Origin of the sequence: Amycolatopsis sp. CFH S0740 (genome assembly GCF_004522315.1) — a bacterium.
Classification (GTDB): Bacteria; Actinomycetota; Actinomycetes; order Mycobacteriales; family Pseudonocardiaceae; genus Amycolatopsis; species Amycolatopsis nivea.
On the sequence record NZ_SDLS01000006.1, the window covers coordinates 1 to 55,574 of the forward strand.

Genomic DNA, 55,574 nt, shown 5'->3' on the forward strand with positions numbered 1-55,574 from the left:
TCCACTCTACGGTTCTGAAACACCACACCGGTCACCCCTTCAGGGGGTGGGTGTGTGTTGTTTCGGAGTGTTTCGGTGGTTTTAGCGTCAGGGAAACGCCCGGTCCCATTCCGAACCCGGAAGCTAAGCCTGACTGCGCCGATGGTACTGCAACCGAAGGGTTGTGGGAGAGTAGGACACCGCCGAACTTAACCACACAGTCTGGGCCCCGGTCGAGAACCCGTGAAGGGTTTTCCCGGGGCCCAGACTCATTTTCACGGACAAGTACGAGGCCCGGAACCCCACACGGGGAACCGGGCCTTCGTCATGCCCGGGTCACAGTGGCAGCCCGCGGCCTCGGACGGGCGACGAGAACACCAGCGAGGTCGTCGTCTCGCCGTAGCGCTGGGCCTGTTCCACAAAATGCTCCAGCTCGGCCGTCGTACGGCAGTGCACGCGGAGCTGCCAGCATTCGTCACCGGTGACGTGATCGGCGTCCGTGATCTCCGGCAGCGGAAGGATCGTCTCGCGGAAGCGCGGGCCGTCCAGGCTCCGCACACGAACCCGGACGATCGCCTGGATCGGGCGGCCCAGTTTCTCCGGATCGACACGTGCTGCGTAGCCGGTGATCACCCCGCGCTGTTCCAGCCGGCGCACTCGTTCCGTCACGGCGGGGGCGGACAGCGAGACCCGGCGGCCGAGTTCCGAGAACGTCAGGCGGCCGTCGGACTGGAGCAGCTCCAGCAGGTGCCGGTCAACGTCGTCCAGGTCCATCGCGGCACCCTCTCAGAAACTCCAGGCCAACTGCCGTCCAGACCCGGAAAACCCTGGTGAGGACGGCGGAACACCTGGATCTTCCCCTGTCCCGGACCAGGACCGGAACGGGAGGATCACCAGTGTGAAACCGCGCATCCTCTCCCTTCCCCACGAAGCCGCCAACGCCGTCGAGTACTTCGGGCGTGAGCTCGCCTTCGAGGTCGACCCGGTCGACCTCGCCCAGGACCTCGCCGACGGACGCACCGACGGCTACGTCCTCGTCGAAACCCGCAGCCCGGGCGCGTACGCCGAAGCTCACCTGCCGGGCGCGATCTGCTTGCCGTACCGGGAAATGACCGAGGAAAGCACCCGTGACCTCGACCGGAACCTCGTCTACGTCTGCTACTGCGAGAGCATCTACTGCAACGCCGCCACCCAGGGTGCGCACCGGCTCGCGCAGCTCGGCTTCACCGTGAAGCGGCTCTCCGGCGGCATCACGACCTGGCTCGCCCACGGCTATCCGACGGAGGCCGGAGAGCCCGTACCCTGGACGCCGTGACTCGTCTGCTCATCATCCAGCCCGACGCCAGCGATCCCATCGGCCCGCTCGGGGAGTGGCTCACCGAGGCCGGCGCGGAACTCGACGTGCGGCTGCCGCCGGAGCAGGAGTTGCCCTCGAGCCTCGACGGGTACGACGGGTTGATCTGTCTCGGCGGCGGCATGGGCGCGCTCGACGACGCGAAGCACCCCTGGCTCGCCGACGTCCGGAAGCTGCTCGCCACCGCGGCGGGGCATGCCTTGCCGACGCTCGGGATCTGTCTCGGTTCGCAGCTGCTCGCCGTCGCGACCGGCGGGCAGGTCGCGAAGGGCGAGTCCGGTCCCGAGGTCGGGCCGGGGCTCGTGTCCAAGAAGGACGCCGCGTGGGTCGATCCGCTCTTCGCGGACATGCCCTTCCTCCCGGACGTCCTGCAGTTCCACGGCGACGTCGTCACTGTCCTGCCGCAGAGCGCCGAGCTGCTCGCGTCCACTCCGAAGTACCCGCACCAGGCGTACCGGATGAACCGTTGTGTCTACGGTGTCCAGTTCCACATCGAGACCACGCCGGACGTCGTCCGCGCCTGGGCCGAGGCGGCACCGGAAATGGCGGAACTCACCCGTCCGGGCGCGCTGGAGGAGGAGAGCCTGATCTCAGCGCACGCGGACATCGCCGAGACGTGGCGTCCGTTCGCGCACCGGTTCGTCCAGTTGGCCGCCGGTCGGCTGGAGGCGGCTCCGGAAAGTCAACGCCAGTTGCCGCTCGCTTAACGGATGACGTCGGAATCACTTACGGCGAGTTAACGGTTCACCCAAACGGTCAGGTACCTTGCGAGAGGTATTTCCGTAGGGTTCGGAGGTCGGGGTGGACCCCTCGCTGCTCGTTGTCGTCGTGATCTGCACGGCGCTGGTTTTCGATTTCACCAACGGCTTCCACGACACGGCGAACGCGATGGCGACCTCGATCGCCACCGGAGCACTCCGGCCCCGCGTCGCCGTCGCGATCTCCGCGGTGCTGAACCTGGCCGGCGCGTTCCTGTCGGTCGAGGTCGCGAAAACGATTTCCAGCGGTCTCGTCGACGAGACGAGGATCGGGCCCGCCATCGTGTTCGGCGGGCTCATCGGGGCGATCGTCTGGAACCTCTTCACCTGGTACGTCGGCCTGCCGTCGAGTTCGTCGCACGCGCTGTTCGGCGGCTTGATCGGCGCGACCTGGGTGTCCGCGGGCGCGGACTCCGTCCACTTCGGCAAGATCGTGGACAAGGTGCTCGTCCCGGCCGCGGCGTCGCCGATCATCGCGGGAGTGGCAGCGGCCGCGGTCACGTACTTCGTCTACCGGTTCCTGGTGCGCAAGCGCGGCGGACGGGGTTTCCGGGTCGGACAGATTGTCTCCGCGTCGCTGGTCTCGCTCGCGCACGGCACCAACGACGCGCAGAAAACCATGGGTGTCATCACCCTGACCCTCGTAGCGGCTGGCAGTCTCCCTGCCGGGTCCGCGCCGCCCGTCTGGGTGATCATCAGCGCCGCGTCCGCGCTCGCGCTCGGCACGTATCTCGGCGGCTGGCGCATCACCCACACCCTCGGCAAGGGCCTCACCGACATCGAAGGCCCGCAGGGCTTTTCCGCGCAGACCAGCAGCGCTGTCGTGATCCTGCTGTCCTCGCACCTAGGTTTCCCGCTGTCGACCACGCACGTCTGCTCGGGCGGCATCATCGGCTCCGGCGTCGGCAGGCGCGAGGCTCCGGTGCGCTGGCGGATGGCGGGCCGGATGGTGCTCGCGTGGCTGTTCACGCTGCCCGCGGCGGCGATCGTCGGCGCCGCGGCGGGCAAGATCGCCTCGCTCGGCGAGGCCGGGACGATCGCGGTCGGCGTCGCCGGGATTCTCTTCGCGGCCGGGATTTACCTCCTATCCCGGCGCAAACCCGTCACCGCGCACAGCTTCCAGGTCCCCGAACCCTCCGCAGTCGACACCGAACCGGACCGCCTGGCTGCCTGAACCGCCCCGGGTCCGGCTACGGTGTGAGCGATGGCAGAGCGCGCGCGGACCACAGCTTCGGCGGCCAGGTACGGCTTCACTGACACCCGGGCCGACGGTCAACTGCGCGCCGCGGGCTGGTGGACCGAAGGCGGACCCGCCGACGGCTCCACCGACGTCCTCCTCGCCCTCTCCCGTGCCGCGGATCCGGATCTCGCGCTGGCCGGGCTCGACCGCATTCGCGAGGCCGACGAACCCGGCTGGCCTGAGCTGGACAGCACGCTTCGCGAGAACCGCACGTTCCGCGGTCGGCTACTGGGCGTGCTCGGCACCTCCACCGCGTTGGCGGATTTCCTCGTCGCCAATCCGGGGGAATGGCGGTGTCTCGCGGACAACCGGTGCACCGACCCGGCGAAGTTCGCGGAGCGGCTGCTCGAGCGGGTCCGCCAGGACGACGGGACGTACTTCACCGGGACCGCCGCCGAATCCGAGCTGCGGGCCGGTTACCGCGGGCTGCTGCTCGGCATCGCCGCGGCTGACCTCGGCCACCTCGTCGAACCCGGGCTGGAACATCCGGAGTTCCGCGATGTAGCCAGCGAACTGACCACTCTCGCCGAGGCTTCGTTGCAGGCCGGGCTCGTCGTCGCCGAGCAGGAGGTCGGCGCGTCCGCCGAAGGCACGCTCGCGGTGATCGCGATGGGAAAGACCGGCGGCCGCGAGCTGAACTACGTGAGCGACGTCGACGTCATCTTCGTCGGGGCCGGCGACCTCGGCGTCGCGACCCGGCTGGCCAGCACGATGATGCGGCTGGTCGGCAACGCGTGCTTCGAGGTCGACGCGGCGTTGCGGCCGGAAGGCAAGAGCGGGGCGCTGGTGCGCACGCTCGAAGGGCACACCGCGTACTACCAGAAGTGGGCGAAGACCTGGGAGTTCCAGGCTTTGCTGAAGGCGCGTCCGGTGGCGGGCGACGCCGAACTGGGCCGCCAGTACGCGGAGATGGTCGCGCCGATGGTGTGGTCGGCCGCGGACCGCGAGAACTTCGTGACCGAGGTCCAGCAGATGCGCCGGCGGGTGGAGGACCACGTCGCGTCGGAGCATCTCGAACGCGAGCTGAAGCTGGGCCGCGGCGGCCTGCGCGACGTCGAGTTCGCCGTGCAGCTGCTGCAGCTCGTGCACGGCCGGGTCGATCCCGCGCTGCGTTCTTCGTCCACTTTGGACGCATTGGCCGCGCTGGGCGACGGCGGGTACGTCGGCCGCGCGGACGCGGCGGAGATGAGCTCGTCGTACGAGTTCCTGCGCACCGTCGAGCACCGGCTGCAGTTGCGCCGATTGCGGCGGACGCACCTGTTCCCGGCCGCGTCGGACACCGATGAGCTGCGGATTCTCGCCCGTGCCTGCGGGATTCGGCCGGTGCGCGGACGCAGTCAGGGCGAGGCGTTGCTCGCCGAGTTCCGCCGCCACGCGCAGGGGATTCGGCGGCTGCACGAGAAGGTCTTCTACCGTCCGCTGCTGCAGTCGGTGGCGAATGTGCCGACGGAAGCGTTGCGGCTCACCACGAAACAGGCTGCGAGCCGCCTCGCCGCGCTCGGGTATGCCGCGCCGGAAGGGGCGTTGCAGCACATCAAGGCGTTGACCGCCGGGGTGTCGCGGCGCGCGGCGATTCAGCAGGCGTTGCTTCCGGTGTTGCTCGATTGCCTCGCTGACACGCCGGATCCGGACGGTGGGCTGCTCTCGTATCGCAAGGTGTCCGAGGCGCTGCAGGACACGCCGTGGTACCTGCGGGTGCTGCGTGACGAGGGCACTGTCGTCGAGCGGCTCGCTTTCCTGCTCGGCACGTCGAACCTGGTTCCGGACCTGCTCGTCCGCGCGCCGGAAGTGCTGCAGCTGCTGGGAGATCCGGCTCGGTTGACCGGACGTACGCCAGCCGAAGTGGCGACGTCGCTTCGGGCCGCCGTACGTCGTCAGCCTGGGCTGAGCGCGGCGGTCACCGCTGCTCGGTCGCTGCGTCGGCATGAGCTGCTTCGCGTCGCGTGCGCGGATTTGTTGGGACTGCTGGATGTTCCGTCGGTCTGCGAAGCGCTGTCGAGCGTGTGGGTCGCGGTGTTGCAGGGAGCGCTGTCGGCGGCTTATCGGCAACGGCAGGCTGAGCTGGGGCGCACTCCGGCGACGATCGCGGTCATCGGCATGGGACGGCTCGGCGGGGCGGAACTGGGCTACGGCTCGGACGCCGACGTCCTCTTCGTCTGCGAGCCCGCAGAAGGGGTTCCGGACGCCGAAGCGCTGCGGTTCGCCTCGTCGGTCGCGGAGACGGTGCGGAAGATCCTCGGCGCGCCGAGCGCGGACCCGGCGCTGGTCGTCGACGCGGATCTCCGGCCGGAAGGACGCAGCGGGCCGCTCGTGCGGACGCTGGAGTCGTACCGCGCGTACTACCAGCGCTGGGGCGAGGTGTGGGAATCGCAGGCGTTGCTGCGGGCCCGGTTCGTCGCCGGCGACGAGGAGCTCGGCCAGCGGTTCATCGAGATGATCGACCCGTTGCGCTATCCCGAAGGCGGGCTCGACCCGACGGACGCGCGCGAAATCCGGCGGATCAAGGCGCGGGTGGAGACCGAACGGCTCCCGCGTGGCGCCGACCCGACCCGGCACACCAAACTCGGCCGCGGCGGTCTCGCCGACGTCGAGTGGACCGTCCAGCTTCTGCAGTTGCAGCACGCGCACGAGGTGCCTGGCCTCCGGACGACCTCGACGCTCGACGCGCTGACCGCCTTGGCCGAGGCGGGCCTCGCGTCGGCCGAGGCGGTGGACTCGTTGCGCGAGGCCTGGCTGCTGGCCACGCGCGTGCGCAACGCGACGATGCTGGTGCGCGGCAAGGCAGCGGACGAGGTGCCCGGCACCGGCCGCGACCTGGCCGCGGTGGCGCGCGTGTTCGGCTACTCGGTGGACGACGACCCTGGCGAGTTCCTCGACGCCTACCGCCGTGTGACGCGGCACGCGCACGCCGTGGTCGAGGAACTCTTCTACGACAACTAGCCTGGACCTCGTGACCGACCGCGAACCGTTCCGCACCCGGATCAAGGTGCGCCACTACGAACTCGACACGCTGGGCCACCTGAACCACGCCGTGTACCACTCGTACGGCGAGGTTTCGCGGCTGGAAGTTTTCGAGGCGGCAGGCGGCAACACCCTGCACGAATCGCGTCTCGCGCCGGTGCTGCTCGAATCGAACATCGTGTACCGGCGGGAACTGCGCGCCGGCGACGTGGTGGACGTGACCTGCGACGCCTCGTTCGGCGACGGCAAGGTGTTCTGGATGACCTCGCGCATCGTCAAACTGGACGGGACGCTGTCGGCCGAGATCAAGTGCACGCTGGGGCTGATGGATCTGGAGAAGCGCAAGCTGGTGCCGGATCCGCGGGGGCATTTCGAGCGGGCCGGAGTCGACCTGAAGGTGCTGTCCACTTCGGAGTGAGCGCGCCTGGCCCAGACTTTCGAGACCTCTGGTGTGGGAGCGGCGCTCGGGCAACTCGCCGCCCTGTTCGGCATGAATCCGGCCGACCGCGAGGCCGATGCCCCGGAATTCGTGGTGACGGTCCGACGGCATACCCGAAAGCCAGCGCGAGGACCGTCGTCGAAACCCTCGCCGCGGCTTGACGCCGGGGTCAGTCCAGCCGCATCCCGTGCCACACCAGGTCCACCACCCCTTCCGTCTCGGCTTTCCAATCTCCTTCCGGGGTAAGGAAAAACAACCCGCCGAGACCGCGCATCAGGGTTTCCGTCTTCAGGTCCGGGCGGATCGTGCCCGCCTCCGCGTTCGCCTCGCGCAGGGTGTCGAGCGCGTCGAGCATCCGCGCGTACGCCTGCGTCGGCAGTTCGCTCTGCGACGCGCGCAACGCGTTGGCCAGCCCGCGTTTCGTCATCATGTAGTGCGCCAGGTGGTCCACGATCCAGACGCGCAGCGCCTGATCGGGGGAATACTCGGCGAGCAATTCGGGCACGATCTCGACGAGCTGGTTCACCTCGCGTTCGTAGACGGCCAGCACCAGCGACTCCGGCGTGGGGAAGTGCCGGTACACCGTGCCGACGCCGACGCCCGCCTCCTTGGCGACCGCGTTGAACGACACTTCTCCTGCCCGGCTCACGGTTTCCGCCGCGACCGCGAGGATCCGTTCGTGGTTGCGCCGGGTGTCCGCCCGCCGCGGGCTCACCGGCATCGCGCCTCCCGGGGTGCTTCGCTTGCCTGACCTGGAGCTGCTCCAGCGTCACCTGGAGTAGCTCCACTTCGTTGCGTAGCGGATTCTAATCCGCTAGCCTCGGTCAAAGCGAGCCAAGCGGATGAATATCCGGTTTAACCTCCGGCGGCTCGCGTTCCCGAAGGGCCGTCACCACCACCATCACGCCGCAGGACGTCCGCCGCGGACGGGCTGCGGGAAAGCGAACCCTACTGTGGACATTTCCCTTGAAGTCAATGGAACAACCGAGGAGCTCGGCGTCGATCCGGGAGTGACCCTCCTGGACGCGCTGCGCGAGCGGCTCGGCATCACCGGCCCGAAGAAGGGCTGCGACCGCGGTCAGTGCGGCGCCTGCACCGTGCACGTCGACGGCAAGCCGGTGCTGTCCTGCCTCACGCTCGCGGCCGCCGTGCGCGGTCCCGTCACCACCGTCGAAGGACTGTCCGCCGAGGACGAACTGCACCCGGTGCAGCAGGCGTTCGTGGACCAGGACGCGCTGCAGTGCGGGTTCTGCACGTCCGGGCAGGTGATGTCGGCGGTCGCCGCGGTGCGCGACGACGTGTCCGACGTCCGCGAGTTCATGTCCGGAAATCTGTGCCGTTGTTCGGCGTACCCGAACATCGTGCGCGCCGTGGAGCAGGCGAGGCAGGCCGATGCGACCGTTTGAGCTCACCGCACCCGCCACCGTCGAGGACGCGCTGGGCAGCGCGGGCACCTACCTTGCGGGCGGCACCACCCTGGTCGATCTGATGAAGCTCGACGTTCTCACCCCGCAGCAGGTGCTGGACATCAACGACCTTCCGCTGCGGGGCATCGACACCGCGGACGGCCTGCGCTTCGGCGCGCTGGAGCGGATGGGCGACATCGCCGCGCATCCCGGCGTGTACCCGGCGATCTCGCGCGCGCTGTTGCTCAGCGCGTCGCAGCAGCTGCGGAACATGGCCAGCATCGGCGGAAACCTGATGCAGCGCACCCGGTGCTCGTACTTCCGGGACGTCGCGATGCCGTGCAACCGGCGTGCTCCGGGCAGCGGCTGTTCGGCGATTTCCGGCGTCAACCGGATGCACGCGATCTTCGGCACCAGTGATTCCTGCGTGGCCACCCACGCCAGCGATGTCGCGGTCGCGCTGGTCGCGCTCGACGCGGAGGTCGTGCTGGCCGGCGCCGAGGGCACCCGGACGGTCCCGCTGACCGAGTTCTACCGGCAGCCGGGCGAAACCCCGGAGATCGAGCACGACCTGCGTCCGGGCGAGCTGATCACCGAGGTGCGCGTGCCGCGGCTCGACTGGGCGGAGAACTCGACGTACGTCAAGATCCGCGACCGGCAGTCGTACGAGTTCGCGCTGTGCTCGGCGGCGGTCGCGCTCGACGTGCGCGACGGGAAGATCGCCGACGCCCGCGTGGCGGCTGGCGGAGTCGGGACGGTTCCGTGGCGGCTGCCCGCCGTGGAAGAGGCGCTGCGCGGCGCGGAGCTGACCGAGGAAGCCTTCGCCGCTGCCGCCGCGGTGGCCGTCGAGGGGGCAAAGCCGTTGTCCGGCAACGTGTTCAAACCTTCGCTGCTGAAGCGGACGATCGTCCGCGCGCTGCTCGAACTGACCGAAGGGAGCCGGGCATGAGTGCGCGGCTGGACGGTCCGCGGAAAGTCACCGGCCAGGCCGATTACGCGCTGGACCGCACGTTCCCGGGCATGCTGTACGGGTACATCGTGCTCAGCACGATCGCGCACGGCGAGATCACCGCGATGGACGTCACCGCGGCGAAGAGCGCGCCCGGGGTCGTGAGCGTCTACAGCCCGTTCGACCCGCTCGAACTGCACCCGTTCAAGTCGCAGCTGATGGGCGATTTGTGGCTCCCGCTGCAGGACCGGGACGTGGTGTTCTACGGGCAGCCGATCGGGCTGGTCGTCGCGGAGACGTTCGAACAGGCACGGGACGCGGCGGGGCTGATCGAGGTCTCCTACCAGGAAAAGCCCGCGCTGACGTCGATGGAGGACGGGCTCGCGACCGCGGAGGACGCACCGGAAAGCCGGGGCAGCGCGCCGTCGATCGAGGTGCTCGCCGACGGGGTCGAGTCCATCGCGGACGCACTGGCGGAGAGCGCGGTCGTCGTTTCGGAGACCTACCGCACCGCGACGCAGAACCACGCTGCGATGGAGCCGCATTCGGCGGTCGCGAAGTGGGACGGCGGCGAGCTCACCCTTTACAGCGGAAACCAGGCCAGTTACCTGCAGGCCATGGAAATGGCCGGGGTGCTCGGCATCGAGCCGTCGGCCGTGCACGCGGTGAACCCGTACGTGGGCGGCGCGTTCGGCGGCAAGGCGGGCACCTCGGCTCCGGGGATGCTGGCCGCGGCCGCCGCCAAGGCGCTCGACCGTCCGGTGAAGTGCGCGCTCACCCGCGAGCAGGTGTTCACGGCGACGGCGAACCGGCCGGCCACGGTGCAGAAGATCGCACTGGGCGCGGACCGCGACGGCACGCTGATCGCGGTGCAGCACGACTCCTGGTCGGCCACGTCGATGAGCCGGTCCTTCGTGGAGCCGACGTCGCACGGCACCTCGCGCGAGTGGTACTCGACGCAGAACCTGTCGATCAGCCAGAAAATGGTGCCGCTGCACATCCCGCCGGGCACGTTCATGCGCGCGCCCGGGGAGGCGTCGGGTTCGTTCGCGCTCGAAAGCGCGATCGACGAACTCGCGATCGCGCTGGAGATGGATCCGATCGAACTGCGGAAGCGCAACAGTTCGCTGGCTCCTCCCGGCGTCGATCTGCAGTGGTCGAGCAAGCATCTCGACGAGTGCTACGAGGTCGGGGCGCAGCGGTTCGGCTGGGCGAACCGGTCGCCGCGCGGGCACGTCGACGGGGACTGGCTCGTCGGCATGGGCACGGCGACCGCGATGTTCCCGGGGCTGCGCTTCCCGGCGACGGTCGAGATCGTGCTCAACGCGGACGGGACCGCGGACGTGTCCACCGGCGGGGCCGACCCGGGCACCGGGCTGCTCACCGTGCTGGCCACGATCGGGGCCGAATCCCTCGACATCGACCCGGAACGCGTCACCCCGCACCTGGGCGACTCCCGGTTCGCGCCGGGCGGCATGTCCGGCGGCTCGACCGCCACGGCGAGCACCGGCACCGCGATCATGCTCGCGGCCACCGAACTGCTCGACGAACTGGTGGCGCTCGCCGCCGAGCCGGGCGCGCCGTTCGAGGGCGAGGTCGTCACGTACGCCGAGGGGCTGCTGCACGGCAACAACGGCACCATGCCGTTCGGCGAACTGCTGCGTGCGATCGGCCGGGAATCCTTGTCCGCCAGGGGTTCCTCGGCTCCGGGCGAGGAGATGACGAAGCATTCGTTCAGCTCGTTCGGCGCGCAGTTCTGCGAGGTCCGGGTGCACCGGCTGACCCGCGAGGTCCGGGTGTCGAGGATGCTGGGCGTCTTCGACGGCGGCCGGATCATCAACCCGACGCAGGCGCGGAGCCAGCTGTCCGGCGGCATGATCTGGGGCGTTTCGGCGGCCCTGCACGAGGGGCTGGAAACGGAGCCGAGCGGACGTCCCGCGAACGCGGACTTCGCGAGCTACCTGCTGCCGGTCAACGCCGATATCCCGGAGATCGACGTGCAGTTCGTCGAGTACCCGGACACGCTGCACAACGCGGTCGGAGCCCGCGGAGTCGGCGAGATCGGCGCGGTGGGCATGGCGGCCGCGGTGGCGAACGCGGTGTGCAACGCGACCGGGATCCGGGTGCGGAGCATTCCGATCATGATCGAGGATCTGCTGGTGGAGTGACCGAGGAGGGGGCGTCCGGGTGCGGGCGCCCCCCATCCGGCTTAACCGGCGGCTCGGACTCGGCGGTTTCGCGGGTCGTCGGGGAGTGCGCCGCAGTGCGGTTGCACCTTTTCCGCGGTTCCCCTCGCGGACGTTCACCGCTGCTCAGCCAGGCAGCTGAGCCCCGTCCGGAAAGTCGGTGGACCGGCTCAGCTCCGCCCATTCCGAGATCTCCTTGTCGACCGCCGCGCGTCCGTTCGCGATGAGGCGGAGGGCGTCGGAGCCGAGGACCAGGTGCGCGGGCGGGTTCGGCACGTCGAGGATGTGCAGCACCGCTTCCGCGGCCTTCTTCGGGTTGCCGAGCTGTTTGCCGCTGGCCGCGAGGCGGTGGTCGCGGATCGGGTTCATCACCTGGTCGTAGTCCGGCACCGAGCGGTCGGTACGGACCATTGACCGGCCCGCCCAATCGGTGCGGAACGAACCCGGCGCGATCGCGGTGACGTGCACGCCGAACGGCGCGACTTCCTTGCCCACCGTTTCGAGAATGCCCTCGACGGCGTACTTGCTGCCTTGGTAAAACGACGTGCCCGGCACGGTGATCAGCCCGGCCATCGACGTCACGCCGAGGATGTGCCCGCGCCGCCGTTGCCGCAGGTACGGCAGCACCGCCTTCACCGTCGCGACGACGCCGAACACGTTCACCTCGAACTGCGCGCGCAGCTCAGCCATCGTCGACTCTTCGAAGACGCCCTCGTGGCCGTATCCGGCGTTGGCGATGGCGACGTCGATCGGCCCTACCTCGGCCTCGATCTCGTCGACGGTCCGGAACACCGCGTCGTCGTCGGTGACGTCGAGGATGCGCGCGAGGGATTTCCCCGGCTGGAGCTGCTCGAACTCCTCGGCGTCGGCCTGCTTCCGGACGGTGCCGACGACGGTGTGGCCGGCACCGAGCGCGGCCTCGGCGAACGCCCGGCCGAGGCCTGAGCTGGCGCCGGTGATCAGGAAGAGCTTGGTCATGCGGCAAACTCTACACCGCGTCGAGAAAAATCTGCACAGCGTCAAAAATAGTCGGCGTGATAGAACGTGCAGGTGGAAGAGCGAAGCACCCGCCGCCGGACGGCTCCGACCAAAGGAGACCTGCGCGAACGCGCGATTCTCGACGCGGCGGAGCAGCAGCTCAACGAGACGGGCGGGGCGTGCATGACCGTCGCCACGATCGCGCAGGAAGCCGGGATCACCCGGGGCGCGCTCTACTTCTACTTCGGGTCCAAGAACGAGGTGCTCGCCGCGCTGGTCGAGCGGACGGTGGCCAAGCTGCGCGCCGAGGTCGACGCGGTGGACGCGGCCGCCGCGGCTCCCGGCGACGCGGTCCGGCAAGGGCTCGAGCAGACCGCGCGGATGTGGCGCGAGCACGGCACGGTGATGCGCACGGCGGTGGAGCTCTCCCCGTCGGTTCCGGCGATCGATCAGGCGTGGCGCTCCGCGGTGGTCGCGCTCGCCGACACCATGGCAGGCGTCGCCGAACGCGCCGGACTCCCGTCCGGAACCGCGGCGGAGGTCGCCGCGGCATTGGTCTGGATGACCGAACGCGTCTTCTACCAGGCGTTTATCGCGGACAACTCGCTGGATGATGCGGCCGCGACGCTGACCCGGGTGTGGCTGGCGGCGCTCGGCGTCCCGGCCTAGCGCCTGGCCGCTCGGCGGGGGCACATCGGAAAGCGACGTGTACTAGAGGGTTGCGACGCCCTTCGAGGTCGTGCCCGCACGGACCAGGCGGGCGCGACATTGGGGCAACGATGGCTCTCCGCGGAACTTCGAGGCAACGTCATTCGGTGCTTCACGTCTTTGTGGGCAGAGATTCGCCAAAAGACACGGGGAGCACGAAATGGGATTCACCGCGATGAAGTCGATGAAGCTGGTCATGGTCGGCGGGGCGGTCGCCGCGACCGCGTTGCTTTCCGCGTGCAGCGGAAACAATGTCGACGGAAATGGTTCCGCGGCGAAGAGCGTTTCCGACGCGGCGGCGGTCAAGCAGAACCCGCAGGGCGGTTCCGCCGGTGCGGCGGGCACCGCGGCCACGTCGAACGGCGATGTCAACTGCAGCAAGCACGGCGGGCAGGTCGGCCCGGCCGGCGGCAAGCAAATGGATCTGATCGCGGTGCAAAGCGCGAACGGAACCATTCCCGGCTGCACCGAAGCATTCAATGTGATGACGAAATACTACGAATTGGCGCCGTCGCAGGGCGAAGGCCCCGGCCACCGGGTTCTCGGCATTGAAGGGCACTGGGACTGCGCCTTGGGCGCGGAAGAGGAATTCGCCCAGGGCGTCGTGAACTGCGGCAAGGACGGCGGCACCGAGTTCATGATCAAGACCGCGCCGACCGGCGGCACCGGCGGCCAGCAGCCCGCCGCCCCGACGCGCCGCTTCCCGAACACGACGCAGACCGTGCAGTTCGCCGGGTTCGACCGTTCGGTGAACATGGCCCAGTTCCAGCTGGTCACCTGGAAGAAGGGCGGCCCGGACAACGGCCAGTTCGTCCCGGCCGACGCCAAGACCTACCGGCTCCCGGTGAGCAAGACCGCGCAGGTCTTCGGCGCGGCCGAACTGTGCCCGGGCGGCGAGGTCGCCCTCGACCCGCAGGGCCGCGGCACGAACCCGTGCACCGAGCAGGCTCTGATGGACGCGCTGACCGGCGCGAAGCCGCTGTACGCCGAGATCCACGTCGACAAGAACGACACCATCGACGTCGTCAAGGAGCTCTACCGCCCCTGAGCGGATCGCGAACCGGCGGCCGGGTGCGTCCTGGCCGCCGGTTCGCATTATGCGGTGAGTTTCCGTTGCCCGGCATCGAAACTGCGCAACGCGGCGCCGACGGCCGCGGCGACGGTGATCTCGTAGACCTCGTCTTCCTGGTATTTCGTGGTCAGCTCGGCGAAATCGGCATCGGTGAGCCGGTAAGACGCGTCGCGAACCTTCTCCGCGAACGGCTGCAGCGGCGCGGGCAGGCCGTCGCCGCTGGCCGCCGCTTTGCGCAGCGCCGGGTCGGTTGACGCGGGTGCGGTGAACACGGAATATCGCAGGTTCTCCACCGGATCCTCGTGCGTGCCGCTCGGACCGCCGGCGAGCAGGAATCCGGGGAACCGGTACCCGAATTTGTGCAGGGCACGGGTCCCGCTCTCCAGTTGCCCTTCGCGGAGCACGAAGCCGAACGCGTTCGCGAGCCGGTTCACGATGTTCCACACCAGATTCACCCGCAGCGCTTCGCGAATCGCTTCCGGCGGAAGATCCGGCAGCACGATCTGGTCCGGGTTCAGCGTGACGGTCTCCAGGAACGCCCGAACGGTGCGCACCTCGGGCCGCGCCGCTTCCGGTCGCGACGGGTCGATCTCGCCTTGTCCGGCGATCCGGGTCAGCTCTGCGTGCGAGTCGATACAGAACGGGCACTCGTGCAGCAACGCCGTTGACATGGCGAGGAATTCGCGTTCCCCGGCCGTCCAGAACGACGGGCCGCGCATCGCCGGAACGGTGACGTCCAGCAACGGACGGGCGAAAAAGCCGGGCCGGTACAACAGCATCTTGACTATGTCCGGCGGCTGTTTCGACGTGGCCGACATGAACATCTTGGCGCGCAAGCGATGTCCGTTGTCGAGAATGGACAGTCTCATCAGGACTCCAAGGTGGTCAAGCGGCTGGCGAGGAATCGCCGGTCGGCTGGGTTGACAGCGAGTTCGTGGGCGCGCCGGTACGCGGCCATCGCCTCGTCGGTACGGCCGAGTCGGCGCAGCAGATCGGCGCGCGCGGCGTGCATGAGGTGGTACCGGTCAAGGCCGTCGATACCGTCGATCAGCGCCAGGCCTTCTTCCGGGCTGGTGGCCATGGCGACCGCGACGGCGTGGTTCAACGCGATCACCGGCGACGGATTCGTTTCGTACAACCGTTGATACAGTCCAGCGATCGCCGTCCAGTCGGTGTCCGCCGCGGAACGAGCCTGCGCGTGCTGGACGGCAATGGCGGCCTGCAACTGATACGGCCCAGGATTCTCGAAGCGCAGCGCCCGGTCCAGCAGACCGATCGCCTCGGCGATTTCTCCGTGGTCCCAACGGCTTCGGTTCTGGTCTTCGAGCAACACGACGTCGCCGTCGGGCGTGTAGCGAGCGGCGGTGCGCGAATCGTGCACGAGCAGCAGCGAAACCAGGCCGAGCGCCTCGGGTTCGTCCGGCATGAGCGTCGCGACCAGTTTCGCCAGCCGGATCGCTTCCTGTTGCAGCTCCCGGTGTTCCGGCGCGGTGTAGCCTTGGGTGAAGATCAAGTACAACACCGCCAAGACCCCGGACAACCGCTCCGGCAGCAGATGATCGGCCGGTACGGCGAGGCTGATCCCGGCGTCGCGGATCTTGCGTTTGGCCCGCACCAGCCGCTGCGCCAGCGTCGCCTCGCTGACCAGGAACGTCCGCGCGATCTGCGCCGCGGTCAGCCCGGCCACCGCCTGCAGGGTCAACGCGACGCGGGCCTCCTCGGCGAGCGCGGGGTGGCAGCAGGTGAAGACGAGACTGAGCCGTTCGTCGCCGATCGCGAGCAGGCTGTCCTCGGACCGATCCACCGTGACCTCCGGCTGTTCCCCGAGCTGAGCGAGCTTCTCCAGGCCGCGGCGGGCGCGCCGGAGCCGGTCGATCGCGCTGTTGCGGGCGGCGGTCAGCAGCCACGCCATGGGGTCGTCCGGCGGCTTGTCGCCCCAGCTGCGCAGGGCGAGCGCGCAGGCGTCCTGGAGCGCGTCCTCGGCGAGTTCGAAGTCGCCGAGGACGCGAACCAGCGCCGCGAGCATCCGGGCCCGGTGCTCGCGATAGACCTCCCGCAGCAGCGGCGACGTCATGCGTGGCCGGTCAGCCCGGGCACACTGGCGACCGGGCGCACCTCGACGGTGCCGACCGCGGCCATCGGACACAGCGCGGCGAGTTCGAGGGCTTCGTCGAGATCGCGGCAGTCCAGGACGTAGACGCCGCCGAGATGCTCGTGGGTCTCCAGGAACGGCCCGTCGGTGATCAGCGTCTTCCCGTCGCGGACGCTGACCGTGGTGGCGGTGTGCTCGCCTTGCAGCGGATGCTCGGACACGAGCGCCCCGCGCCGGCGGCATTCGTCGGCGAACGCGTTCACCCTGGCCAGCGCGTCCGGGAAGGCCGGATCGCCGGGTTCCGGGCGGTCGCAGTTGTAGATCACCAGCAGGTACAGCATGTGTCCTCCGAGGGCCGGTCCGGTGAGTTGGTTAATGGAAGACGAACGCCTCGACCGTAACTCGACAGCGCGTGCCGGGCTTCTCGGAAATTCCCGGAGAACGGAGAACGGAGAACGGCGGGCCCGGGGGAGCCCGCCGTTCTCGTGGGGAGGGGATCAGCCCTTCTGCCACAACGCTGGCGCGTTGGGCGGTTCCCAGCCCTGCTGGGCGGTGTGGCCCTGCAGGCACACGTAGCTGACCCCGTTGAACGTGACGCGCGTGCCGGCGGGATACGACTTGCCCGCGGTCCAGGACGTCCCGCCGGGCTGCCCGGTCGGCGACGTCGGACTCGTCGAGGGCCCGCCGGTCGGCGTCTGCTGGACGTTGAGCACGAAGTCGAACGCCGCCTCCTTGGCGTTGTTCGGGGCGTCGCGGACGGTCATGAGCAGCCGCGGGTCGAAGATCGTGTCGGTGTTGTTCCGCGGTTCGCCCGGGAAGTACAGCTGGGTCGTCAGGATCGGCTCCCCGGGGGCCTGCACCTTGACGTGGATGTGCCGCGTCCGGCCGGGGTAGAGGCCGGGCACGATCGTGGTCAGCTTGAACTCGCCGAGGTCGTTCGTGTACTGGTGCCCGCGGAAGGTGTAGCCGACGTTGTCGTACGCGCCGTTCACGTCCGCCTGCCAGAAGTCCAGCAGGGCGCGGCTGACGGGCTGGCAGGACAGCCCGAACACGTAGCCGCTCACGGTGAGCCGCTGGCCCGGGGTGTTGGCGTCGACGAGCACGCTGCGCTCGGGGGAGTTCGGCTTGAAGTACGGGCCTTCGGTCTGGTCGATCGTCGGCTCGTCGCCGTCGTGGCAGTACGGGGTGGGCTCGACCTTCTGCCCGCCGGCGAAATTCGTGCGGGCCAAGGCGGGGCCGCCGACGAGTGCCACCGGCGCGGCGACTCCGGCGGCCAGCGCGGCCTTCAGCACTGCCTTGCGGCTGAACTTTCTGTCTTCGTCCATGCCTGCTCCTCGGTGGGGGCTCGGGATTCCCCTCGACGGTAGGGAGGAGATCAGCCCGCAGCGATGGACGGAGTCATGCAGTCGTGGTGAATCTTCGGGGCTGTGTCGCCGGTGCGGCGGAATCCGCCGGGGCTCAACCCGGTTTCGCGCCGAAAGAACCGACAAAAGTAGGCCGGGTCAGCGAATCCGACGCGGCTGGCCACCTGCCGCACGGACAGATTCGTCCGCAGCAGGAACCGTTTCGCCTCTTGGGTCCGCGCCTCGCGCACCAATTCCGCCGCGGTACGCCCGGTTGCCGCCTTGACGGCCTCGGTGAGATAGCCCGGAGTGACGCCGAGCCGTTCGGCGTGCGCGCGCACCGACCACAGTCCCAGCTCCGATTTTTCCGCCTGCTGCGCGAATTCCGCCGCTACCGCGCGGGCTGGGGCTGGCGCGGACGGAATCCCGGGAAGCCGCCCGGCGCGCACGATCAACACGTGCAGCAGCGCGCGCAGCACGGATTCGCCGTCCTCGCCGCCGCGCCGGAATTCCTCCTCGAGTTCGGCGATCAGCCGCGCGGTCCGGTCGTGTTCGGCCCGGTCCAGCCGCAGCCACGGCCGTTCGCGCAGCCTGCGCAGGGTTTCTCGGTCGGCCGGATGGTCGAAGAGGAAGTCGTCGGTGAACAGCACGACCGATCCGGCGAGTTCGCTCGCCTCCCAGTGGTGCACCTGGCCCGGCGTGACGACGCCGAGGTGCGGCGGGCTCAGCTCCCACCGCGTCAGGTCGACCACGTGCGCACCGGTCCCTCCGGTGACGAGCACGATTTCGTAAAACGTGTGCCGGTGCGGGAATTCCGCCCTCGACAACGGGCCCACCGCGTCGAAAGACCCGACCGCGAACGGCACCGCGTCCGGCGCGGGCACCTCAAGCCGGTGCAGCGGAAGTTCACCGGTTTTGACCGGTCGGCAGCACATTCCCGGAGGCACCGTCGTCCCTCGCATCAGTCCGTCCTTTTCGCCGGTTTCGGAACGAAAAGTCTAGACCAATTTTGGCCACGATACTTCCGACGGAAGTATCAGTAACTCGGTGGAGTGACGCTCACGAGGAAACGGGCGGTGGTCCGGCCGTCGTTGCGGAAGCGGTGCGGGATGGTCGAATCGAAGTGGCAGCTGTCGCCCGTCTTGAGCACGTGCGTCTGCTCGCCGACCTGGACGGTCAGCCGTCCGGCGATCACCACCACGCATTCCTCGGAGGGATGCGAGCGCAGTTCGTCGGACGAGGCGCCGCCGGGTTCGAGCACGCCTTCGAGCACCTCGAGCTTCGCGCCGCCGGGGGAGGCGCGGGTGTAGGTGATCGCGTGGTGCGGCGAGGAGATCCGGTACCGGTCGTCGTGCCGGATCACCGCGACGGTTTCCTCGTCCGGCTCCTGGAACAGGCTGAACAGCGGGATGTCGAGCACCTCGGCGATGCGCCGCATGGTTTCCAGGCTGGGGTCGGTGACGCCCCGCTCGACCTGGCTGATCAACCCGGTCGACACGCCCGCCTGGTCGGCGAGCTGGCGCACGGTCAGCCCGCGCAGGGTGCGGAATTCGCGGATCCTCGTCACGGTCACCCGATCATTATCGTCAAACGGTGCTCCGGCGCAGGTCACTGGCCTCCGCGGGTCCCGCTGGGCGGTCCCCTGCCCCGACTTCGACCGCGGTGCGCGACGGCGGGCGGGTCACCAGGCTGACCGCCACGGTCACGATCAGGTTGACGACGAGCGCGGGCAATCCGACGACGGTTCCGGGCGGCATCGCGTGCGCGACGAGCGAACCGAGCGCGGGCACCCCGACGATCAGCCCGCCGCACAACGCACCCGCCGCCAGTCCGGGCGCGGTGACCCGGCGCCACAGCATCGAAAGGAACAGCGCGGGAGCCAGCTGGCCGACGGCGCTGTACACGTTCGTCATGATGCTCAACAGTTTTTCGTTGCTGTGCGCGACAAGAAGTACGGAAAGCGCAGTGAAAACGAGGACGCCCACGCGCATCGCAGTCAGCGACGAGGCCCATTTCTTCGACCGGGCCCCGAGCACGTTGCGGGTGAACAGGCTGCTGGCCGCGAGCACGAGCACCGCGGTCGGCACGAGCGCGACGAGAATGCCCGCGCCGCCGAGCAACCCGATGACCCATTCCGGATACTTCTCGCGCACGAAAATCAGCAGCGACGCGTTCGCCTGTTTGTCGGTCAGCTTCGGCAGCGCGAGCACCGCGGCGAGCGCGATCATCACGATCAGGACGTAGAACAGCGAATACAGCGGCTGGACGACTTGATTGCGGCGGATCGTCGCGACGTCCTTCGCGCTGTAGGAGACCTGGAACATGTGCGGCAGCGCGAACGAGCCCAACGGCGTGAGCAGCAGGAAGCTCATCCACCACCAGGTGTTCGTGGCGGTCGAACCGTGGAGTCCGGGCAGTGTCGCGCCGTTCGGATGCGCTTGTTTCATCGCGTCGAACACGCCGAGCGGACCGCTCATGCCGGCCGCGTCCGCCGCGCCGATCGCGACCACGAGCAGGATCGCGATCAGCAGGACGTCCTTGACGATCGCGGTGAACGCGGCGCTGCGCATCCCGCCGACCAGCACGAACCCGGCGACCAGCGCCCCGCCGGCGACGACGTAGACGAGCGACGGGACCTCGCTGCCGAACAGGCTCGCCAGGATCAGGCTGAGCCCGGTCAACTGGACCTGGGCGTACAGCAGTAGCGCGACGATCCCGAAGACCGCGATCAGGCCGCCGAACCAGCGGGCTTCGAAGCGCGTGGTGAAGTAGTCGGCCATGGTGACCAGGCCGTGCTGTTTGCCCGCGCGCCAGATCTTCGGCACCACCCAGTAGCCGACCGCCGCGGTCAGCACGACCGTGCCGAGGACGTAGAACCCGGGCGCGCCGTTGCTGAACACGCCCTGCGACGCGCCGAGCAGCGCGAACGTCGTGAAGGTTTCGCCGACCAGCAGGAACCAGAACAGCCAGGTGCCGAACCGGCGTCCGCCGACGGACCATTCCTGCAGATTCATCGCCCGGCCGCGCGCGGCGGCGACGGTGCCCCAGACGATCGAGCCGACCGCGATCAGGAGAGCGAGTGCCAGTGCCATCGCGCTACACCCGGTCCAGGTCGCCGCGGCGGCGGTCGATCGCGTAGACGAGACCGATCGCGCCCGAGCCGATCAGCACGCCCGCGGTCATCCACACCAGCAGGAACGGGATCGAGCCGAAGACGTAGTCGATCCGGTTGACCAGGGGGATCGCCGCGACGCACCACGCGAACGGGACGACGAGCAGAAGCCAATGCCAGCGGCGGCGGTTGCCTGGTGCGGTTCGGGTCATGATCGCTCCTCAGCTACCCACGTCGATGTGTTCAGCCTGGATGAATGTGCATCAGTGTGAGCGATGACTTGTGTCGCGTCAATGACGACAATCGTGGCGACGCGAGAGAGGGTTGCGCAGTGGAAGTGCTCGCTGTTCACTGTGGCTGACGGCAGTTCTCGCGGAGGTGACTCGTGGATCCCGACCGGTTCCGTGCCCAGTTCCCCAGTTTGGCCGACACCACGCACCTGGCTTCGTGCAGCCAGGGCGCGGTTTCCACGCAGGTCACCGCGGCATTGGGGGAGCTGGCGTATTCGCTGCGCGACCAGGGTGCGCCGTGGGGCCCGTGGATGACCGAAGTCGAGCGTTTGCGCACCGCCGCGGCGGGTTTCCTCCATGCGCACCCGGACGAGATCGCGTTGGTGCCCTCTGCGTCGCACGCCGCTTTCCAGGCGGTCAACGCGGTCGACTTCGACGACGGCGGCGTGATTGTGTCGATGGCGTCGGAGTTTCCCAGCGTCGGGCAGGTGCTGCACGCGCAACGTCCGGCACGCGAGCAGATGCGGTGGGTCAGCCAGGACGCGATGCGTTCGCTCGGAGTGATCGAGGCTTACCGTGCTCAGATCGATTCGTCGACTCGGCTCGTGTCGATCCCGTTCGCCTTGTACACCAACGGTTCCCTGCAACCGGTGAACGAAATCGCCAAACACGCGCGAGCCGTCGGGGCCCGAGTTTTAGTCGATGCCTACCAAGCGGTCGGTGTCGTCCCCGTCGACGTCACACAACTGGACTGCGACTACCTGATCACCGGCACCCTCAAGTATTTGCTTGGCCTGCCCGGAATCGCGGTGCTGTTCGCCCGCAGCGGCGTCGAAGACCACCAACCGCCGCGGATGACCGGCTGGTTCGGCCGCGTCGACCCGTTCGACTTCGATCCCGCGCTCCTCGACGTCCCGACCAGCGCCCGCCGTTTCGAATCCGGCACCCCTGGAATCCCCGCCGCCTACGCCGCCCGCGCCGGCATCGAAGTCCTCAGCCACCTCGATCCCGCGGCAGCCTGGGCCCACGTCGAACGCCTGGTCGCGGAAACCACCGAACGCCTCACCGCTGCTGGCGAAACCCTGAACGGACCGGCCCCCGACGCTCGCCCCGGTCCGCAAGTCGCACTGGTCGACGCCGACCCCGTTGCCCTGGCGGACTTCCTCGCCGCCCGCCGCATCGTCACCGCGCCGCGCGGATCGAACCTGCGGATCTCCTTCCACTGCTACAACACCACCGACGACATCGACCGCCTGTGCACGGCGCTCGCGGAATACCGGAGGCAAGCATGATCCTCACCGCCGCGCGGCTCTTGACTGACGCGTCCGCCCCGCTGGTCCACGACGCCGCCGTCGCCGTCTCGGACGGCGTGCTCACCTATGCCGGACCCCGGAATTCCGCTCCGGATGGCCCGGTGACCGACCTCGGCGACGTCACCCTGATGCCCGGATTGATCGACTGTCACGTCCACCTCTGCCAGGACCCGGGTTCCGGCGAAGTCAGCCTGGAAATGCCCAGCGACGATGACGCACTGAGCCGCCGGATGATCGCCAACGCGCAGCGATTGCTCGACGCCGGAGTCACCACCGCCCGCGATCTTGGCGCGCCCGGCACCCTGGGCACCCGCGTACGAGACCTGCTTGCCGCCGCCCCGAACGCCACCCCGCGAATCCTCGCCGCGAACGCCCCGATCACCGTCACCAACGGCCACGCCGCGTCCATGGGCGGCATCGCGGACGGCGTCGACCAGGTCCGCGCGAGGGTCAAACAGCACGCGGAGGACGGCGTCGACCTGATCAAAGTCATGACCACTGGCGGCTTCATGACCCCCGGCAGTCATCCGGCGCAAGCGCGCTACACCGTGGATGAGCTGACCGCGTTGGTGTCCGAAGCACACGCCCGTTCGCTGCCGGTCACGACGCACGCGCTGGGCGTCGAAGGCATCGAACGAGCCGTGCTCGCCGGGGTCGACTGCATCGAACACTGCGGCTGGGTCACCCGTACCGGTACGGAATTCGATCCGCGAATCGCCGAGATGATCGTTTCCCGCGGAATCGCCGTGAGCCCGACCATGAACACTGCTTGCACCGCAGCGGACTACATGTGCCCCTGGGACGAACGCGACGCCGTGGTCGGCAACCTGCGTGCGCTGATCGCCTTGGGAGCCATCATCGTCGCCGGAACGGACGCTGGAATTCCGCTCGTGCACTTCGAACGCTACGCCGACTGTCTGGACACCTTCGCCGAAGCCGGAATGACTCCGCGCCAAGCGATCGCCAGTGCCACCTCAGTCGCCGCTCGCGTGTGCGGCCTGTCGGACGTAACCGGTCGCTTGGTCCCCGGTCTGCGCGCGGACGTGATCGCGGTGGACGGCGACCCGACCGAGTCGCTGGCTTCGCTGCATCACCCGCGTTTCGTCCTGGCGGACGGTCTTCGCCACGAAATCCGCAACACCGACCTGGGAACGGGCGATTCGGCCGCGCGGGAGCGCATCCGCCGGAACCTCGAACAGGGGGCTGGACGATGACAGACTGCGGAACGTACGTGAGGGGAACCCTCACGTACGCAGATTCCCTCAGGGTTCCCCTCACGTACCTCTGCCGAGCCACGCCTCCCGCCCACGTGAAGAGCCGCCCGTCTCGTGATTGACTGGCCGGCATGGCCGTACTTCCGCATCCGAGTGTTCGGGGTCCGCAGTGACCTCCGAACCGGCTGCGGCCACGCGTCCGCGCAATCGCAAGCAGCTCATCGTCGAAGCGGCGGGCCGCGCCTTCAGCGAGCGCGGCTACCACGCGGCGTCGATGGAGGAGATTGCCGCCGCCGTCGGGATCACCGCAGCGGCGCTGTACCGGCATTTCCCGAACAAGTACGCCCTCTTCACCGAGTGCGCCAACGTGATGGCGGACCGCCTCGTCGCCGCCCTCGACGCGGTGCCCGCTGACGCACCAGCCGTGGCCGTCCTCCGTCCGCTGGTCCAGGTCACGGTCGCCCACCGCGAGTCCGGCGGCCTGTACCGCTGGGAAGCCCGCTACCTCGACCGCCCGGACCGGCGCGCGCTGAGCACGAAATTCGCGCAGGTCGTCGCGCGCGTGACTGAGGCAGTGCAGCCGTCCCCGGACGCGGACCTCCGGGCCGTAGCCGCACTCGGCGCGATCGGCTCGATCACCATGCACCGCACGTCGATCGCCCACCATCGCGCCGAGAACTTGCTGACCGAATCCGCCCTCCGCCTCGCCACGTCGACGAGCACCCCGACCGCACCGTCGGTGGAGCTGCCCGCCCAGCCCGTCGCACGGACCCGCCGCGCGCAGATCCTCGCCGCCGCGGTGCCGTTGTTCGAGCGCGACGGATTCGCGACCGTCACGAACGCCCGCATCGCCGAAGCGGTCGGCTTAGTGCCTTCCGCGCTGTACCGCCATTTCCCCAACAAAGCCGAAATCCTGGCGGCAGCCTGCCTGCAAGCCGCAGGACTCCTCTCGCAAGCCGTAGAACAAAACCTCCACGGCACCACTGGCGCGCAAGCCCTGCCCGTTCTGGCCGCGACGTACGTGGCGTACAGCTTCGAACACACCGCATTGACCAACGTTGCCGCAGCCGAACTGGGCGGCCTGCCCGCCGCGTTGCAGCGCCCGCTGATCCTCGCCCAACGCGAGCACATCGCTGTCTGGGAACAACAACTCCGCCTGGCCCGGCCGGAGTTGGATGCGCACCAAGCCCGCGTACTGGTGCACGCGGGCTTCGGCGCAGTAGTCGAAACCGGCCGGCGGCTGCGGTGGGAGGACACTCCCAGCCACCGCGCCGCCGCTACCGCTTTCCTGTTGAGCGCACTGGGGCTCTAGGCTCCCGGCCGATTCGCCGTCGGAAGCGTGATCGGCGTCTGCGTGGGCGAGGTCCCGTTGTTGAGGTACAGCATCGAAATGCCGCGCACGAACTGATCGAAGAGATAGAAACTGCCCGGCATGATCTTGGACGCCCCTTCCCGGAACGCCACATAGGCAGGCCATTCGATCCGCGCCAATGCCGCCTGCGCGTAGTCGCGGGGGAGTCCGAGCCAATCGCCCATCTGGTCGTTGAGCAGATACCGCACCAGTTCGTTGACGAACCCGGAATCGAGCCCGAGCGTCGGATTCTCGATGTACCCGAGCAACGTCTTCGCCAGGCTGACCCCTTCCTCGGTCGGCGCGAGCACCGGCCACAACATCTGCTGCGCCTGCGCTTCCGCGTCCGCCCACGTCTGCGGAATGAACTGCTCCTGGACGCCGAGCAGATGCAGTGCGACTTGCCAGGCATGCAGATCCGCGTCCTGCTCCGCTGTCGACAACGCGATGTTCCACTTGAGCATGTTGCTGCGCGCGAACGTCGCCACGGAATGGAACGTCCGCAAAATGTCCCCGTTGCTGATCGGCCTGGGCTGATCCGCGCCCTCCTGGTACTTCGCCGACGTCGGCAGCAAATTCCGCACCGCCGCGTGCACGAGGCGAGTCTTGTTGGCCGTAACGACGAAATGCCCGTCCGGCGCCCAAGCTTTGGAGTTGTGCAGGTCGTAGCCGAAGGTGAACGTCTTGGCCGCCCGCTGCTTCATGTCCGCGCCGCCGGCCGACCAGTAAACCGCACGCGCCTCCCGCGGAATGACGGTGCTCATGATCCCGCTGCCGAGTGTCTCCGAGACGAACAGATAACTGCTCAACCGGGTGTAAAGCTTCTCCGACGCGGCAAGCTTCGCCGGATCCGCCCACGACGGCAGCTTGTTGACCTGCTGCAGATACGCCACCAGATAGTCCGGCATGCCGGCGGGCAACGGCGCGTCGTTGTCGATCCAGCCCTCCCAGGCCTTGTTGACCGCCGGTACTTTGCCCTCGGCCAGCAACGCCTTGGCGACCGCGTCCGCGCTGTCGTCCCACACCTGGAACGGATCGGCCCCCGTCCCGCTCCCGGCGATGGACCCCTTGCTCGACCACGCCCACGCGGTGCCGGTGGTGCCCGCCATCCCCGCGATGCCCAACGCCGCGCCGAGGGTCAGCACCTTCCTTCTGCTGAGATTCTCCATGTACTTGTCTGCCTCTCTGGTAGGCGTCGTTGCCATCCCATCACCGGCCAGGGGCTGCTCGCCGCCCCCTGTCGACAGTCTCGGAAGAAGTGATTTCTCATTAACATAACGGTGCCGGACAACTGGTGGCAAGAGGTGTCGCCGCTCCGGATCAACGACCGGCCGGGCGCAGCAAAGAACCCCGGACGCCGGTCCGGGGCCAGTCAGGACAGCCGGGCTGCTCGCCGGCGCAGGCTCAACGCCGTCGCTTCTTGCGAGCCTTCCGCGGAGAACGGGAAATTCCGGCAAGCGGATGCACGCTCGCGCGCCCAGGCCGCGGCCGGGCGAACAGTTCGCGCAGCTCTGCCAGACCCGCTTGGTCGGGATGGCCGCAGGCAAGCAGGTCCGCGGTCAGCTCGCGGGCCTCAGGGGCCGGGATCGCGGCGAGCGCGTCGGAGACCGCGTCGGAGCCGCCGGTTTCGAGCAGATGAATGAACTGCTCGATCATGCCGCGCATGGTTTCCTCGTCGCTGAGTTCCTCCAGCGAAAACTCGCCGTCGTCAACGAGAAGTTGCACGGCGAGCGGCCCGAGTTGCCAGTCGTGGCACAACTCCCGCAGCACTGCGGTGCCGTTGGGAAGAGCCTGGACGAGCACGTAGAGCATCGCTCGCGCGCGGGTGCGGAACGGGCTGCGGCGGACCGCGTCCAGCAGGAGCGGCAGCGCGAGTTCCTGCCCGCCGCGGACGGCCATCCATCCGGTCAACTCCGCTTTCGCGGCCTCCGGGTGGTAGTGCTCGGAGAGCAAGCCGAGCAACCCGGCGGGTTCGGCGTCGGACAGCTCCCCGATCAGCGGTGCGTGGCGGCCTTCGGCGACCAGGCGGGCGCGGACCGCCCGAGCCGCCAGCGGAGTCAAGCTCACCAGATCGGTGCTTTCGCCGGAAAGCGCGGTCCGCAGGCGGGCATCGGTGTCCGGAGGAAACCCGGCAGGCCCGTCCGGGCCGAGATCGGCACGGAAAATCGGGTCGGGCACACCGGTCGTGAGCGTGACCGCGCCGAAGTCCGCGAGCGTGGCGAACACCCGGCGCAGGTCCGCGCCGACTCCGCGCCGCCACTCCGGATCGTCCGGCTCATCGAGCCAGACGGCGTCGAGGAAGGACAGCCAGACAGTTTCCTCGAGCCGGACCACCGGCATCGGTTCGGGAAAGCCGTAAAGAGTGTTGAGCACGTCCGGCAGCACTGTGTCGATGATTTCGCCGAACAGCACGGTGTACTCGGGCGCCCAGCGCCCTTGCACGACGAGGTCGGGTGAGGGCAATGCGTTGAACGCCGCGATCCACAGGGCGAGACTGTTCCGGAGCAGGCGCGCGTTCTTCGCGACGCGCACCAGCTTGCCCTTGACTGTCCGGACGACGCGGATCTCTTTCGCCAGCTCGACCAGCCCGGCCAGTACGGGCAGGTCGGCGCTGCTGTGGGTCCGGTAAACCTGGTCGCCGATCGTCGGATCGATCCGGTCGCCGGTGTCCAGCAGGTCCACCAGCTCGCGCGCATCGGCCAGTTTCAGCTGGCCGGTCGAGGTCAGTGCCCGGCCGTCGCCGACCCATTCGACCAGTGCGCGCAACCGGGCGACGACCGGTGTCCGCTCGGCTGCCGCCGCGAGCTCCGCGTCCGGCGGAAGCGACACCGGCAGCTGCGGCACCGCACGCTCAGGATGGCCGCCGTCGAGGAGGTGCCGGGCGGTGATCTCTTCGAGCGCTGCTTCGTCGAAGTCGACGTTCCCCGCCCGAACTTCGGTGAGAAAGTCCCCCATGGCCGCGTTGTCCGCAGGATCGAGGCCGCGCCGGAGCGCGTTCATCACCCAGAACTTGGCCACGCCGAAGTTCCGTTCGTCGGCCATCGCCGCGGCGAATCCGTGACTGGCTTCCACCGCCGCGGCGTCGAGGTCGGCCAGCGGATCACCCGTGGGGTCGGCGAGTTCGTTCGCGTGCAGCCAGCGCAGGAACAGTCGCAGATCTTCCGGGACGCCGGCCGCGTCCTCGGGAGCGGCCGACAGCGTCCGAGGCGTGTAGGACAACAGGAACTCCGTGACCAGGCCAGTCGTCCAGTAGCCCAGCCGGCCGTCGATGCTGTAGTGCCGGAAGTTCAGCGCCGATTCCACCGTCAGCGGATCGACGTGCTCGTCATCGGCCGCGCAGCGCCGTACCAGCAGGGCCTTGGCCGCCTCGAACGCGTCGGCGTCCTCAGGCTCGAAATACATGCGCACGGTGGTCTTCTCGTCCTTTTGCCGGTCCGAAGCGGGCGTGGTGACAGCGTAGGGCGTGGAGGCCCGGGCCCGCGAAGCACCGTGGAATGCGTCTCCGATCAGGCGCAACAGCCCTCTGGCTTGGCCGCCTCCTCGGTCGTGCAGCAGGCGGCGAGCGCGGCACTGTCGGAGCTGTACGTCTGGGAATCCGCCTTGACCGTGTAGACCTCCCACGGCTCCTGCCCGGGACCGTGCACCCACACCTTGTCCTGCACGGCATAGCAGCAGGTGGTGTTGTCCTCGGTCAGCGTCTCCAGACCTTCTCCGGTGAGCCGCTTGCTGGCCTCGTTGACCTCGTCGGTCGATTCGACCTCGACGCCGAGGTGGTCCAAGACGGTGTCCTGACCCGGTTCGCCCTCCAGCAGCACGAGCTTGAGCGCGGGCTCCGCGACGGCGAAGTTGGCGTAACCCGGCCGGAGCTTGGCCGGTTCGACACCGAAGAGCTTTGCGTAGAAGTCGATCGAACCAGCCAGGTCTCCGACCCGCAGGGCGAGCTGAACTCGGGACATCGGCACTCCTTGAATAGATGGTTGTCGAAACAGGCTGCACCTAGATTGCTGTCTATCTAGAGAACTGTCAAGATAGACGTATGTCGAAGCAAATCCTGCTGGCGGCGATCAGTGCGTGCTGTACCCCGTTGGCGCGCGAACCGCTGTCCGAGGATCAGGCCGCGGAGTTGTCGAAGCTGTTCAAAGCGATGTCCGACCCGGTGCGGTTGCGGCTGCTGTCGCTGATCGCGTCCCATGCGGGCGGGGAAGCGTGCGTCTGCGACCTGACCGACGCGTTCGACCTGACCGGTCCCACGATCTCCCATCACCTGAAGGTGCTGCGCGAATGCGGCTTGATCGCAGGGGAGCGGCGCGGCACCTGGGTCTACTACCGCGTCCACCCGGAAGTCCTGGCCCGGCTCTCGGCCGTGCTCGTCCCGAGCGACGCGGAAGCTCGCGCATGACGGCGGAAACCGGCGTCGTCGGCAAACTGTCTACTTTGGACCGCTTCCTTCCGGTGTGGATCGCCGCCGCGATGGTGCTCGGGCTGCTGGCCGGCCGGTGGATTCCGGGGCTGAACACTGTGTTGTCCGCGGTGGAGGTCGACGGGATCTCGCTGCCGATCGCGCTCGGGCTGCTCGTGATGATGTACCCGGTGCTGGCGAAAGTCCGCTACGACCGGCTCGGCAGCGTGACCGCCGACCGGCGGCTGCTGTGGCCGTCGCTGGTGCTGAACTGGCTGATCGGCCCGGCGCTGATGTTCGCGCTCGCCTGGCTGCTGCTGCCCGACCTGCCGGAATACCGGACCGGGCTGATCATCGTCGGCCTCGCCCGCTGCATCGCGATGGTGATCATCTGGAACGACCTCGCCTGCGGCGACCGGGAAGCCGCCGCCGTGCTGGTCGCGCTCAACTCGGTGTTCCAGGTCGTCATGTTCGGCGTCCTCGGCTGGTTCTACCTCGCTGTGCTGCCCGGCTGGCTCGGCCTGCCGCAAGCCGATCTGAGCGTTTCCGCGTGGCAGATCGCCAAGAGCGTGCTGGTCTTCCTGGGCATCCCGCTGCTCGCCGGCTACCTTTCCCGGCGGCTGGGCGAACGCGCGAAGGGTCGCACCTGGTACGAATCCCGGTTCCTGCCGAAGGTCGGCCCGGTCGCGCTGTACGGGCTGCTGTTCACCATCGTGGTCCTGTTCGCGTTGCAGGGAGACCAGATCACCAGCCGTCCGCTCGACGTCGCCCGGATCGCACTGCCGCTGTTGGTCTACTTCGGACTCATGTGGGCGGGCTCCTACGCGCTCGGCAAGGCGGTCGGCCTGTCGTACGAGCGGACCACGACCCTGGCGTTCACCGCGGCGGGCAACAACTTCGAGCTCGCCATCGCGGTTGCGATCGCCACGTTCGGCGCCACGAGCGGACAGGCGCTCGCCGGAGTGGTCGGGCCGCTCATCGAAGTGCCGGTCCTTGTCGCGCTGGTCTACGTGTCTCTCGCGCTTCGCCGCCGATTCGCGACCGCGGTGGTTGCGTCATGAGTGTCCCCGAAGTGCTTTTCGTGTGCGTGCACAACGCCGGGCGTTCGCAGATGGCGGCCGGGTTGCTGCACCATCACGCACGCGGCAAGGTCGTCGTCCGGTCCGCCGGATCCGCGCCGGCCGACACGGTCAACCCCGCCGTCGTCGCGGTCATGGCCGAACTCGGCATCGACCTGTCCCGCGAATTCCCCAAGCCCCTGACCGTCGAGGGCGTCCAGTCGGCGGACGTCGTCATCACCATGGGCTGCGGCGACGCCTGCCCGGTCTTCCCCGGCAAGCGCTACCTGGACTGGCAGCTCGACGACCCGGCAGGCCTCCCGGCCGAGCAGGTCCGCCCCATCCGCGACGAGATCGACCGCCGAGTCCGGGCGCTGCTCGCCGAACTAGCCAGCTGAGCCCTTCATCGTCTATCGTCGATGGGCGATGAAGGGAGTTGCCGTGTTGGACCGAGCCGAGGCGGAGACCTACGCCGGATGGTTCCGCGCGCTCGCGGATCCGACGCGCGTCCAGATCCTGCACCTGATCGCCTCCGCGAATCGCCCGCTGTCAGTCGGCGAAATCGTCGAGCAGGTAAACGTGAGCCAATCGACCGTCTCCGCGCATCTGAAGATCCTCACCGAAGCCCGGTTCGTCCTCGTGCAGCCGCACGGCACCGCCCGGTTGTACCGGGTGAACGAGCGGTGTTTGTCCTGCTTCCCCAGCGCGGCCGACGTCGTCATGGGCCGCGCCGCCGTCCCCTTCGCCGACATCGCTTGCGAGGTACCGAGATGAGTCCAGATCAGGACGCGGTCCGGGAACGCTACGCCAACGCCGCACGACGAGCGCTGGCCGGCGAAGCCACCGGGGAACTCGGCGCACAGCACTACGCCGGGGAAGACGTCCCCGAAACCGTGGCAGCCACCAGTCTCGGCTGTGGAAACCCGCTCGCCGTCGCCGACCTGCGCCCCGGCGAGACTGTCCTCGACCTCGGCTCCGGTGGCGGCCTGGACGTCCTGCTTTCCGCGCGGCGCGTCGGACCCTCCGGCCGCGCCATCGGCCTCGACATGACCGACGAAATGCTCGCTCTCGCCCGGCGACAGGCCGCGCAGGCGGAAGTCGCGAATGTCGAGTTCGTCAAAGGCACGATCGAAGCCATTCCCTTGCCGGACAACACTGTCGACGTCGTGATCTCCAACTGCGTCATCGCCCTGTCGCCGGACAAACCGGCTGTCTTCGCGGGAGTCGCACGCGTGCTGCGTCCCGGCGGCCGCCTCGGCGTGACCGACCTCCTCGCCGAGGAAACGCTGACTGCGGCGGAGCGCGCAGCCGCCGACGAGGAATGCCTCGGCGGAGCACTGACGGCGGACGATTACCGAGCCTTGCTCCACGCTGCGGGCCTCGTGGACGTGGACATCCGGCGTACGCACGAGGTCGGGAACAAGCTGTACTCGGCGATCATCCGCGCCAGCAAGCCTCATTGACGAAGCAGCGGCCCCACTCCCGGAACCCGCGTGATCTCGTCCGCGAGAAACTCCCGCAAAAGTCGCACCCGCGTCAGCTCCGCCCGCTCCGGCACGACGAGCAGATTCACCGGCACCGGCGCGCAACCGTACTCAGGCAGCACCGCCCGCAGCGCTCCGTCTCGCAGAAGGTCGTCCACCAGCCACCGCGGCACGGGCGCGATTCCGCGGCCAGCAACGAGCGCTTCCCGAGCCGCGAGACCGTGATCGACCCGAAGCCGAGGCGTGAAGGTCGCGACGTGCTCCGTGCCCTGTTCGTCGATCAGCGTCAACTCGCCGCTCTTGGCGACGCTGGTCCGGCGAATCACGTCGTGCGACGAGAGATCTTCCGGCGACTCAGGCGTTCCGCGCCGCGCGAGATAATCGGGTAACGCGACCAGAATCTGATGCGCCATCCCGAGCGGACGCAGGCGCAGTTCGCTGTCCGGCTGCGGCCCGAGCTGAATCGCGATGTCCACGCCGTCGCGGATCAGGTCCGAGCGTTCGTCGGTGAGGACGAAGTCGACGCGAATGTCCGGATAGCGATCCTGGAAGCCGAAGATCAACCGGCTCAGGTGCATCACCCCGAAGAAGGCCGAACACGAGATCCGCACTTTGCCGGACGCACCGGTCCTGGCGTCTTCGACCTCCTGCTGAGCCTGTTCGACCAGCCGGAGGATCTCCGTGGCACGGGCGTAATAGCGGCGGCCCTCGTCGGTCAGCGAAATGCTCCTGGTGGTGCGGCTGAACACGGAGACCCCGAGCGCCTCCTCCAGGTCGCCGACATGCCGGGTGACGGTGGACTGCCCGACGCCGAGATCCCGGGCCACCGCGGAGAAACTGCCGCTTTCGGCGACCCGGACGAACGTGCGCATGCGGTCGAGCGTGACTTCTGGCTTATGCATCACGTGGATAAATCCTCTCCGCCGACGAGGCTAAATGAATCGCCCGCCCGCGGCTACCGTCGAAATTCCGACGGAAAGAAGCGGAGAATGCCCATGGGACCCGTGCGGGCTTGGCCGGACGGCAAGAAGGTCGCGGTGAAGATCTGCGTCGCGCTCGAGTCGTGGTCCGACGGCCACTGGCCGGTCTACGCGCCGATGGCCGCCGCCTGGCCGCTGCCCGGCGTGGAGTGCCGGCACAGCATGTCGTGGGCCGAATACGGGGCGACGACCGGAGTGTGGCGGCTGCTCGAAATCCTGGACCGGCACGACCTGCCGGCCACCTTCGGCGTCAGCGGCCTTCTCGCCGAGCGGCACCCCGAACCGGTGCTCGCCGCACACGCCGCCGGACACGAGATCGCAGCGCATTCCTACGCCCAAGACGTCATTCCCGGACAGCTCGATCCCGACGCCGAAGCGGAAAACATCAACCGCTGCACCGAAATCCTGCGAGACGTCACCGGCTCCCGGCCCACCGGCTGGCTCAGCCCACGCGCCACCGAATCCCGCCGCACCTCGGATCTGCTCGCCGCGTCCGGCTACCTCTGGTCCGGCGACCACAGCGACCAGGATTTGCCGTATGTCACGACCACGTCCGCAGGCCCCTTGGTCTACTTGATGCACAGCGACTTCACCGACGTACGCGGTGTCATGGCAGGCCCGCGCGCATACCGGGACATCCACGTCGACTTTCTCGACTACCTCCTCCGCCAGTCGACCCCAGGGATTCTCAACCTGACCGTCCACGCCCATGTCGGCGGACGCCCCCTGTTCGCCGACCAATTCGACCAGCTGCTCCAGGAAGTCGCCCTCCGCCGAGACGACCTCTGGATCGCCACCCACCACGAACTCGCCGAGTACGTGCTCGAGAAGGCCGCGTCATGACTCACACCCTCGTCATCGGCGGAACCGGAGCCATGGGCAGCCGTGTCGTCACCCGGCTCCTCGCCGACACCGACGACGAAGTCACCGTGCTCACCCGCGACCCAGATTCACCCCGCGCGACAGCCCTTTCCCATGACCGCGTGCGGTTAGTCCGAGGCGACGCAAGCGATCCGCGAAGCATCGAGCGCGCGCTGAACGGCGTCTCCCGAGTCTTCTGCAACACCGATTTCTTCTCCACGCAAAGCCCGCTCGCCGAGTTCACGCAAGGCACGAGCATCCTCGAAGCAGCCCGCCAACACGGCGTCGACCGATTCGTGTGGTCCTCGCTGGACAGCGCCGCGACGCTCACCGCCGGCCGCGTTCTCGTGCCGCATTACGAAGCCAAAGCCGCCGTCGCCGCACACATCCAGCTGCACCGATCCGAAGAAATGATGCGCCACGAACCGGACGGCTGGTATTCCGAGCACGTCTCGATCCTGGTGACCTCGCCGTACTTCGAGAACCTCCAGTCCCGCCTGTCACCCGAGGGCGACGAGGCCGTGGTGTTCACCCTCCCGCTCGGCACCGGCCGATACCCGATGATCGCCCTGTCCGACATCGCCTGGTTCGCAGTACACATGCTGGAACACTGGCAATCCTGGGGCGCACGCGATCTGGCCGTCTCCGCGGACAGCCTCACCGGCACCGAAATCGCCGCGACCTTCGAGCGCGTAACCGGGACGCCCTCCCGTTACGAAGACCTGCCACTCGGCACCCTCCACACGAGCATCCCCGACGTCGGCCACGACTACGCCGGAATGTTCGGCTTCTTCCAGCAACACGACGTCGCCGCTCACGACCGCGACCTCGCCCTGTTGCGCCGCCTCCACCCCGGCCTGATGACCTTCGAAGACTGGCTGCACCGAACCGGCTGGGACGGCAGCCGCCGCGAGGTACAGCAGTTCCGGCCTCGACCATGACGTACGCGTCCGTCCGAAACGAACTGCGCGCCACCCTCGAAGACCTCCGCGCCGCAGACCTGTACCAGACCGAACACCGTCTCACCTCGCCGCAATCACCGCGGATCTCCGTAGCCGGACAGGAGTTCCTGAACTTCTGCGCCAACAACTACCTAGGCCTGGCCAACCATCCCGCCGTCATCGCCGCCGCCCAACGAGCCCTCGAAGAGCACGGCTTCGGAATGGCAAGCGTCCGCTTCATCTGCGGCACCCAAACCCTGCACACTGAGCTGGAAGCGCGCCTGTCAGCCTTGCTGGGAACCGAGGCGACAATCCTCAATTCCTCATGCTTCGACGCGAACGGCAGCGTATTCGCCACCCTGCTAGACCAACACGACGCGGTATTCTCCGACGCCCTCAACCACGCCTCAATCATCGACGGCATCAGACTTTCCAAGGCGCGCCGCCACCGCTACCGCACCCTAGCCGAGCTAGAAACCCAACTGGCGACCACCGCCGCCCGCCGCCGACTCATCGTGACCGGCGGCGTCTTCTCCATGGACGGCTCCATCGCCCCGCTGCGAGAAATCTGCGAGCTAGCCGACCGGCACGACGCACTGGTCATGGTCGACGACTCACACGCCACCGGAATCCTCGGCGAGACCGGAGCCGGAACCCCCGAACTCCTAGGCGTATGCGACCGAGTCGACATCGTCACCGGCACCCTGGGCAAAGCCCTCGGCGGCGCGTCCGGCGGGTTTGTCAGCGCCCATGCCGAAATCGTGGACGTGCTGCGGCAGCGCTCCCGCCCGTACCTGTTCTCCAACGCCCTCCCGCCCGCGATCGTCGCAGGCACCCTCACTGCCCTAGACCTCGCCGACCCCTCCCGCCGCGCGGCGCTCCACCGCAACACGGCCGCCTTCCGCTCTCGGATGAGCCACGCAGGCTTCCATCTACTGCCCGGCGAACACCCGATCGTGCCGGTGATGTTCGGCGACGCAGCCGAGGCCGTCCGCATGGCCGAACGCATGCTGCGGTTGGGCGTGTACGTGACAGCGTTCAGCTACCCGGTGGTGCCGCTGGGGGAGGCCCGCATCCGGGTGCAGATCTCGTCGGAACACTCCCTCGACGACCTGAAGCGTTGCGTCGCCGCGTTCATGGCCGCACGCGGCTGATGAAACGCGAATGGCCCGCCAGCACGAGGCTGACGGGCCATTCGAGGAGTGCGAGTTCAGATCACACGTCGTAGTACAGCGAGAACTCGTACGGGTGCGGACGAAGCCGCAGCGGGTCGATTTCGTTCTCGCGCTTGTACTGGATCCACGTCTCGATCACGTCGGGCGTGAAGACGCCGCCCTCGAGCAGGTAGTCGTGGTCCTGCTCCAGGGTGTCCAGCACGGTGCCCAGGTCGCCCGGGACCAGCTTGACGTTCTTGGCCTCCTCGGGCGGCAGCTCGTAGAGGTCCTTGTCGATCGGCTCCGGCGGCTCGATCTTGTTCTTGATGCCGTCGAGCCCGGCCATCATCATCGCGGAGAACGCGAGGTACGGGTTGCCCGACGAGTCCGGGCAGCGGAACTCGGCGCGCTTGGCCTTCGCGTTGTTGCCGGTGATCGGGATGCGGACGCACGCGGAGCGGTTGCGCTGCGAGTACACCAGCGAAACCGGGGCCTCGAAGCCCGGCACCAGGCGGTGGTAGGAGTTCACCGTCGGGTTGGTGAACGCCAGCAGGCTCGGCGCGTGCTTGAGCAGGCCGCCGATGTAGTGCCGCGCCGTGTCGGACAGGCCCGCGTAGCCGGACTCGTCGTGGAACAGCGGCTGGCCGTCCTTCCACAGCGACTGGTGGCAGTGCATGCCCGAGCCGTTGTCGCCGGCGAGCGGCTTCGGCATGAACGTCGCGGTCTTGCCCGCGGCGAACACGGTGTTCTTCACGATGTACTTGAACAGCTGCAGGTCGTCGGCAGCGTGCAGCAGCGTGTTGAACTTGTAGTTGATCTCCGTCTGACCGGCGGTGCCCACCTCGTGGTGCGCTCGCTCGATCTCGAAGCCGGAGTTCGTCAGCGTGCGGACGATGTCGTCACGCAGGTCGGCGAAGTGGTCGACCGGCGGGACGGGGAAGTATCCGCCCTTGAACTTCGTCTTGTAGCCCTGGTTCCCGCCCTCGGTGTCGGCGCCGGTGTTCCACCAGCCCTCGACCGAGTCGATCTCGTGGAACGACAGGTGCTCGGCGTCCTCGAAACGGACCGAGTCGAAGATGTAGAACTCCGCCTCGGGGCCGAAGAAGACGTTGTCGGCGACGCCGTACTCCGCGATGTACTGCTCGGCCTTGCGCGCGATGTTGCGCGGGTCGCGGCTGTAGGCCTCGCGGGTGAACGGGTCGTGCACGAAGAAGTTCAGCGAGAGCGTCTTCGCCTTGCGGAACGGGTCGATCCGCGCCGTCTCGGGGTCCGGCAGCAGCAGCATGTCGGACTCGTGGATCGACTGGAAGCCGCGCACCGAGGAGCCGTCGAAGGCGAGACCCTCTTCGTACGCCTCCAGGTCGAACGCCTTGGCCGGCACCGTGAAGTGCTGCATGACGCCCGGCAGGTCGCAGAACCTGACGTCGATCGACTCGACCTTCTCGTCGGCGATGAGGCGCTGAATGTCGTCTGGAGTAGTGGGCACCCTCGGTGACTCCTTCTCGTTCGTTACCGGCGGCTGTACTCTCTTCGGCTCACGCTAAGAGGGCGGTGTTGCCCGACCGTCACCCGAATGTTTCGCGGGTGTTAACGGGCCGCCGTCACTGCCCAGTCGACCAGGCCGGATGTGGTCCGCGCCACCGGCATACCCTGGACGGGTGGCGAGATGGACGGGTGAATGGCTGCCGGGCACGGGCGACGGCTCCACCGCGGCGGGCCCGCGCGAGGCCCCGAAGTGGCGCGGCGAGTCGATGGGCCTGCCCGAATCGGGCGTGGGCGCGGTGGCGGGCGGCGGCCCGCGCTTCCTCGCACTCGTGCTCGACCTGGTGCTCGCCTCCCTGATCACGGCCCTGTTCGTGCGCTACGACCTGCAGAACGCCGCCGCGATGCAGACGTTCAACCTCTGGGCGGGCGCCGTCTGGGCGGTCATCACGGTCATTCCGGTCACGTTCTTCGGCTTCACCCCCGGCATGGCGGCCCTCGGCATCCGGGTGGCGCGCCTGGACGGGGCGGCGATGGTCGGCGCGTGGCGCGCGCTGGTGCGGATGGTGCTCACGGTGCTGCTGCTCCCGCCGCTGGTGCGCAACGCCGACGGCCGCAACTGGCTCGACCGCGTCACCAACACCGTCGTCATCCGGATGCGCTGACCCCTGGACGCGAAGAACCCCCGGTCGCGGCGGACCGGGGGTTCTCGACAACCAGGCGTCAGCGACGGCGGATGGTGCGCTGCACGTTCCGCATCTTCGCGCCCGCGGGCATCGGGCCCTTCGGCATCGCGGCGCCGCGCGAGCCGAGCGCGGCCAGCTTCGCCTCGAGGGCGTCGATCTGGGCCGGCTTGAGGTTGCGCGGCAGCTTCGTCAGGTGCGACTGCAGCTTCTTGAGGGGGACCTGCTTCTCCTCGTGCCCGATCGTCACGTCGTAGATCGGGGTGTCGCCGACCAGCCGCGACACGCGCTTCTTCTCCTGCGCGAGCAGGCTCTTCACCCGGTGCGGCGCGCCTTCGGCCACGAGGATCACGCCGGGGTGGCCGAGCACGCGGTGGACGGCGTCAAGCTGGGTCGTCGCGGCGACGGTCGGCGTGACCTTCCACTTGCCGCGCATGTTCTCCAGCGCCCAGGCTCCCGCGCCGGGCTGGCCGTCGGCCTTGCCGTAGACCGTGCGCTGCACGCGCCTGCCGAAGATGATCACGGCGAGCAGGATGCCGAGCACGATGCCCAGCGGCAGCAGCGTCCACTGGATGCCGAAGATGAGCCCGATGCAAAACAGCACACCGGCGACGACCACGATCGAACCGACCATCCAGGGGATGAGCATCGGGTCTTCGCGGCGCTGCATCTTGAACGCCTCGAACAGCTGGCCGCGCCGGGCCTTGCTCGCAGCGCGCTTTTCCCGCTTGGCCTGCTTGGCCGCTTCCTTGTCCTGCTTGCCCGCCATATGACCAGGATACGGCCGCGTGTCCGGCCGGGAATCCGTCGGCCCCCTCTGCGAGGATCGCGGGGTGGCCATCGCATCGTCTCCCCAGAGCCGGCAGAGCCGCGCGAGCCTGCTCGACGGGCTTGATCCCGAGCAGCGCGCCGCCGCGGCGGCCCCCCGCGGCCCGGTGTGCGTCCTCGCCGGCGCGGGCACCGGAAAGACCCGGACGATCACGCACCGCATTGCCCACCTGGTCCGATCGGGCCATGTCGCGGCCGGGCAGGTACTGGCCGTCACCTTCACGACGCGCGCCGCGGGGGAGATGCGCACCCGGCTGCGCGGCCTCGGGGTCGACGCGGCGCAGGCGCTGACGTTCCACGCCGCCGCCCGCCGTCAGCTCCGCTACTTCTGGCCGCGCGTCGTGGGCGACCGGCCGTGGGACCTGATCGACAACAAGTTCCGGCTCGTCGCCCAGGCCGCCCAGCGCGTCCGGCTGAGCACCGAGACCGAGGTGCTGCGCGACCTCGCGAGCGAGATCGAGTGGAGCAAGGCGTCGCTCGTCTCGCCGGACGACTACCCGACGGTCGCCGCGCGGATGCAGCGCGACACCCCCGCGCCGGTCGCCCAGGTCGCCGAGGTCTACCGCTGGTACGAGGAGCTGAAGACGAACGCGCAGGTCCTCGACTTCGACGACCTGCTCCTGCAGACCACCGCGGTGCTGGAACGGCACGAGGCGGTCGCGGCCGAGTTCCGCGACCGGTACCGCTGCTTCGTGGTCGACGAGTACCAGGACGTCACGCCGCTGCAGCAGCGGCTGCTCGACGCGTGGCTCGGCGGCCGCGACGACCTCACCGTCGTCGGCGACGCCAACCAGACCATCTACTCCTTCGGCGGCGCCTCGCCGAAGTCGCTGCTGGAGTTCACACGGCGGTTCCCGGAAGCGACCGTCGTGCGTCTCGAACGCGACTACCGGTCCACCCCGCAGGTCGTCGCGCTCGCGAACCGCGTGATCGGCGCCGCGCGCGGACGTCCGGCCGGGTCGCGGCTGAAGCTCATTGGGCAGCGTCCGGAGGGGCCGGACCCGCGGTTCGCCGAGTACGAGGACGAGGCCGCCGAGGCCAGCGCGGTCGCGCGGCGGGTCCGCGAACTGCTCGACGCGGACGTGCCGGCGAGCGAGATCGCGATCCTGTTCCGGGTGAACGCGCAGTCCGAGGCGTATGAGCAGGCGCTCACCGAAGCCGGGATCCCGTACCTGGTCCGCGGCGGCGAGCGGTTCTTCCAGCGCACCGAGGTGCGGCAGGCGATGGCGGCGCTGCGCACGGCGTCGATGGAGCCGACCTCGCTGGAGCTGGTCACCGCGGTGCGCTCGGTGCTCGCGCGGGTCGGGCTCACCGAGCAGCCGCCGTCGGGCGGAGCGGCGAAGGAGCGCTGGGACGCGCTGCTCGCGCTGGTGGAGCTGGCCGAGGAGCTGGCGGCGGCGGTCGAGGACGCGGATTTGCCGCGCTTCGTCGCGGAGCTCGAACAGCGCGCGGCGGCGCAGCATCCGCCGACCGTCGAGGGCGTCACGCTCGCCTCGCTGCACGCGGCGAAGGGGCTCGAGTGGGACGCGGTGTTCCTCGTCGGGCTGTCCGAGGGCACGATGCCGATCTTGCACGCGGACGGCGACGACGCCGCGATCGAAGAGGAACGACGGCTGTTCTACGTCGGCGTCACGCGGGCTCGGGAGCACCTGTCGCTGTCGTGGTCGCTGTCGCGCGGACAGGGCAGGGGACGCAACCGGCGCCGCTCGCGGTTCCTGTACGGGCTGATCCCGGAGGACCACCCGGCAGCGCGTATCGCCCGATCGCAGCAGACGGCGAAGCCGGGGTCGAATGTCGCCCGCTGCCGGCTGTGCGGCGGTCCGCTGGTGCAGACCATGGAGGTCAAGCTCGGCCGGTGCGGGAAGTGCCCGTCCACAGTGGATGAGGATCTGCTGGAGAAGCTGAAGACGTGGCGCGGGGAGCGTTCGCGGGAGCTGAAGGTCCCGGCGTTCGTCGTGTTCACTGACGCGACGCTGATGGCGATCGCCGAACAACGGCCGACCGACGACGGCGCGCTGGTGTCGATCTCCGGGATCGGCGCGACGAAGCTCGAGCGGTTCGGCGCCGAGGTGCTCGACGTGGTCCGGTCGTCGATGCGATCTTGACCGCGTCTTCGCGGTGATCGATGCGGCGAACCTGCAGCTCGGAGGCGATCTTCAGCTTTTCGGCAGAGATTTGGGAAAATAAGTTGCCCCGGTTGCGCCGGGGCGCATAACCTGCGTAGGCACCCGGGCGAGAGCCCGGTCTGGGGAAGAACACACGACGGCTGCCGCTTCGAGCGGCGCAGTCCGAGAGAGAAAGGCGGTGCCGGTGAAATGATCAGCAATCTGATGCAGACGAACCCTGGCACCGGTCTGTCTCTCTGCATGACCGTTGACGCCCCGCGCCAGGGCACCGGTGTGTCCACGTTCGCGCACATCGACGGAACGCGTCGTCACGTCGACGGATTGCGTCGCATCGAGCGCAACGGGGCCCCGGTCGGCATCACTCTCGCGAGCGCCGCCGTTGTTGCCGCGTACCCGCAGGTTGATGTCGATCTGCCGACCATCAAGCAGTTCCGTGTTCCGTTGTCGATACGGGAGCGAAGTTCCTGACCTGACGTCAGGACTCAAGGCTCACGAAGGCCGCGGAACCGGTAACCGGATCCGCGGCCTTCGTGTTTTTTTGGCTGCACAACAAGAAGGAACAAGTTGTCCAGTTCGATCGCCCACCGCCACACCACCACCGCATCGCAAAGGAGCACGGAAATGTCATCCGCCATCGCCCTCGCCGAGGGCCCCTTAGCCGAAGGGTTCGACATCGGCGACCTGCTCGAAGGGGTCGCCGAGCCGGAACTCCCCTGCCGCTCGCGAGACGCGGACCTCTGGTTCGCCGAATCGCCCGCGGAACTCGAGCGGGCCAAGGCGTTCTGCGCCGCCTGCCCGGTCCGCGAGGCCTGCCTCGCGGGTGCACTCGCCCGGCGTGAGCCGTGGGGTGTCTGGGGAGGAGAGATCTTCGAGCGCGGCGCGGTGATCGCACGCAAGCGGCCCCGTGGCCGTCCGCGCAAGAACGCCGCCCTCGAACCCGCCGCAGCAGCACGGAGCGCAGCCGCATGACCGTCGACCTCATCACCACGCGCGATTTCGAGGCCCGCACCGGAAAACCGGTCCGCGTTCAGCCGAAACCCAAGCAGAACAAGTCTCAGGAGACCACGAAGATGTTGCTTCACGAAGAACTGTCCCGAGCGCGAATACGCGACCTGATAACCGAACACGAAGCCCAACGCCCGTGGCGCCAAGCGCGAGCCGCGCGCCGCTGGTCGCGGGTAGCCCGCTGGGCGGCCAGCCGCGCGGAGCGTTACCAACCACCCAATTAATACGGACGGCCTGGTCAGGCAGGGCCGGGTCTCGGCCCGGCTCCTTGCCTGACCGGCCGCTTCGTGCCGGAGCTTCGTCTTCATGCGGGCGCCCCGGCGCGCCGCCATGTCCGGGAACCCTGGTGCCCGCCTCCATTCGCGAGCCCCGGCATCCCGCTTTGTCCGGGAGCTCCGGTGCCCGCTTCCGGGAGCCCCGGTGGTCCGCCTTCGTCCGTGAGCCCGGGTGCTCGCTTCCGGGAGCCTCGGTGGTCTGCCTTCGTCCGGGTGCCCCGGTGTCCGCTTCCGGGAGCCTCGGCGGCCTGCCTTCGTCTGGGTGCCCCGGTGTCCGCTTCCGGGAGCCTTGGCGGTCCGCCTTCGTCCGGGAGCTCCGGTGCCCGCTTCCGGGAGCCTCGGCGGTCCGCCTTCGTCCGGGCCCCGGTCGCCCGGACGCCGACCTCGCCGATTCCGGCTGCCCTGCCTCAGGCCGGGCTGCGCAGGTTCTTGTCGCCTGATCACCCAGCAGTTGGGTGATCAGGCGACCCGCCACGTGCGACCGGTTCCGCCACGATCCCTTCGCTGAAACGAGCCTGGAAGGTCCGTCGGGGGACAGTCCAGGCTCGTTCTCGCGCGCGGACCGGTGTTCAATGACCCCGTGTCCGGACATACGCACGACCACATCGACTGGGCTGACCGGCTGGTTCTCCTCCGCGCAGCCGACACTCTCGACGCTCCCGCCCACGCCGCCATCGCCGCGCGTCTGGTGGCGAAACTCCCCGCCAACCCGACGGTGATCGACCTCGGCTGCGGAGCCGGTGGGATGAGCACCCACTTCGCCCAAGCCCTGGCCGCCCAAGGCGGCGGCACGATCATCCTGGTCGACGCGACACCCGAATTGCTCCACGAGGCCGAGCGCGCCGTACGCGCCGCTGCTGATGCCGCGCATGCCAACCGCAGGGACGGCTCAACGCAGACGCGCAACGGCCGCGTGCCCGACGGCAACGCCGATCCATCGAACGGCCATCTCGCAGCGGCCGAGGACACCGCGCCGCCGGTCGAGGGCCTCGCTCCGGCATCCGGGGACACCGCACCGACAGCCGAGGACAGCGCTTCGGCCATCGGCGACATCGCATCGACAGCCGAGGGCACCGCCTCGACAGGGGATCGCATCGCCCCGAAAGCTGGGGACACTGCCCCGACTGTCGAAGGCCGCGCACTGACAGCCGAGGGCACCGCGCCGACCATCGAGGTTCGTGCGGTAGTCGCCGACGTCGCCGACGGTGCCCTGCCCGACTTGTTGCCTGCCGCGGATCTCGTATGGGCATCGCGCGTCGTGCATCATCTTCCGGACCAGCAGGCCGCAATCGGCACGCTTACCGCGGTCGCGCGGGCTGGCGGCGTTGTCGCACTGGCTGAGGGTGGGTTGTCTTTTTCTTGCCTCCCTTGGGATCTAGGGCTCGGACGGCCCGGTCTGGAGGACCGGTTGCAGGCCGCGCAGGCGGAATGGTTCGTTGGAATGCGCGAGGGCATCGACGGCGCCGTGCCGATGCCCTACGGCTGGCCGCTCGCGCTCGAACGCGCCGGACTCGCTGACGTCAGCTCGTTCAGCGCGCTCGTGGACCACCCCGCACCTGGCCCGGACGGTCTCGCCGACTATGTGCACCACCACCTTTCCCGTCTCGCAACGCACGGTGCCGACTATCTCTCCGAGGAAGACCGCGCGACGCTGGCGTCCCTTCTCGATCCGGACAGCGCCCACTACCTCGGCCATCGCCGCGACCTCTACCTGCTTGGCGCCCGCACCGTGCACCACGGACGCCGACCGTGACCGCGCCTGACCCCACGTGCTCGCGGTGCGGCCGGGCACGCTCCGCCGAAACCGATCCGCTCGCGACCTTGGCCTGGGTGAGCACCAAGGAAAATGGGCAACAGCGCTGGCTCTGTCCGGACTGCGCGCGCAACCACGTCCGGGACATCGAAGGCAAGCTGCCCGACGAGTACTGGTGACTGGACCGTGTGTGCGATCCGGTCTGGGGGGCGGATCGCTTGACGAGCGTTCGTGCCCGGGTCGCGCGCAACCTGTTCGGAGCGCTGAGGCGAGGCATCCTGCCGAGTACCGGTAATCGGCGTACGTGTTCGGGCGTCAGGTTCGGGTCATGCGGCATTTCCTGTCTTGTAGACGGCGCGTACTTTCGGGCGGGGCGTGCGCGCCGCGTGGCGGTAGGCGTTGAGGAGTTCTGTGCTCATCTCCTCCGGGGATTCCCGGAGTTGGCGTGGGGTGCACCGAAACAGCACGGTGCCGGTCGCGGCTAAAGCCAGGTGGCTGAAGTCTTCTGGGCCCGCGGCGGTGCGGTAGCGCCAGGCCAAGCCGATCTCGTCCCACCAAGCGTCTGCGGTGCCGAGGCGGCGGCCGCGGCGGTCGCAGACTGCGACGTTCCATTGCGGGGTGGGCAGCGGGGTTCGTTGAAGGACCCGGAGTGCTTGCCCGTGCGCGAAGGTTTCTTGGTCGTCGAGGTTGCGCAGGACATTGCGTACGGCGGCTGAACCGCGCTGGTTTCCGGTGTTCAATTCGGTCGTCAGCTCGGCGCGGTCGGCCAAGCCCCAATACAGCGGCAGCGACACCAGCCTCGCGATCTCGTCTGGATCGTTCTCCCTCCGGGCCAGGTCGAGGGCGGCGCGGGCGGCGCTTGCGTAGGGCAGGCCGTCGATCTGGATTGCTTTGGGCATTCGTGCGGTGCGGTAGGTGATGACGCTCGGTTCGTTGGCCGGCCTTCGGTTGTGGGGCACCAAAAGATGGATCTCCGGAGTCCGCGGATGGCTGATTCCGTGTGCGCACAACGCATCCGTGCCGGTGATGATGGTTCCACGTCCGTACCGGGCGACGGCTGCGTGCAGGAGCTCTTCTCGGCTCGGAGGTTTGTCGTGCACGAGATATACGCCGGAATACACCTGCCGCCACGGCCCGCCCGGGCCGGAGAGCTGTGCGGCTCTTCGGTCGGAAATTCCCGCGACGCGCAGGTGCCGTCTGTGGAGTACGCCGTGGGAAACCAGATCACCGAAAGCGAGGGAGTCAGTGCTTGTTGTAGTCGTCATACATCGAGAATGACGCCTTGATCAACTCCGCGAAACCACCCTGCGCAATCTGTGGACAACTCGGTGTTGTCGCCCCGCCTTGTGGATAACTCAGGCGGCGAACCCGGGCTGCCACCGTTCGACGATGCCGCGAGCGGGGATCTCGGCGTCGAGCTGGCAGAGGATGCCCGTCGAGCCGGCGGTGACCCGGTGGATCATCAGGTACTCCGGCGGCAGGTTCAGCGAGCGGCCGACGTGGAAGTCGTTGCCGCGCGAGTCGCCGACGCGGCCCGCCTGTCGCTGCATCCAGCGGCGCGTGAAGTGGAACGTCGGCTCGGCCAGCGGCTCGGTGAACGGCGCGAGATAGGCCAGGACCTCGTCCGCTTCCAGCGACGAATCCGCCCGCACGAAACGGTTCTCGCGCAGCAGTCGCATCAGTTCGTCGGAGTGGCCGTCCAGGGCGAGCCGCGTGATTTCGCCCAGGTGGCGCGGAATTCCGTGCGGCAGTTTCGCGACGCCGCCGAAGTCGATCACGCACAGCCTGCCGTCGCCGGTCAACATGAAGTTGCCGGGGTGCGGGTCGGAGTGCAGCAGATGCGCCCGCGCCGGCGACGAGTAGTGGAACTCCGCGAGCAGCCGACCGGCCAGGTTGCGGGTGGCCGGGTCGCCGTCCGAGATGATCTTGGCCAGCGGCGTGCCGGTGGCCCACTCGCTGACCACGACCTTCGGCGCGCTCGCCACGACGCGCGGGATCAGGAATTCAGGGTCGCCCTCGAACGCCTTCGCGAACGCGCGCTGGTTGTCGGCCTCGGCGAGGTAGTCGAGCTCCTCGTCCATCCGCTCGGCCAGCTCCGTGAGCAGCGGTTTCACGTCGGTGCCCGGGATGAAAGCCTGGAACAGCCTGCTGAAGCGTTGCAGCTGGCGCAGGTCGCTGCGCAGCGCCTCGTCCGCGCCCGGGTACTGGACCTTGACCGCGACCTCGCGACCGTCGTGCCAGGTCGCGCGGTGCACCTGGCCGATGCTCGCCGCGGCGGCGGGCTCGTCGTCGAAGTGCGAGAACCGGCCCACCCACGACCGGCCCAGCTGCTCGGCGAGCACGCGGTGGGTTTGCCTGGCTGGCATCGGCGGAGCGGCCGACTGCAGCTTCGTGAGCGCTTCCCGGTACGGCTGCGCCATGTCGTCCGGCACCGCGGCCTCGAACACGCTCAGCGCCTGCCCGAACTTCATCGCGCCGCCCTTGAGCGTGCCCAGCACCTCGAACAGCTGCTCAGCGGCCTTGGCCGAGAGCGTCGCGCTCACCTGCTCAGCGCTCTGTCCCGCCAGCCGCTTGCCCCAGCCGCCCACCGCTCGTCCGGCGATGCCGAGCGGAAGGCTCGCCAGCTTCGCAGTACGGGCAGCGCCGCGGCGCGGCATGGCGGAATCGCGGTCTCCGGCGCGGTCGCGAAAGTCGGTCACTCTGCGATTCTGCCTTGGCAAGCACGACGCTCGCAGCCCGCTGACGGCACCCAGGTGTGTCCTACGTCTCTTGCAGCACCTCCTCGGAAGCCTCCTCCGCCGCTTCGAGAGCGTCCTCGACGGGAACTGGCGCACCGCAGCCGCAGTCCGGGTGCGGTTCCCAGATCCGGCGGTGGAGTTTTCCGTCGAAGTTGTCGATCTCGAGCGTGGCGTTCCAGGCCGGCGGCGGGGTTTCGCTCGGCGACAGCAGCCGCATCGCTTGGGCGACGGCGAGCGAGGCGCACGCCTGCACAGCACCGAGATCAGCCCTGGGTATCCGGCTTACCAGCTGCGTCGCGATCCTCGGCCACGACAGATCAGCGTCGGTCCGGTGCAGGTCACAGCAGCGGAGGCAGGCGCTGCGGCCAGGCACCACGAGCGGTCCGACGATGCCCGTGCCCTCGCACACCCGGACCGGCAGGTGTGTGGTGCCCGAATCGACCAGCTCGGCCACCTCCTCCGGCGGCGGGACGAGGGTGTCGGTGAGCAGCACGAGGTCGGGGAGGCGGCGCTGGTTGCGAGCGGTGGTGACGTCGGGCGCGACCCGGGCGACGACGTTCCGTATCGCGCGTTGCCTGGGTTGGCCCAGCTCAGCGGGGGTGAACCCGGAACCGAGATCGGCTTCGGAGACCGTGCCGGACGCACGGATGTCGAGGTGCCCGACTCCGGACGTCGCGAGCAGCGCGGCGACTGCCACGGCGATCCGTCCGCTGCCGTGGACCGCGATGAGGCTCTGCCAGCGACGATCCGTGAGGGCTGGCTGGTAGTGCCGGGCACGCAGCGACCACAAGCCGGTCTCGACCCGTTTCGCCTCCTTCTTCGCCGCTTCGGTGACCAACCCGAGCGCGGACAGCTGTTTCAGCAGCAGATGGAACTGGTCCCGGTGTTCGCCTACAGCGAGCAGGACGTCCTCGAGGCCACGCCGTCCGTCGAGCCTGCGGACGCTGTCGACGATCGCCGGGGGCAGGCCGTTGGCGATGATGCCGTGGCGGCGGTCGAGGCCGAACTGGATCTCGTTGTCGTCGCGTTCGAGCACGTGGAGGCCCGGAAGCAACGTCGGGTACGCCGGGAGGAGCACGTCCGGCGGCGGAACACTGGACAGGGTCATGCGGTCAGCTTGGCAGCTCCGGAACGCCACTCGTGGGTGAGAAGCTGAGTTGTCCACAGGGAAATCTAGTTGTGGACAAGTCAGGGCTGTGACCTTTCGGCGCTCCAAGTTGTCGGTGCTGAGCCTTACCGTTGTCGAGTGGTCGAAGCACGGATGTCCTCCCTGAGAGGCAGGGGCGAGAAGGCCCCGTCGGACACTTCTCAACACAAGGTCGAGGTGCGGCGCAGCCAGCGCAGGCACCGGACGGTCACCGCGTACTGGAATGACGACACCCTGGTCGTCCTCATCCCGGCACGGATGACGCGCGAAGAAGAGAAACACTGGGTCGCGGAGATGGAGCGCAGGCTGCTGCGCCCGGGAGGACGGAAGACAGCGCCGCCCAAGACGTCGGACGCGGCGCTGCTGGCGCGCTGCGCGGTGCTCGGGGCGAAGTACCTGGACGGGAAGGCGTTGCCGGCGAGCGTCCGGTGGGTGCCGCCGATGCGCACCAGGTGGGCGTCGTGCACGCCGGTGGACGCCACCATCCGGGTCAGCGAACGGCTCCAGAAGGTGCCGCAATGGGTGCTGGACTACGTGCTGGTCCACGAGCTGGCGCACCTGCGGGAGCCGGGGCACGACCCGGCGTTCTGGGCGCTGGTGAACCGGTATCCGAAGACGGAACGGGCGATGGGGTATCTGGAGGGGCTTTCGGCGGCGGCTGGGTGGGGGATTTCGGAGGAGGACTGAGTCGGTGGCTGGCCGCGGCTGGGTCTTGGAGGGGTGGTGCGTGGCCGAGGGCGTCGGCGGAGGGGCCTGCGACCAGGTGTGGGGGAGTGACCTGCAACCAGGTGTGGGGGAGTGAGGGGTAGGAGGGTGGCTGGGTGAGTAGTCCGTGGGCGCTGGACTGGCTTGATCGATGGTGGCGGCGGACCGTGTGAGGAGATGGGGGGCGGAACCGTGGCGTGGCGGCGTGGCGGAACCGGTGATGAGGGTGCGGCAGGCCCGGTGACGAGTCAGGTTGGTGGGACTGGCGGGCAGCGTGGCGGGGTTGGTGGCCAGGCGGTGCGGCGGAAGCGTCGCGGAGTTCTTCGTGTGGCGGCGTGGCGGTACTCGTGATCACGCGGTGGGCAGAACCCGTGGTGAGAGGCGGAGGTCGCGGCAAGAGCGGAGCGCTGGCGGGACAAACGCAGCGCGGACCGTCTCAACTGAGTGAGACGGTCCGCGCTTAACGGCAGTGTGGCCGGGGCGTAAGGCGACCCCAGACGGGAAGCCTTAGGAAGGCGAGTTGCCCTCGTCCTTCGGAGTCTCGTCGCCCTTGTCCGCGGCGTCGGACGAGTCGGAGGAACCGGCGCCCTTGGCCTCGCCAGCCTCGCGGGCCTCCCGTTCCGCCTTCTCCGTGCGTTCCAGTTCCGCGATCGGGTCCAGGTCAGCGGCGAGAGACGGCGGTTCGGACATCCGGTCGGCGAAGTCCAGGGGCTCGTCGAGGTCGTCGGCGGTCGGCATGAGGTCGGGGTGCGACCAGAGGCCGTCGCGCTTTTCGAGGCCGTGGCGGTCTCCGACTAGCTTCCACAGGGACGACGCGGCGCGCATCCGGCGCGGGCGCAGTTCGAGGCCCACCAAGGTGGCGAAGGTCTGCTCGGCCGGGCCGCCGGTCGCGCGGCGGCGGCGCAGGGTTTCGCGCAGGGCCTCGGCTCCCGGGAGACGGTCGCCGATGGCCTCGGCCACCACTACGTCCACCCAGCCTTCCACCAGGGCCAGCAGGGTTTCCAGACGCTTCAGGGCCGCCTGCTGCTCTGGCGTGGTTTGCGGTTCCAGCAGGCCGGACGACATCGCTTCCTCGATGCTCGCCGGGTTCGCCGGGTCGATGCTTCCGGCCAGCGACTCGAGTGCGGAGGTGTCCACGGTGATCCCGCGGGCGAACTCCTCGACCGTCGCCAGCAGGCGCTGCCGCAGCCACGGGATGTGCGCGAACAGGCGCTGGTGCGCGGCCTCGCGCGCGGCCAGGAACACCAGTACCTCGCTGGCGGGCAGCTCCAAGCCTTCAGTGAACTTCTCGATGTTCGCCGGGAGCAACGCCGACGTGGTGGCCTCGCCGAGCGGCAGGCCGACCTCGGTCGAGGTGAGCACTTCCTGCGCGAGCTGCGCCAGCGCGTTGCCGAGCTGGGAGCCGAAGGCCATTCCGCCCATCTGGCCCATCATCGACAGCAGCGGGCCCGCCGCCTGCTTGGCTTCCTCGGGCAGCGCCTGCATCCACGCGCCGGACACCTGCTGCGCCACCGGATCGCACAGTCGCTGCCAGGTCGGCAGCGTCTTCTCGACCCAGGTGCGCGCGGACCACGAGACCGTCGAGGTCGCGCCCGCGGGGAGGATCGTCGCCGCGTCGAGCCACAGTTCCGCCAGGTGCGCGGCGTCGCGCACGGCAGTGGCGGAGTCGCCGCCTTCGGACGAGAAGCCGATCTTGGCGTCGTCCCGCCCGCTCAGGTTCTGGAGTGCGATCTGCTTCGCCAGGTCGTAGTTGACCGGCCCGCTCGACGAGCCCGCCTGGCTCAGCATCTGGCCCAGCTGGCTCAGCATCTGCCCGAGCTGGTTGAACGCCTCGGCTCCGCCGGGCTGGCCCGGGTTCGAGGGGTCGTTGTCGCCTCGCTTGTCGGGATCGGGCGGTCCGAAGCCGAACGGGGGATTGCTCATAGCTCCACCGTACGCGGGTGCGACCCGGCTCAGCGCGTCAACCGTGGCCTTCACCGGGAAGCGAACACAGTCACCGTACGCTGTCGCTCGTGACAAAACCGGACGAGGACACCGCGAACCAGTCCCGCCGCGCCGAGCCGTCGCGCGCGCCGGGCCGCAGCGACCGGCGGATGACCCGCCGCGGATGGACGATGCTGGTCAGCGGCGTGCTGTTCCTGGTGTTCGTCGTGGCCGGGTTCCTGGTCCAGGTGCCGTATGTCGCGATCAGCCCCGGGCCCACCTACGACACCCTCGGCCGCGACGCCGCGGGCAACCCGGTGATCCAGGTCAAGGGGCAGCAGACCTACGGCACCAGCGGCGAACTGCGGATGACCACCGTCTCGCTCAACGACGGCATCAACCTCTTCACCGCGCTCGGCCTCTGGGCCAGCGGCCGCTACGCGCTCGCGCCGCGCGAGGAGTACTACAAGCCGGGCGAAACGAACGAGCAGGTCAAGCAGGAGAACATCCAGCAGCTGCAGAACTCGCAAAGCAACGCCCAGGTCGCCGCGCTGCGCCACCTCGGCTACCCGGTGCAGGTCGTCGCGAAGCAGATCGTGTCCGGCAGCCCGGCCGACCACATCCTCGCCCCCGGCGACAAGCTCGTCGCGGTCAACGGCAAGCAGGTGCGCGAGGCCGGCGAGGTCGCCGCCTCGATCGTCAACACCAAGCCGGGCGACACCGTCCAGGTCACCTTCCAGCACCTCGGCCAGCCGGAACGCACCGTGCCGGTCACGCTCGCCCACCGCGACGACCGTACCCAGGGCTTCCTCGGCCTGACCGCCGTCGACCGCGCGGTCGCGCCGTTCTCCGTCGACATCTCGCTGCAGGACGTCGGCGGCCCGTCGGCCGGGCTGATGTTCACCCTCGCGATCATCGACCGGCTCACCCCGCCCGGGAAACCGGGCAGCGACCTCGCGGGCGGCAGGCACATCGCGGGCACCGGCGAGATCAGCGAGACCGGCCAGGTCGGTCCGATCGGCGGCATCTCGTTCAAGGTCGTCGGCGCGAAGGAAGCGGGCGCGACCGACTTCCTCGTCCCCGAGCACAACTGCGCCGAGGCCAAATCGGCCGCGCCGGAAGGGCTCAACCTCATCAAGGTGTCCAACCTCGACGACGCGCTCAAGCAGCTGGAGAACCTGAAGGCCGGTCGCCCGACCGTGCACTGCTGACCCAGCGACACGAAAAGGGCCCGTTGAAACCATCAACGGGCCCTTTGTCGTCAGGAAGGATCAGGGCTGCAGGGTCGTCTTGAGCGCTTCGACCAGGTTCGGCGCGAGGTCCGGGCTTTCCACCAGTTCGTCGACCGCGTTCTCGTCCTCGTTGCCCGGCTGGATGCCGCGCAGCCGCATCACGCAAGCCGCCTCGCCTTCTCTCAGGACGGCGGCCACCAGACGGGCCTCGGTGCGGCGCGGGTGGTCCGCGGCGGCGCGGCGGAGGCTTTCGGCGTCCGCCTCGGCGATGCCTTCGAGTTCCGCCTCCACGTCCGGCGGCAGCACGATGATCTCTTGCGCCAGCGCGCAGCCGACCACGATCTCCGGCCACGCGATCCGGCCGAGCGATTCGGCGAGATCGCCGTCCGGCAGCGCCTCCTGGGCCACCGGCGTCAGCGGGTTCGCCCGGTCGAGCTGACCGGCCAGTTCGGGCTGTTCGTCCAGCAGTGCCGCGGTCGGCACCAGCGCGAACAACTGCGGCGGCTGGTTCCAGCCGGCGGCGGCGACGAACTCTTCGACTTCCCGGGCCAGCCCGGCGACAGGGTGGGCGGCAGACGGCTCACTCGGTGGCATGGCGACCATCGTGTCAGGCGTCCCCGCGACGCGCCGCGCGTGCCCGGTTTGGGCGGTCCCGGGAACTCGCGGCACCATCCGTAGAGTTAGAGGTCACGGGGGACACCGCTGTCCCCGGAGAACGTGTTCACGAAGACAGGAGCATTGCCGTGGCGACTCGGCCCCCGGTGAGCCTGAAGCTGTCCCGGCGCAGCCGGATCCTTCTCATCATCGCCGCGGTGATCGTGCTGGCCCTGCTGGCCGGCGTCCGGTTGCTCGACACTTACGTGGACTGGCTGTGGTTCGGCGAACTGCAGGCGCGGTCGGTGTTCACCACGCAGGTGGTCACCCGCATCGTGCTCTTCCTCGCGGTGGGGCTGCTGGTCGGCGGGGCGCTGGCGGTCAGCCTGCTCATCGCCTACCGCACGCGCCCGGTGTTCGTGCCGGTGTCCGGCCGCGACGATCCGCTGTCGCGCTACCGCTCGGTGATCGTCAGCCGGATCCGGCTGTTCGGCATCGGCATCCCGGTGCTCACCGGCGTCATCTCGGGAGCCTCGGCGAGCGGGGACTGGCAGACGATCCAGCTGTTCCTCAACGGCACCTCGTTCGGGCAGAAAGATCCCGAGTTCGGCATCGACCTCGGCTTCTACGCCTTCTCGCTGCCGTTCGTGAACTGGCTGCTCGGCTGGCTGTTCGTCACCGTCGTCGTCTCGTTCTTCGGCGCGCTGATCGCGCACTACATCTTCGGCGGCATCCGGCTCGCCGGCCGCGGCGGCCAGCTGGCCGGGCCGACGCGTGCGCAGCTCGCCATCACCGTCGGGCTTTTCGTGCTGCTGAAGGCGGTCGAGTACTTCTTCGACCGGTACAACCTGCTGCTGTCCGACCGGAACATGCCGCTGTTCAACGGCGCCACCTACACCGACCTCAACGCGGTGCTCCCGGCGAAGCTGATCCTGCTGTGCATTTCGGTGATCTGCGCGATCGCCTTCTTCGCGGGCGCGTTCCTGCGGAATCTGCAGCTGCCGGCGATTTCGCTGGTGCTGCTGATCCTGTCCGGCGTGCTGGTCGGCGTCGCCTGGCCGGCGATTCTCGACCAGTTCTCGGTCAAGCCGAACGCGAACGAGAAGGAAGCGACGTCGATCCAGCGCAACATGGACGCGACGCGCGCGGCGTACGGCCTCACCAACGTGAAATACGAGCAGTACCCGGGCAAGACCGAAACCACGGCGGACGCGGTGAAAGCCGACACCGGCACGGTGTCCAACATCCGGCTGCTCGACCCGAACATCCTCAGCGACACCTTCACCCAGCGCGTCGGCCGCGAGAACTTCTACGGCTTCCCGTCCAAGCTGGACATCGACCGGTACACCATCGGCGGCACCACGCAGGACTACATCGTGGCCGCCAAGGAAATGAAGACCGACGGGCTCACCGGGAACCAGAACAACTGGATCAACAAGCACATGGTCTACACGCACGGCAACGGCTTCGTGGCCGCGCCGGCGAACACGATCGACCGTGCGGTGAAGGATTCGAACTCCGACGGCGGCTACCCGATCGCCACCACGAGCGACACGAGCAACCCCACCGGCGCGGGCTCGGTCAACGGCCAGCCGGGCATCAAGGTCGACCAGCCGCGGATCTACTACGGCGAGCTCACCAACCAGTCCGACTACGCGATCGTCGGCGGCACGCCGGGCAAGGCCCCCGGCGAGTACGACACCGACGCCCAGCGCGGCTACCTCTACCAGGGCAAGGGCGGCGTCTCGCTCGACAACTGGTTCAACCGGCTGATGTTCGCCGCCGAATACCGCGAACCGAAGATCCTCTTCTCCGACGCCATCGGCGACGGCTCGAAGATCATGTACAACCGCGAACCGCGCGACCGCGTCGCGAAGGTGGCCCCGTGGCTCACCCTCGACGGCGACCCGTACCCCGCGGTGGTCAACGGCCGCATCCAGTGGATCGTCGACGGTTACACCACGCTCGACAACTACCCGTACGCCCAGCAGACGCAACTCGGCGAAGCGACCAACGACTCGCTCAACGGCGTCACCAAACAGGCGAACAACTCGATCAACTACATCCGCAACTCGGTGAAGGCGACCGTCGACGCGTTCGACGGCACCGTCAACCTGTACTCGATCGACGACAACGAACCCGTCCTCAAGGCGTGGGAGAAGGTCTTCCCCGGCACGGTCAAGCCCAGCTCGGAGATCTCGCCGGAACTGCGCTCGCACTTCCGCTACCCCGAGGACCTGTTCAAGATCCAGCGCGAACTGCTCGCCCGCTACCACGTCGACAGCCCGCAGGAGTTCTACGCGCAGCAGGCGTTCTGGAGCGTCCCGCAGGACCCGACCGAGGACGGCAGCTCCACCACGGCCGGCGCGAACGTCGCCAACCAGCCCGGGTACTACGTCCTCGCCAACGCGGCGGGCGAAGGCAGGCCGACGTTCCAGCTGACCAGTGCGCTCACCGGTCTGCAACGGCAATACCTTTCCGCCTGGATGTCCATCTCGTCCGATCCGGAGGACTACGGCACCATCCGCGTGCTGCGACTACCCCCGGCCAGCGGTGCCAACCAGGTAGACGGGCCCGTCCAGGTGCAAAACCGGTTCCAGAGCGACCCCCGCGTCGCCCAAGACCGGACATTGCTGAACAACCCCAACGTCATTCCCATTTACGGCAACCTGATCACGCTGCCGGTCGCGGACGGATTCCTGTACGTCGAACCCGTCTACATCCGCCAGCGAAACCAGCTGAGCTACCCGCAGCTGGCGCGCGTGCTCGTCTCCTACGGAGCCAAGATCGGCTTCGCGTCCACCCTCAACGAGGCACTCGACCAAGTCTTCGGCAAGGGCACCGGCGCGGCAGCCACCACGCCGAAGGAAGGCGACCCCGGCACCACGACGACCCCGCCGACGTCCAGCACGGCCGCGCCGCCGCCCAGCACCGGCGGCAGCAACCCGGCCATGGACAAGGCAGTCGCCGACATCCAAGCCGCGCTCGCCAAGCTCAAGGCAGCACAGCAATCCGGCAACTTCGCCGACCAAGGCGCGGCGCTCGCCGCGCTCGACGCGGCGACCAAGGAGTACAACTCCGCCAAACCCACCACGCCGCCGCCGTCCAACGGGCCGACCTCCCAGCCCGGCGGGTGACCTCGGTTACGTAATAGGCACCTGCTTTGCGCCCGCTCGAAACCAGGGCGTAAGGTAGGTCCTACGACGCGGGGTGGAGCAGCTCGGTAGCTCGCTGGGCTCATAACCCAGAGGTCGCAGGTTCAAATCCTGTCCCCGCTACAGAGACAAGAGACCCGTCCTCGCAGAAAGCGCGAGGGCGGGTCTCTTTCGTCATTGCTCTGGGGGTCGAACCCCCAGGCCCCCGCCAGGGGGCACGCCCCCTGGACCCCCGTGTTGGGTTGCGTTGGGTGGGTGGCTTGCGGTTGGTGCGTGGTGCTCCGAGGGGTCTGCGAAAAGGCAACGATTGCCGTCGGAAGCACCATGACTTTCCTCGTTGCGGGGGTTGTGTGTTGGCTGTGTGGA

At 68.6% G+C, this 55,574-nt stretch carries 53 protein-coding genes, 1 tRNA gene and 1 rRNA gene; 33 read left to right on the forward strand and 22 right to left on the reverse strand.

Annotated features, from left to right (window positions below; translation table 11 throughout):
* Window positions 1–71: 71 nt before the first annotated feature.
* A 5S ribosomal RNA gene (rrf, locus tag EIZ45_RS12370) occupies window positions 72–188 on the forward strand.
* Between the two features lie 127 nt (window positions 189–315).
* On the opposite strand, the gene EIZ45_RS12375 is transcribed toward rrf, so the two are convergent.
* Complete coding sequence (locus tag EIZ45_RS12375) at window positions 316–753, reverse strand: Lrp/AsnC family transcriptional regulator (protein ID WP_134669764.1); 438 nt, start codon at window positions 751–753, stop codon at window positions 316–318.
* A gap of 124 nt (window positions 754–877) precedes the next feature.
* Between EIZ45_RS12375 and EIZ45_RS12380 the strand changes: the two genes are divergently transcribed.
* The 5 genes from EIZ45_RS12380 to EIZ45_RS12400 all read left to right on the forward strand — a co-directional run bounded on the left by EIZ45_RS12380 (window position 878) and on the right by EIZ45_RS12400 (window position 6,710).
* A complete protein-coding gene (locus tag EIZ45_RS12380) occupies window positions 878–1,294 on the forward strand; it encodes a rhodanese-like domain-containing protein (protein ID WP_134669762.1) in 417 nt (138 codons plus the stop codon).
* On the forward strand, window positions 1,291–2,040 hold the full coding sequence (locus EIZ45_RS12385; RefSeq protein WP_134669759.1) for a type 1 glutamine amidotransferase: 750 nt from the start codon (window positions 1,291–1,293) through the stop codon (window positions 2,038–2,040). Before EIZ45_RS12380 ends, EIZ45_RS12385 begins: the two co-directional genes overlap by 4 nt.
* Window positions 2,041–2,134: 94 nt before the next feature.
* Entirely contained in the window at window positions 2,135–3,265 is a 1,131-nt protein-coding gene (locus EIZ45_RS12390; protein WP_037818247.1) for an inorganic phosphate transporter, read from the forward strand.
* Window positions 3,266–3,295: 30 nt separating this feature from the next.
* Complete coding sequence (locus EIZ45_RS12395) at window positions 3,296–6,271, forward strand: bifunctional [glutamine synthetase] adenylyltransferase/[glutamine synthetase]-adenylyl-L-tyrosine phosphorylase (RefSeq protein WP_134669757.1); 2,976 nt, start codon at window positions 3,296–3,298, stop codon at window positions 6,269–6,271.
* Window positions 6,272–6,281: 10 nt separating this feature from the next.
* A complete protein-coding gene (locus EIZ45_RS12400; protein WP_134669755.1) occupies window positions 6,282–6,710 on the forward strand; it encodes a thioesterase family protein in 429 nt (142 codons plus the stop codon).
* Window positions 6,711–6,900: 190 nt separating this feature from the next.
* Here EIZ45_RS12400 and EIZ45_RS12405 read toward each other — a convergent pair whose 3' ends face one another.
* A complete protein-coding gene (locus EIZ45_RS12405; RefSeq protein WP_134669753.1) occupies window positions 6,901–7,452 on the reverse strand; it encodes a TetR/AcrR family transcriptional regulator in 552 nt (183 codons plus the stop codon).
* A gap of 232 nt (window positions 7,453–7,684) precedes the next feature.
* Here EIZ45_RS12405 and EIZ45_RS12410 point away from each other — a divergent pair, with 232 nt between their 5' ends.
* Genes EIZ45_RS12410 through EIZ45_RS12420 form a run of 3 tightly spaced genes read left to right on the forward strand, consistent with a single transcriptional unit; the run spans window position 7,685 to window position 11,254 of the window.
* Complete coding sequence (locus tag EIZ45_RS12410) at window positions 7,685–8,137, forward strand: (2Fe-2S)-binding protein (RefSeq protein ID WP_037818251.1); 453 nt, start codon at window positions 7,685–7,687, stop codon at window positions 8,135–8,137.
* Complete coding sequence (locus EIZ45_RS12415) at window positions 8,124–9,086, forward strand: xanthine dehydrogenase family protein subunit M (protein WP_134669751.1); 963 nt, start codon at window positions 8,124–8,126, stop codon at window positions 9,084–9,086. Before EIZ45_RS12410 ends, EIZ45_RS12415 begins: the two co-directional genes overlap by 14 nt.
* On the forward strand, window positions 9,083–11,254 hold the full coding sequence (locus EIZ45_RS12420) for a xanthine dehydrogenase family protein molybdopterin-binding subunit (RefSeq protein ID WP_037818253.1): 2,172 nt from the start codon (window positions 9,083–9,085) through the stop codon (window positions 11,252–11,254). Before EIZ45_RS12415 ends, EIZ45_RS12420 begins: the two co-directional genes overlap by 4 nt.
* A gap of 144 nt (window positions 11,255–11,398) precedes the next feature.
* Here EIZ45_RS12420 and EIZ45_RS12425 read toward each other — a convergent pair whose 3' ends face one another.
* A complete protein-coding gene (locus EIZ45_RS12425) occupies window positions 11,399–12,250 on the reverse strand; it encodes an oxidoreductase (protein ID WP_134669749.1) in 852 nt (283 codons plus the stop codon).
* 72 nt (window positions 12,251–12,322) lie between these two features.
* Between EIZ45_RS12425 and EIZ45_RS12430 the strand changes: the two genes are divergently transcribed.
* Entirely contained in the window at window positions 12,323–12,919 is a 597-nt protein-coding gene (locus tag EIZ45_RS12430) for a TetR/AcrR family transcriptional regulator (protein WP_240690941.1), read from the forward strand.
* Between the two features lie 199 nt (window positions 12,920–13,118).
* Window positions 13,119–14,006, forward strand: coding sequence for a hypothetical protein (locus EIZ45_RS12435; RefSeq protein WP_134669744.1), 888 nt, complete (start codon window positions 13,119–13,121; stop codon window positions 14,004–14,006).
* Between the two features lie 47 nt (window positions 14,007–14,053).
* On the opposite strand, the gene EIZ45_RS12440 is transcribed toward EIZ45_RS12435, so the two are convergent.
* The 8 genes from EIZ45_RS12440 to EIZ45_RS12475 all read right to left on the reverse strand — a co-directional run bounded on the left by EIZ45_RS12440 (window position 14,054) and on the right by EIZ45_RS12475 (window position 20,789).
* Complete coding sequence (locus tag EIZ45_RS12440; RefSeq protein WP_134669742.1) at window positions 14,054–14,899, reverse strand: hypothetical protein; 846 nt, start codon at window positions 14,897–14,899, stop codon at window positions 14,054–14,056.
* The gene (locus EIZ45_RS12445) at window positions 14,899–16,104 is read right to left on the reverse strand and encodes an RNA polymerase sigma factor (protein WP_134736052.1); all 1,206 of its coding nucleotides are present in this window, start codon (window positions 16,102–16,104) and stop codon (window positions 14,899–14,901) included. Before EIZ45_RS12445 ends, EIZ45_RS12440 begins: the two co-directional genes overlap by 1 nt.
* Window positions 16,101–16,463 carry a YciI family protein gene (locus tag EIZ45_RS12450; protein ID WP_037818257.1) on the reverse strand — a complete coding sequence of 121 codons (363 nt, stop codon included), beginning with the start codon at window positions 16,461–16,463 and terminating at the stop codon, window positions 16,101–16,103. Before EIZ45_RS12450 ends, EIZ45_RS12445 begins: the two co-directional genes overlap by 4 nt.
* A gap of 156 nt (window positions 16,464–16,619) precedes the next feature.
* Window positions 16,620–17,447 (reverse strand): carbohydrate-binding protein, encoded by an 828-nt coding sequence (locus EIZ45_RS12455; protein WP_134669740.1) that lies wholly within the window; start codon window positions 17,445–17,447, stop codon window positions 16,620–16,622.
* Window positions 17,448–17,497: 50 nt separating this feature from the next.
* The gene (locus EIZ45_RS12460; protein ID WP_167756426.1) at window positions 17,498–18,427 is read right to left on the reverse strand and encodes an AraC family transcriptional regulator; all 930 of its coding nucleotides are present in this window, start codon (window positions 18,425–18,427) and stop codon (window positions 17,498–17,500) included.
* Between the two features lie 74 nt (window positions 18,428–18,501).
* A complete protein-coding gene (locus tag EIZ45_RS12465; RefSeq protein WP_037818260.1) occupies window positions 18,502–19,038 on the reverse strand; it encodes a helix-turn-helix domain-containing protein in 537 nt (178 codons plus the stop codon).
* Window positions 19,039–19,051: 13 nt separating this feature from the next.
* Window positions 19,052–20,557, reverse strand: a complete 1,506-nt coding sequence (locus tag EIZ45_RS12470) for a sodium:solute symporter (RefSeq protein ID WP_134669738.1) — start codon at window positions 20,555–20,557, stop codon at window positions 19,052–19,054.
* Window positions 20,558–20,561: 4 nt separating this feature from the next.
* Window positions 20,562–20,789, reverse strand: coding sequence for a DUF3311 domain-containing protein (locus tag EIZ45_RS12475; protein ID WP_051171722.1), 228 nt, complete (start codon window positions 20,787–20,789; stop codon window positions 20,562–20,564).
* 173 nt (window positions 20,790–20,962) lie between these two features.
* Between EIZ45_RS12475 and EIZ45_RS12480 the strand changes: the two genes are divergently transcribed.
* The 3 genes from EIZ45_RS12480 (at window position 20,963) to EIZ45_RS12490 (ending at window position 24,646) form a co-directional block, all read left to right on the forward strand.
* Complete coding sequence (locus EIZ45_RS12480) at window positions 20,963–22,099, forward strand: aminotransferase class V-fold PLP-dependent enzyme (protein WP_134669736.1); 1,137 nt, start codon at window positions 20,963–20,965, stop codon at window positions 22,097–22,099.
* The gene (locus EIZ45_RS12485; protein ID WP_134669734.1) at window positions 22,096–23,334 is read left to right on the forward strand and encodes an amidohydrolase family protein; all 1,239 of its coding nucleotides are present in this window, start codon (window positions 22,096–22,098) and stop codon (window positions 23,332–23,334) included. The genes EIZ45_RS12480 and EIZ45_RS12485 overlap by 4 nt, the downstream gene beginning before the upstream one ends.
* A 169-nt stretch (window positions 23,335–23,503) precedes the next feature.
* Window positions 23,504–24,646 carry a TetR/AcrR family transcriptional regulator gene (locus EIZ45_RS12490; RefSeq protein WP_134669732.1) on the forward strand — a complete coding sequence of 381 codons (1,143 nt, stop codon included), beginning with the start codon at window positions 23,504–23,506 and terminating at the stop codon, window positions 24,644–24,646.
* On the opposite strand, the gene EIZ45_RS12495 is transcribed toward EIZ45_RS12490, so the two are convergent.
* The 3 genes from EIZ45_RS12495 to EIZ45_RS12505 form a co-directional block, all read right to left on the reverse strand.
* Window positions 24,643–25,854, reverse strand: coding sequence for an oxygenase MpaB family protein (locus EIZ45_RS12495; protein ID WP_134669730.1), 1,212 nt, complete (start codon window positions 25,852–25,854; stop codon window positions 24,643–24,645). The genes EIZ45_RS12490 and EIZ45_RS12495 overlap by 4 nt on opposite strands.
* Window positions 25,855–26,089: 235 nt before the next feature.
* A complete protein-coding gene (locus tag EIZ45_RS12500; RefSeq protein WP_235146613.1) occupies window positions 26,090–28,087 on the reverse strand; it encodes a hypothetical protein in 1,998 nt (665 codons plus the stop codon).
* Between the two features lie 104 nt (window positions 28,088–28,191).
* On the reverse strand, window positions 28,192–28,641 hold the full coding sequence (locus tag EIZ45_RS12505) for an ArsI/CadI family heavy metal resistance metalloenzyme (protein ID WP_134669728.1): 450 nt from the start codon (window positions 28,639–28,641) through the stop codon (window positions 28,192–28,194).
* An 80-nt stretch (window positions 28,642–28,721) separates the two neighbouring features.
* On the opposite strand from EIZ45_RS12505, the gene EIZ45_RS12510 reads away from it, so the two are divergent.
* The 5 genes from EIZ45_RS12510 to EIZ45_RS12530 are packed head-to-tail and all read left to right on the forward strand — an operon-like array spanning window position 28,722 to window position 31,605.
* Window positions 28,722–29,084 (forward strand): helix-turn-helix transcriptional regulator, encoded by a 363-nt coding sequence (locus EIZ45_RS12510; protein ID WP_134669726.1) that lies wholly within the window; start codon window positions 28,722–28,724, stop codon window positions 29,082–29,084.
* Window positions 29,081–30,145: an ACR3 family arsenite efflux transporter gene (arsB, locus tag EIZ45_RS12515; RefSeq protein WP_134669724.1), complete on the forward strand. Its 1,065-nt coding sequence runs from the start codon at window positions 29,081–29,083 to the stop codon at window positions 30,143–30,145. The genes EIZ45_RS12510 and arsB overlap by 4 nt, the downstream gene beginning before the upstream one ends.
* A complete protein-coding gene (locus EIZ45_RS12520; protein ID WP_134669722.1) occupies window positions 30,142–30,540 on the forward strand; it encodes an arsenate reductase ArsC in 399 nt (132 codons plus the stop codon). The genes arsB and EIZ45_RS12520 overlap by 4 nt, the downstream gene beginning before the upstream one ends.
* Before the next feature lie 43 nt (window positions 30,541–30,583).
* Window positions 30,584–30,916: a helix-turn-helix transcriptional regulator gene (locus tag EIZ45_RS12525; RefSeq protein ID WP_134669720.1), complete on the forward strand. Its 333-nt coding sequence runs from the start codon at window positions 30,584–30,586 to the stop codon at window positions 30,914–30,916.
* Window positions 30,913–31,605: a methyltransferase domain-containing protein gene (locus tag EIZ45_RS12530; RefSeq protein ID WP_134669718.1), complete on the forward strand. Its 693-nt coding sequence runs from the start codon at window positions 30,913–30,915 to the stop codon at window positions 31,603–31,605. The genes EIZ45_RS12525 and EIZ45_RS12530 overlap by 4 nt, the downstream gene beginning before the upstream one ends.
* Here EIZ45_RS12530 and EIZ45_RS12535 read toward each other — a convergent pair.
* The gene (locus tag EIZ45_RS12535; protein WP_134669716.1) at window positions 31,599–32,528 is read right to left on the reverse strand and encodes a LysR family transcriptional regulator; all 930 of its coding nucleotides are present in this window, start codon (window positions 32,526–32,528) and stop codon (window positions 31,599–31,601) included. The two genes, EIZ45_RS12530 and EIZ45_RS12535, sit on opposite strands and share 7 nt — an antisense overlap.
* A gap of 87 nt (window positions 32,529–32,615) precedes the next feature.
* On the opposite strand from EIZ45_RS12535, the gene EIZ45_RS12540 reads away from it, so the two are divergent.
* From EIZ45_RS12540 to EIZ45_RS12550, 3 genes are read left to right on the forward strand one after another with little or no spacing between them, the layout of a single operon-like run.
* A complete protein-coding gene (locus EIZ45_RS12540; protein ID WP_240690940.1) occupies window positions 32,616–33,449 on the forward strand; it encodes a polysaccharide deacetylase family protein in 834 nt (277 codons plus the stop codon).
* Window positions 33,446–34,408, forward strand: coding sequence for an NmrA/HSCARG family protein (locus EIZ45_RS12545; protein WP_134669714.1), 963 nt, complete (start codon window positions 33,446–33,448; stop codon window positions 34,406–34,408). Before EIZ45_RS12540 ends, EIZ45_RS12545 begins: the two co-directional genes overlap by 4 nt.
* A complete protein-coding gene (locus EIZ45_RS12550) occupies window positions 34,405–35,562 on the forward strand; it encodes a glycine C-acetyltransferase (protein WP_134669712.1) in 1,158 nt (385 codons plus the stop codon). Before EIZ45_RS12545 ends, EIZ45_RS12550 begins: the two co-directional genes overlap by 4 nt.
* Before the next feature lie 61 nt (window positions 35,563–35,623).
* On the opposite strand, the gene glnA is transcribed toward EIZ45_RS12550, so the two are convergent.
* On the reverse strand, window positions 35,624–37,048 hold the full coding sequence (gene glnA, locus EIZ45_RS12555) for a type I glutamate--ammonia ligase (RefSeq protein ID WP_037818277.1): 1,425 nt from the start codon (window positions 37,046–37,048) through the stop codon (window positions 35,624–35,626).
* Between the two features lie 172 nt (window positions 37,049–37,220).
* Between glnA and EIZ45_RS12560 the strand changes: the two genes are divergently transcribed.
* Window positions 37,221–37,709 (forward strand): RDD family protein, encoded by a 489-nt coding sequence (locus EIZ45_RS12560; protein ID WP_037818278.1) that lies wholly within the window; start codon window positions 37,221–37,223, stop codon window positions 37,707–37,709.
* 58 nt (window positions 37,710–37,767) lie between these two features.
* Here EIZ45_RS12560 and EIZ45_RS12565 read toward each other — a convergent pair whose 3' ends face one another.
* A complete protein-coding gene (locus EIZ45_RS12565; RefSeq protein ID WP_134669710.1) occupies window positions 37,768–38,496 on the reverse strand; it encodes a DUF4191 domain-containing protein in 729 nt (242 codons plus the stop codon).
* Between the two features lie 64 nt (window positions 38,497–38,560).
* Between EIZ45_RS12565 and EIZ45_RS12570 the strand changes: the two genes are divergently transcribed.
* From EIZ45_RS12570 to EIZ45_RS12595, 6 genes are all read left to right on the forward strand, one after another.
* Entirely contained in the window at window positions 38,561–40,660 is a 2,100-nt protein-coding gene (locus EIZ45_RS12570; RefSeq protein WP_134669708.1) for an ATP-dependent DNA helicase UvrD2, read from the forward strand.
* Between the two features lie 210 nt (window positions 40,661–40,870).
* On the forward strand, window positions 40,871–41,149 hold the full coding sequence (locus EIZ45_RS12575; RefSeq protein WP_134669706.1) for a hypothetical protein: 279 nt from the start codon (window positions 40,871–40,873) through the stop codon (window positions 41,147–41,149).
* 153 nt (window positions 41,150–41,302) lie between these two features.
* Entirely contained in the window at window positions 41,303–41,650 is a 348-nt protein-coding gene (locus EIZ45_RS12580) for a WhiB family transcriptional regulator (RefSeq protein ID WP_037818282.1), read from the forward strand.
* Window positions 41,647–41,910 carry a hypothetical protein gene (locus EIZ45_RS12585; RefSeq protein ID WP_037818283.1) on the forward strand — a complete coding sequence of 88 codons (264 nt, stop codon included), beginning with the start codon at window positions 41,647–41,649 and terminating at the stop codon, window positions 41,908–41,910. Before EIZ45_RS12580 ends, EIZ45_RS12585 begins: the two co-directional genes overlap by 4 nt.
* A gap of 631 nt (window positions 41,911–42,541) precedes the next feature.
* Window positions 42,542–43,714, forward strand: a complete 1,173-nt coding sequence (locus EIZ45_RS12590; protein WP_134669704.1) for a methyltransferase domain-containing protein — start codon at window positions 42,542–42,544, stop codon at window positions 43,712–43,714.
* On the forward strand, window positions 43,711–43,893 hold the full coding sequence (locus EIZ45_RS12595; RefSeq protein WP_134669703.1) for a hypothetical protein: 183 nt from the start codon (window positions 43,711–43,713) through the stop codon (window positions 43,891–43,893). The genes EIZ45_RS12590 and EIZ45_RS12595 overlap by 4 nt, the downstream gene beginning before the upstream one ends.
* Before the next feature lie 147 nt (window positions 43,894–44,040).
* On the opposite strand, the gene EIZ45_RS12600 is transcribed toward EIZ45_RS12595, so the two are convergent.
* The 3 genes from EIZ45_RS12600 to EIZ45_RS12610 all read right to left on the reverse strand — a co-directional run bounded on the left by EIZ45_RS12600 (window position 44,041) and on the right by EIZ45_RS12610 (window position 47,560).
* Window positions 44,041–44,979, reverse strand: coding sequence for a hypothetical protein (locus tag EIZ45_RS12600; protein ID WP_134669701.1), 939 nt, complete (start codon window positions 44,977–44,979; stop codon window positions 44,041–44,043).
* 90 nt (window positions 44,980–45,069) lie between these two features.
* On the reverse strand, window positions 45,070–46,413 hold the full coding sequence (locus tag EIZ45_RS12605; protein ID WP_134669699.1) for an AarF/ABC1/UbiB kinase family protein: 1,344 nt from the start codon (window positions 46,411–46,413) through the stop codon (window positions 45,070–45,072).
* 61 nt (window positions 46,414–46,474) lie between these two features.
* Window positions 46,475–47,560 carry a ThiF family adenylyltransferase gene (locus EIZ45_RS12610; RefSeq protein WP_167756427.1) on the reverse strand — a complete coding sequence of 362 codons (1,086 nt, stop codon included), beginning with the start codon at window positions 47,558–47,560 and terminating at the stop codon, window positions 46,475–46,477.
* Between the two features lie 216 nt (window positions 47,561–47,776).
* Between EIZ45_RS12610 and EIZ45_RS12615 the strand changes: the two genes are divergently transcribed.
* Window positions 47,777–48,286 (forward strand): M48 family metallopeptidase, encoded by a 510-nt coding sequence (locus tag EIZ45_RS12615; RefSeq protein WP_037818287.1) that lies wholly within the window; start codon window positions 47,777–47,779, stop codon window positions 48,284–48,286.
* A gap of 525 nt (window positions 48,287–48,811) precedes the next feature.
* Here EIZ45_RS12615 and EIZ45_RS12620 read toward each other — a convergent pair.
* Window positions 48,812–50,227: a zinc-dependent metalloprotease gene (locus EIZ45_RS12620; protein ID WP_134669695.1), complete on the reverse strand. Its 1,416-nt coding sequence runs from the start codon at window positions 50,225–50,227 to the stop codon at window positions 48,812–48,814.
* A 191-nt stretch (window positions 50,228–50,418) separates the two neighbouring features.
* Here EIZ45_RS12620 and EIZ45_RS12625 point away from each other — a divergent pair, with 191 nt between their 5' ends.
* The gene (locus EIZ45_RS12625) at window positions 50,419–51,438 is read left to right on the forward strand and encodes a PDZ domain-containing protein (RefSeq protein ID WP_134669767.1); all 1,020 of its coding nucleotides are present in this window, start codon (window positions 50,419–50,421) and stop codon (window positions 51,436–51,438) included.
* 60 nt (window positions 51,439–51,498) lie between these two features.
* Here the strand turns inward: EIZ45_RS12625 and EIZ45_RS12630 are convergent, their stop codons facing one another.
* Complete coding sequence (locus EIZ45_RS12630; RefSeq protein ID WP_134669693.1) at window positions 51,499–52,053, reverse strand: PPA1309 family protein; 555 nt, start codon at window positions 52,051–52,053, stop codon at window positions 51,499–51,501.
* 167 nt (window positions 52,054–52,220) lie between these two features.
* Between EIZ45_RS12630 and EIZ45_RS12635 the strand changes: the two genes are divergently transcribed.
* Window positions 52,221–55,190, forward strand: a complete 2,970-nt coding sequence (locus EIZ45_RS12635) for a UPF0182 family protein (protein ID WP_205670304.1) — start codon at window positions 52,221–52,223, stop codon at window positions 55,188–55,190.
* 67 nt (window positions 55,191–55,257) lie between these two features.
* Window positions 55,258–55,331, forward strand: a tRNA-Met gene (locus EIZ45_RS12640).
* The last annotated feature ends 243 nt before the right edge of the window (window positions 55,332–55,574 follow it).

Coding starts and splice junctions, on each gene's coding strand:
- EIZ45_RS12580 (WP_037818282.1), top strand. CDS start 41,303: ATGTCATCCGCCATCGCCCTCGCCGAGGGCCCCTTAGCCGAAGGGTTC.
- EIZ45_RS12450 (WP_037818257.1), bottom strand. CDS start 16,463: ATGCTGTACCTGCTGGTGATCTACAACTGCGACCGCCCGGAACCCGGC.
- EIZ45_RS12610 (WP_167756427.1), bottom strand. CDS start 47,560: ATGACCCTGTCCAGTGTTCCGCCGCCGGACGTGCTCCTCCCGGCGTAC.
- arsB (WP_134669724.1), top strand. CDS start 29,081: ATGACGGCGGAAACCGGCGTCGTCGGCAAACTGTCTACTTTGGACCGC.
- EIZ45_RS12575 (WP_134669706.1), top strand. CDS start 40,871: ATGATCAGCAATCTGATGCAGACGAACCCTGGCACCGGTCTGTCTCTC.
- EIZ45_RS12405 (WP_134669753.1), bottom strand. CDS start 7,452: ATGCCGGTGAGCCCGCGGCGGGCGGACACCCGGCGCAACCACGAACGG.
- EIZ45_RS12625 (WP_134669767.1), top strand. CDS start 50,419: ATGCTGGTCAGCGGCGTGCTGTTCCTGGTGTTCGTCGTGGCCGGGTTC.
- EIZ45_RS12455 (WP_134669740.1), bottom strand. CDS start 17,447: ATGGACGAAGACAGAAAGTTCAGCCGCAAGGCAGTGCTGAAGGCCGCG.
- EIZ45_RS12585 (WP_037818283.1), top strand. CDS start 41,647: ATGACCGTCGACCTCATCACCACGCGCGATTTCGAGGCCCGCACCGGA.
- EIZ45_RS12545 (WP_134669714.1), top strand. CDS start 33,446: ATGACTCACACCCTCGTCATCGGCGGAACCGGAGCCATGGGCAGCCGT.
- EIZ45_RS12435 (WP_134669744.1), top strand. CDS start 13,119: ATGGGATTCACCGCGATGAAGTCGATGAAGCTGGTCATGGTCGGCGGG.
- EIZ45_RS12470 (WP_134669738.1), bottom strand. CDS start 20,557: ATGGCACTGGCACTCGCTCTCCTGATCGCGGTCGGCTCGATCGTCTGG.
- EIZ45_RS12600 (WP_134669701.1), bottom strand. CDS start 44,979: ATGACGACTACAACAAGCACTGACTCCCTCGCTTTCGGTGATCTGGTT.
- EIZ45_RS12510 (WP_134669726.1), top strand. CDS start 28,722: ATGTCGAAGCAAATCCTGCTGGCGGCGATCAGTGCGTGCTGTACCCCG.
- EIZ45_RS12540 (WP_240690940.1), top strand. CDS start 32,616: ATGCCCATGGGACCCGTGCGGGCTTGGCCGGACGGCAAGAAGGTCGCG.
- EIZ45_RS12500 (WP_235146613.1), bottom strand. CDS start 28,087: ATGTATTTCGAGCCTGAGGACGCCGACGCGTTCGAGGCGGCCAAGGCC.
- EIZ45_RS12475 (WP_051171722.1), bottom strand. CDS start 20,789: ATGACCCGAACCGCACCAGGCAACCGCCGCCGCTGGCATTGGCTTCTG.
- EIZ45_RS12565 (WP_134669710.1), bottom strand. CDS start 38,496: ATGGCGGGCAAGCAGGACAAGGAAGCGGCCAAGCAGGCCAAGCGGGAA.
- EIZ45_RS12505 (WP_134669728.1), bottom strand. CDS start 28,641: ATGTCCCGAGTTCAGCTCGCCCTGCGGGTCGGAGACCTGGCTGGTTCG.
- EIZ45_RS12620 (WP_134669695.1), bottom strand. CDS start 50,227: ATGAGCAATCCCCCGTTCGGCTTCGGACCGCCCGATCCCGACAAGCGA.
- EIZ45_RS12520 (WP_134669722.1), top strand. CDS start 30,142: ATGAGTGTCCCCGAAGTGCTTTTCGTGTGCGTGCACAACGCCGGGCGT.
- EIZ45_RS12440 (WP_134669742.1), bottom strand. CDS start 14,899: ATGAGACTGTCCATTCTCGACAACGGACATCGCTTGCGCGCCAAGATG.
- EIZ45_RS12415 (WP_134669751.1), top strand. CDS start 8,124: ATGCGACCGTTTGAGCTCACCGCACCCGCCACCGTCGAGGACGCGCTG.
- EIZ45_RS12445 (WP_134736052.1), bottom strand. CDS start 16,104: ATGACGTCGCCGCTGCTGCGGGAGGTCTATCGCGAGCACCGGGCCCGG.
- EIZ45_RS12535 (WP_134669716.1), bottom strand. CDS start 32,528: ATGCATAAGCCAGAAGTCACGCTCGACCGCATGCGCACGTTCGTCCGG.
- EIZ45_RS12530 (WP_134669718.1), top strand. CDS start 30,913: ATGAGTCCAGATCAGGACGCGGTCCGGGAACGCTACGCCAACGCCGCA.
- EIZ45_RS12460 (WP_167756426.1), bottom strand. CDS start 18,427: ATGCGAGGGACGACGGTGCCTCCGGGAATGTGCTGCCGACCGGTCAAA.
- EIZ45_RS12630 (WP_134669693.1), bottom strand. CDS start 52,053: ATGCCACCGAGTGAGCCGTCTGCCGCCCACCCTGTCGCCGGGCTGGCC.
- EIZ45_RS12375 (WP_134669764.1), bottom strand. CDS start 753: ATGGACCTGGACGACGTTGACCGGCACCTGCTGGAGCTGCTCCAGTCC.
- EIZ45_RS12550 (WP_134669712.1), top strand. CDS start 34,405: ATGACGTACGCGTCCGTCCGAAACGAACTGCGCGCCACCCTCGAAGAC.
- EIZ45_RS12420 (WP_037818253.1), top strand. CDS start 9,083: ATGAGTGCGCGGCTGGACGGTCCGCGGAAAGTCACCGGCCAGGCCGAT.
- EIZ45_RS12495 (WP_134669730.1), bottom strand. CDS start 25,854: ATGGAGAATCTCAGCAGAAGGAAGGTGCTGACCCTCGGCGCGGCGTTG.
- EIZ45_RS12395 (WP_134669757.1), top strand. CDS start 3,296: ATGGCAGAGCGCGCGCGGACCACAGCTTCGGCGGCCAGGTACGGCTTC.
- EIZ45_RS12425 (WP_134669749.1), bottom strand. CDS start 12,250: ATGACCAAGCTCTTCCTGATCACCGGCGCCAGCTCAGGCCTCGGCCGG.
- EIZ45_RS12485 (WP_134669734.1), top strand. CDS start 22,096: ATGATCCTCACCGCCGCGCGGCTCTTGACTGACGCGTCCGCCCCGCTG.